The 55,896-nt window shown below is 69.8% G+C and carries 50 protein-coding genes and 2 tRNA genes (2 of these 52 cut by a window edge); 15 read left to right on the top strand and 37 right to left on the bottom strand.

The features are described from left to right. Positions 1–908 carry the 5' end (the start) of a transcription-repair coupling factor gene (gene mfd / locus EOD73_RS00525; RefSeq protein WP_127679824.1) on the bottom strand. It extends 2,557 nt beyond the left edge of the window, so only the first 908 of its 3,465 coding nucleotides appear in the window; the start codon lies at positions 906–908; its stop codon lies off the left edge, out of view. 192 nt (positions 909–1,100) lie between these two features. Here mfd and tolB point away from each other — a divergent pair, with 192 nt between their 5' ends. The 8 genes from tolB to EOD73_RS00565 all read left to right on the top strand — a co-directional run bounded on the left by tolB (position 1,101) and on the right by EOD73_RS00565 (position 6,707). Further along, the gene (tolB, locus tag EOD73_RS00530; RefSeq protein ID WP_127679826.1) at positions 1,101–2,372 is read left to right on the top strand and encodes a Tol-Pal system beta propeller repeat protein TolB; all 1,272 of its coding nucleotides are present in this window, start codon (positions 1,101–1,103) and stop codon (positions 2,370–2,372) included. Between the two features lie 76 nt (positions 2,373–2,448). Continuing rightward, complete coding sequence (locus EOD73_RS00535; RefSeq protein WP_127679828.1) at positions 2,449–2,976, top strand: OmpA family protein; 528 nt, start codon at positions 2,449–2,451, stop codon at positions 2,974–2,976. Beyond that, complete coding sequence (gene ybgF / locus EOD73_RS00540; protein ID WP_127679830.1) at positions 2,976–3,746, top strand: tol-pal system protein YbgF; 771 nt, start codon at positions 2,976–2,978, stop codon at positions 3,744–3,746. The genes EOD73_RS00535 and ybgF overlap by 1 nt, the downstream gene beginning before the upstream one ends. Before the next feature lie 52 nt (positions 3,747–3,798). Continuing rightward, a complete protein-coding gene (locus EOD73_RS00545; RefSeq protein WP_127679832.1) occupies positions 3,799–4,872 on the top strand; it encodes a YeeE/YedE family protein in 1,074 nt (357 codons plus the stop codon). Further along, complete coding sequence (locus tag EOD73_RS00550) at positions 4,869–5,660, top strand: tRNA threonylcarbamoyladenosine dehydratase (RefSeq protein ID WP_127679834.1); 792 nt, start codon at positions 4,869–4,871, stop codon at positions 5,658–5,660. Before EOD73_RS00545 ends, EOD73_RS00550 begins: the two co-directional genes overlap by 4 nt. A gap of 40 nt (positions 5,661–5,700) precedes the next feature. Next, positions 5,701–5,776: transfer RNA gene (locus EOD73_RS00555), tRNA-Lys, on the top strand. A 36-nt stretch (positions 5,777–5,812) separates the two neighbouring features. Then, positions 5,813–5,888 (top strand) — tRNA-Lys (locus EOD73_RS00560). 261 nt (positions 5,889–6,149) lie between these two features. Then, the gene (locus EOD73_RS00565) at positions 6,150–6,707 is read left to right on the top strand and encodes a Crp/Fnr family transcriptional regulator (protein ID WP_127679836.1); all 558 of its coding nucleotides are present in this window, start codon (positions 6,150–6,152) and stop codon (positions 6,705–6,707) included. Between the two features lie 43 nt (positions 6,708–6,750). Here the strand turns inward: EOD73_RS00565 and EOD73_RS00570 are convergent, their stop codons facing one another. Genes EOD73_RS00570 through EOD73_RS00620 form a run of 11 tightly spaced genes read right to left on the bottom strand, consistent with a single transcriptional unit; the run spans position 6,751 to position 18,766 of the window. Continuing rightward, positions 6,751–7,944: a patatin-like phospholipase family protein gene (locus tag EOD73_RS00570; RefSeq protein ID WP_127679838.1), complete on the bottom strand. Its 1,194-nt coding sequence runs from the start codon at positions 7,942–7,944 to the stop codon at positions 6,751–6,753. Positions 7,945–7,962: 18 nt separating this feature from the next. Further along, the gene (locus tag EOD73_RS00575; RefSeq protein WP_127679840.1) at positions 7,963–9,252 is read right to left on the bottom strand and encodes a methyl-accepting chemotaxis protein; all 1,290 of its coding nucleotides are present in this window, start codon (positions 9,250–9,252) and stop codon (positions 7,963–7,965) included. A 9-nt stretch (positions 9,253–9,261) separates the two neighbouring features. Continuing rightward, entirely contained in the window at positions 9,262–9,630 is a 369-nt protein-coding gene (locus EOD73_RS00580) for a response regulator (RefSeq protein ID WP_127679842.1), read from the bottom strand. After that, positions 9,627–9,881 (bottom strand): hypothetical protein, encoded by a 255-nt coding sequence (locus tag EOD73_RS00585; RefSeq protein ID WP_127679844.1) that lies wholly within the window; start codon positions 9,879–9,881, stop codon positions 9,627–9,629. Before EOD73_RS00585 ends, EOD73_RS00580 begins: the two co-directional genes overlap by 4 nt. Beyond that, positions 9,881–12,157 carry a chemotaxis protein CheA gene (locus EOD73_RS00590; protein ID WP_127679845.1) on the bottom strand — a complete coding sequence of 759 codons (2,277 nt, stop codon included), beginning with the start codon at positions 12,155–12,157 and terminating at the stop codon, positions 9,881–9,883. The genes EOD73_RS00585 and EOD73_RS00590 overlap by 1 nt, the downstream gene beginning before the upstream one ends. After that, positions 12,154–12,591 (bottom strand): response regulator transcription factor, encoded by a 438-nt coding sequence (locus EOD73_RS00595; protein ID WP_127679847.1) that lies wholly within the window; start codon positions 12,589–12,591, stop codon positions 12,154–12,156. Before EOD73_RS00595 ends, EOD73_RS00590 begins: the two co-directional genes overlap by 4 nt. Next, positions 12,588–13,469 carry a CheR family methyltransferase gene (locus EOD73_RS00600; protein ID WP_127679849.1) on the bottom strand — a complete coding sequence of 294 codons (882 nt, stop codon included), beginning with the start codon at positions 13,467–13,469 and terminating at the stop codon, positions 12,588–12,590. Before EOD73_RS00600 ends, EOD73_RS00595 begins: the two co-directional genes overlap by 4 nt. Next, positions 13,466–14,089: a HEAT repeat domain-containing protein gene (locus EOD73_RS00605; protein WP_127679851.1), complete on the bottom strand. Its 624-nt coding sequence runs from the start codon at positions 14,087–14,089 to the stop codon at positions 13,466–13,468. Before EOD73_RS00605 ends, EOD73_RS00600 begins: the two co-directional genes overlap by 4 nt. Positions 14,090–14,092: 3 nt before the next feature. Beyond that, positions 14,093–15,187, bottom strand: a complete 1,095-nt coding sequence (cheB, locus tag EOD73_RS00610) for a chemotaxis-specific protein-glutamate methyltransferase CheB (protein WP_127679853.1) — start codon at positions 15,185–15,187, stop codon at positions 14,093–14,095. A 15-nt stretch (positions 15,188–15,202) separates the two neighbouring features. Further along, positions 15,203–16,819: a chemotaxis protein CheW gene (locus EOD73_RS00615; protein WP_127679855.1), complete on the bottom strand. Its 1,617-nt coding sequence runs from the start codon at positions 16,817–16,819 to the stop codon at positions 15,203–15,205. A gap of 18 nt (positions 16,820–16,837) precedes the next feature. Next, a complete protein-coding gene (locus EOD73_RS00620) occupies positions 16,838–18,766 on the bottom strand; it encodes a methyl-accepting chemotaxis protein (protein WP_127679857.1) in 1,929 nt (642 codons plus the stop codon). 454 nt (positions 18,767–19,220) lie between these two features. Between EOD73_RS00620 and EOD73_RS00625 the strand changes: the two genes are divergently transcribed. Next, on the top strand, positions 19,221–19,568 hold the full coding sequence (locus tag EOD73_RS00625) for a PilZ domain-containing protein (RefSeq protein ID WP_164845907.1): 348 nt from the start codon (positions 19,221–19,223) through the stop codon (positions 19,566–19,568). Between the two features lie 16 nt (positions 19,569–19,584). Here the strand turns inward: EOD73_RS00625 and EOD73_RS00630 are convergent, their stop codons facing one another. The 7 genes from EOD73_RS00630 to EOD73_RS00660 form a co-directional block, all read right to left on the bottom strand. Then, complete coding sequence (locus EOD73_RS00630; RefSeq protein ID WP_127679862.1) at positions 19,585–20,610, bottom strand: S66 peptidase family protein; 1,026 nt, start codon at positions 20,608–20,610, stop codon at positions 19,585–19,587. Beyond that, a complete protein-coding gene (locus EOD73_RS00635) occupies positions 20,610–21,227 on the bottom strand; it encodes a M15 family metallopeptidase (protein WP_127679864.1) in 618 nt (205 codons plus the stop codon). The genes EOD73_RS00630 and EOD73_RS00635 overlap by 1 nt, the downstream gene beginning before the upstream one ends. Further along, the gene (locus tag EOD73_RS00640) at positions 21,227–22,129 is read right to left on the bottom strand and encodes a LysR family transcriptional regulator (RefSeq protein WP_127679866.1); all 903 of its coding nucleotides are present in this window, start codon (positions 22,127–22,129) and stop codon (positions 21,227–21,229) included. The genes EOD73_RS00635 and EOD73_RS00640 overlap by 1 nt, the downstream gene beginning before the upstream one ends. Before the next feature lie 40 nt (positions 22,130–22,169). Then, entirely contained in the window at positions 22,170–23,753 is a 1,584-nt protein-coding gene (locus EOD73_RS00645; protein ID WP_127679868.1) for an ABC transporter substrate-binding protein, read from the bottom strand. Between the two features lie 91 nt (positions 23,754–23,844). Continuing rightward, the gene (locus EOD73_RS00650; RefSeq protein ID WP_127679869.1) at positions 23,845–24,786 is read right to left on the bottom strand and encodes an agmatinase; all 942 of its coding nucleotides are present in this window, start codon (positions 24,784–24,786) and stop codon (positions 23,845–23,847) included. Continuing rightward, positions 24,783–26,027, bottom strand: a complete 1,245-nt coding sequence (locus tag EOD73_RS00655; protein WP_164845908.1) for a serine hydrolase domain-containing protein — start codon at positions 26,025–26,027, stop codon at positions 24,783–24,785. Before EOD73_RS00655 ends, EOD73_RS00650 begins: the two co-directional genes overlap by 4 nt. 11 nt (positions 26,028–26,038) lie before the next feature. After that, complete coding sequence (locus EOD73_RS00660; protein WP_127679873.1) at positions 26,039–28,444, bottom strand: TonB-dependent receptor; 2,406 nt, start codon at positions 28,442–28,444, stop codon at positions 26,039–26,041. Between the two features lie 145 nt (positions 28,445–28,589). Here EOD73_RS00660 and EOD73_RS00665 point away from each other — a divergent pair, with 145 nt between their 5' ends. Further along, positions 28,590–29,546: a LysR family transcriptional regulator gene (locus tag EOD73_RS00665; protein WP_127679875.1), complete on the top strand. Its 957-nt coding sequence runs from the start codon at positions 28,590–28,592 to the stop codon at positions 29,544–29,546. Here the strand turns inward: EOD73_RS00665 and EOD73_RS00670 are convergent. The 12 genes from EOD73_RS00670 to dacB all read right to left on the bottom strand — a co-directional run bounded on the left by EOD73_RS00670 (position 29,515) and on the right by dacB (position 43,665). After that, a complete protein-coding gene (locus EOD73_RS00670) occupies positions 29,515–31,389 on the bottom strand; it encodes a putative bifunctional diguanylate cyclase/phosphodiesterase (RefSeq protein WP_127679877.1) in 1,875 nt (624 codons plus the stop codon). The genes EOD73_RS00665 and EOD73_RS00670 overlap by 32 nt on opposite strands. A gap of 150 nt (positions 31,390–31,539) precedes the next feature. Beyond that, positions 31,540–32,496: a peptide ABC transporter ATP-binding protein gene (locus tag EOD73_RS00675; protein WP_127679879.1), complete on the bottom strand. Its 957-nt coding sequence runs from the start codon at positions 32,494–32,496 to the stop codon at positions 31,540–31,542. Continuing rightward, complete coding sequence (locus EOD73_RS00680; RefSeq protein WP_127679881.1) at positions 32,493–33,419, bottom strand: ABC transporter ATP-binding protein; 927 nt, start codon at positions 33,417–33,419, stop codon at positions 32,493–32,495. Before EOD73_RS00680 ends, EOD73_RS00675 begins: the two co-directional genes overlap by 4 nt. After that, positions 33,419–34,285, bottom strand: coding sequence for an ABC transporter permease subunit (locus tag EOD73_RS00685; protein ID WP_127679883.1), 867 nt, complete (start codon positions 34,283–34,285; stop codon positions 33,419–33,421). Before EOD73_RS00685 ends, EOD73_RS00680 begins: the two co-directional genes overlap by 1 nt. Positions 34,286–34,368: 83 nt before the next feature. Continuing rightward, on the bottom strand, positions 34,369–35,379 hold the full coding sequence (locus EOD73_RS00690; protein WP_441316903.1) for an ABC transporter permease: 1,011 nt from the start codon (positions 35,377–35,379) through the stop codon (positions 34,369–34,371). After that, positions 35,379–36,224, bottom strand: coding sequence for an N-acetylmuramoyl-L-alanine amidase (locus tag EOD73_RS00695; protein ID WP_127679887.1), 846 nt, complete (start codon positions 36,222–36,224; stop codon positions 35,379–35,381). Before EOD73_RS00695 ends, EOD73_RS00690 begins: the two co-directional genes overlap by 1 nt. Beyond that, positions 36,221–37,135, bottom strand: a complete 915-nt coding sequence (locus EOD73_RS00700) for an N-acetylglucosamine kinase (RefSeq protein WP_205702436.1) — start codon at positions 37,133–37,135, stop codon at positions 36,221–36,223. Before EOD73_RS00700 ends, EOD73_RS00695 begins: the two co-directional genes overlap by 4 nt. Beyond that, positions 37,132–38,610: a glycoside hydrolase family 10-like protein gene (locus EOD73_RS00705; protein ID WP_240660542.1), complete on the bottom strand. Its 1,479-nt coding sequence runs from the start codon at positions 38,608–38,610 to the stop codon at positions 37,132–37,134. The genes EOD73_RS00700 and EOD73_RS00705 overlap by 4 nt, the downstream gene beginning before the upstream one ends. Positions 38,611–38,618: 8 nt before the next feature. After that, positions 38,619–39,749 (bottom strand): acyltransferase family protein, encoded by a 1,131-nt coding sequence (locus tag EOD73_RS00710; protein WP_240660543.1) that lies wholly within the window; start codon positions 39,747–39,749, stop codon positions 38,619–38,621. Beyond that, a complete protein-coding gene (locus EOD73_RS17670) occupies positions 39,746–41,248 on the bottom strand; it encodes an MFS transporter (protein ID WP_127679891.1) in 1,503 nt (500 codons plus the stop codon). Before EOD73_RS17670 ends, EOD73_RS00710 begins: the two co-directional genes overlap by 4 nt. Continuing rightward, positions 41,245–42,153 (bottom strand): N-acetylmuramic acid 6-phosphate etherase, encoded by a 909-nt coding sequence (gene murQ, locus EOD73_RS00720; RefSeq protein ID WP_127679893.1) that lies wholly within the window; start codon positions 42,151–42,153, stop codon positions 41,245–41,247. The genes EOD73_RS17670 and murQ overlap by 4 nt, the downstream gene beginning before the upstream one ends. Before the next feature lie 72 nt (positions 42,154–42,225). After that, complete coding sequence (dacB, locus tag EOD73_RS00725) at positions 42,226–43,665, bottom strand: D-alanyl-D-alanine carboxypeptidase/D-alanyl-D-alanine endopeptidase (RefSeq protein ID WP_127679895.1); 1,440 nt, start codon at positions 43,663–43,665, stop codon at positions 42,226–42,228. 166 nt (positions 43,666–43,831) lie between these two features. Between dacB and EOD73_RS00730 the strand changes: the two genes are divergently transcribed. Then, positions 43,832–46,750, top strand: a complete 2,919-nt coding sequence (locus EOD73_RS00730; protein ID WP_127679897.1) for a TonB-dependent receptor domain-containing protein — start codon at positions 43,832–43,834, stop codon at positions 46,748–46,750. 128 nt (positions 46,751–46,878) lie between these two features. After that, positions 46,879–48,282, top strand: a complete 1,404-nt coding sequence (locus EOD73_RS00735; RefSeq protein ID WP_127679899.1) for an MBL fold metallo-hydrolase RNA specificity domain-containing protein — start codon at positions 46,879–46,881, stop codon at positions 48,280–48,282. A gap of 797 nt (positions 48,283–49,079) precedes the next feature. Here EOD73_RS00735 and EOD73_RS00740 read toward each other — a convergent pair. The 4 genes from EOD73_RS00740 to EOD73_RS00755 are packed head-to-tail and all read right to left on the bottom strand — an operon-like array spanning position 49,080 to position 53,418. Continuing rightward, the gene (locus EOD73_RS00740; RefSeq protein ID WP_127679901.1) at positions 49,080–50,000 is read right to left on the bottom strand and encodes a class I SAM-dependent methyltransferase; all 921 of its coding nucleotides are present in this window, start codon (positions 49,998–50,000) and stop codon (positions 49,080–49,082) included. 34 nt (positions 50,001–50,034) lie between these two features. After that, the gene (locus EOD73_RS00745) at positions 50,035–50,937 is read right to left on the bottom strand and encodes a S66 peptidase family protein (RefSeq protein WP_127679903.1); all 903 of its coding nucleotides are present in this window, start codon (positions 50,935–50,937) and stop codon (positions 50,035–50,037) included. Continuing rightward, positions 50,934–52,133 carry a serine hydrolase gene (locus tag EOD73_RS00750; protein WP_127679905.1) on the bottom strand — a complete coding sequence of 400 codons (1,200 nt, stop codon included), beginning with the start codon at positions 52,131–52,133 and terminating at the stop codon, positions 50,934–50,936. The genes EOD73_RS00745 and EOD73_RS00750 overlap by 4 nt, the downstream gene beginning before the upstream one ends. 34 nt (positions 52,134–52,167) lie before the next feature. After that, entirely contained in the window at positions 52,168–53,418 is a 1,251-nt protein-coding gene (locus tag EOD73_RS00755; protein ID WP_127679907.1) for a D-amino acid dehydrogenase, read from the bottom strand. Between the two features lie 153 nt (positions 53,419–53,571). On the opposite strand from EOD73_RS00755, the gene EOD73_RS00760 reads away from it, so the two are divergent. Genes EOD73_RS00760 through EOD73_RS00770 form a run of 3 tightly spaced genes read left to right on the top strand, consistent with a single transcriptional unit; the run spans position 53,572 to position 55,456 of the window. Then, a complete protein-coding gene (locus EOD73_RS00760) occupies positions 53,572–54,537 on the top strand; it encodes a M14 family metallopeptidase (RefSeq protein ID WP_127679909.1) in 966 nt (321 codons plus the stop codon). Positions 54,538–54,546: 9 nt separating this feature from the next. After that, positions 54,547–54,966, top strand: coding sequence for an Lrp/AsnC family transcriptional regulator (locus EOD73_RS00765; protein WP_127679912.1), 420 nt, complete (start codon positions 54,547–54,549; stop codon positions 54,964–54,966). Between the two features lie 49 nt (positions 54,967–55,015). Further along, complete coding sequence (locus tag EOD73_RS00770; RefSeq protein ID WP_127679915.1) at positions 55,016–55,456, top strand: hemerythrin domain-containing protein; 441 nt, start codon at positions 55,016–55,018, stop codon at positions 55,454–55,456. Here the strand turns inward: EOD73_RS00770 and EOD73_RS00775 are convergent, their stop codons facing one another. Continuing rightward, the gene (locus tag EOD73_RS00775) at positions 55,457–55,687 is read right to left on the bottom strand and encodes a hypothetical protein (protein WP_127679917.1); all 231 of its coding nucleotides are present in this window, start codon (positions 55,685–55,687) and stop codon (positions 55,457–55,459) included. 94 nt (positions 55,688–55,781) lie between these two features. Beyond that, a protein-coding gene (gene ocd, locus EOD73_RS00780; protein WP_127679919.1) for an ornithine cyclodeaminase crosses the window boundary here: on the bottom strand, positions 55,782–55,896 show its final stretch. It continues 995 nt past the right edge of the window; 115 of the gene's 1,110 nt are visible here — the last part of the coding sequence; its start codon lies beyond the right edge, outside the window — the gene reads right to left on this strand; its stop codon occupies positions 55,782–55,784.

The raw sequence follows: 55,896 nt of genomic DNA on the forward strand, positions 1-55,896 counted from the left end.
GTGTCTTGCCAGAAGCGTTGCAGGGCCTCGTCCACCTCGCCCAGCAGCGCCACGCTGGCGCCGGGGCCCAGGTAGTCGAAGAAGGGCACGGTCTCGTCGAAGAACAGCGGCAGGTAGTACTCGATGCCTGCTCCGGCCAGGCCCTCGCCCATGTCCTTGTACAGGCGCGCCTTGCTCGGGTCGCCGTCCAGGTGCTCGCGCCAGCGGCCCCGGAAGGCCGTCCGGGCGCCCTCGCTCATCGGGAACTCGCGGCCCGGCAGCAGGCGCACCTCGGGCACGGGGTAGAGGCTGCGCTGGCTGTCGGGGTCGAAGACGCGGATGGAGTCGACCTCGTCGCCGAACAGGTCCACGCGGTAGGGCACCAAGGAGCCCATGGGGAACAGGTCGATCAGGCTGCCGCGCACCGCGTACTCACCCGGGCTCACCACCTGGCTGACGTTTTGGTAGCCGGCCAGCACCAACTGGGCGCGGAAGGCGGCCTCGTCCAGCTGTTGGCCCTTTTTGAAATGGAAGGTGGTCGCAGCCAGAAAGCTGGGCGGTGCCAGCCGCGTCAGGGCCGTGGTGGCCGGCAGCAGCACCACGTCCAAGTCGCGCTGCTCGCGCGACTTGCCCTGCGCCTGCAGCAAGCGCCACAGCGTGGCCAAGCGCTCGCTGATCAGGTCGTGGTGGGGGCTGAAGCGGTCCCAGGGCAGGGTTTCCCAATCGGGGAACACGGCCACGCGCAGCCCCGGCGCGAACAGGGGCAGTTCGGCCTCCAGGCGCTGTGCGTCGCCCGGCTCGGCGCACACGATGGCCGTCACGCTCCCCTGCTGTTCGGCAAAGCGCGCCAGCAGCAAGGCGTCGGCGGAGCCATAGGGGCGGGGGGCTTGGTGGCGTTTGCCGGCGGCGACGGGCGGGAGCAGGGGCATCTCAGAAACGACGAAAGCCCCGGAAGACGGGGCGAGGCCCGATTGTAGAAAGTCGCCTCCAGGCAGGCCCGTGTGGGGGCGATGGCGTGGGCGATCGGCCCCGACCGCGGTCCGCGCGGCGGCGCCTGACCGGCGAAGGGCTTTGGGCGGGCGGCAGAATCCGCGCCGTCCGGATTCCTGTTGTTGCCCGCCATGAGCTTGCGCCGCCGCCACCTGATCGCTTCCGCCTTGGCCTCGCCGGTGCCCGTTTGGGCGCAGTTCCGGGTCGAGGTCTCGGGGCAGGGCGCCACGCAACTGCCGATCGCCATTCCCGAGTTCCGGGACGAAGCGCGCTCGCCCCAGCCCGTGTCGGCCATCGTGCGCGCCGACCTCGAGCGCTCTGGGCAGTTCCGACTGGTGGACGCCAGCGCTGCCGCGGGCTTGTCGGAGTTGTCGAGCCCGAACTTGGCCGATTGGCGCGGCAAGCAGGCCGATGCCTTGGCCGCAGGCTCCGTCACCCGACTGGCCGACGGCCGCCACGACGTGCGCTACCGACTGTGGGACGTGGTGGCTGCCAAGGACCTGGGCGCTGAGTCGCAGGTGGTGCAGGCCGAGGACCTGCGGCTGGCGGCGCACCGGGTGGCCGACGCCATCTACCAAAAGCTCACGGGGGAGCGCGGGGTCTTTGCCACGCGCCTGGCCTACGTCGCGAAAACCGGCAGCCAGTACCGCTTGCTGGTGACCGACGCCGACGGCGAAGGCGGTCGCGTGGCCGTGACGAGCCCGGAGCCGATCATCTCGCCCGCCTGGTCGCCCGAAGGGCGCAGCCTGGCCTACGTCAGCTTCCACACCGGCAAGGCCGTGGTCTACCTGCAGGACCTGACCACCGGGGCCCGCCGCGCCCTGGCCGACTTCCGGGGCACGAACAGCGCACCGGCCTTTTCGCCGGACGGCCAGCGCGTCGCGTTGACCTTGAGCCTGAACGGGGGCTCGCAGCTGTACTCGATCCACCGCGATGGTTCGGGCCTGAAGCGCCTGACGCAGACCCTGGCGATCGACACCGAGCCGACCTACAGCGCCGACGGCCGCACGATCTACTTCGTCAGCGACCGCGGTGGCGGCCCCCAGATCTACCGCATGGGGGCGGACGGCGGCACGGCCGAGCGCGTGAGCTTCAACAGCCCCTACAACGTCAGTCCCAGCGTGAGCCCCGACGGCAAGTGGCTGGCCTACATCAGCCGCCTGGACGGGGCCTACAAGACCTGCGTGATGGACCTGCTCAGCGGCCAGGTTCGCGTCATCAGCGACACCAGCGAGGACGAATCCCCCAGCTTCGCGCCCAACAGCAAGCTGCTGGTCTACGCCAGCCGCGCCCAGGGCCGCGACGTGCTGGTCACCTCCACGCTGGACGGCCGCGTCAAGGCCAAGCTGGTGGTGCCCAACGCCGACATCCGCGAACCGGCATGGGGACCGTTCTCGAAGTGATCCCTGATTTTGCGGGGGGTGGTTGGCTTGGGCGACAATCCGGGCTTCCCCTGTTTCCTTCTTTCCGCACCTCACCATGACGATGCATCGCTTTGCCCTGGCCGCTTTGGCCGCCGCTGCCCTGGCCGGTTGCTCCACCACCAAGCTGGACGAGCCAGCTGCGAAGGCGCCCGTTGAAACCCGTCCGGCAGCGCCGACGCCGGCACCGGTGAACACGGTGCCGGAAAGCAAGGTCCAGTCCGTGGACCTGGGCGCCGAGCTGACCAAGGCCGTGGCCGACAAGCGCGTTGTGTACTTCGACTTCGACAGCTTCGTCGTCAAGGACGAGTACCGTGGCCTGGTGGACGCCCACGCCAAGCGCCTGCTGCAAATCAAAACCCAGAAGCTGAGCCTGGAAGGCCATGCCGACGACCGTGGCAGCCGCGAGTACAACCTGGCCCTGGGCCAGAAGCGTGCCGAAGCCGTGGCTCAGCAGCTGACCCTGGCCGGCGTGCCCGCCGCCCAAGCCGAGCCCGTGAGCTTCGGCAAGGAGCGTCCGGCTGTTCAAGGCACCGGCGAAGCCGTGTGGGCCAAGAACCGCCGCGTCGAGATCAAGGACAAGTGATGGTCCTGGCCTGGCGCTCGCTGGCCCTGGTGGCCGCCCTCAGCTGGACTGGGGCGGCCCACGCCGGCCTCTTCGACGACGACGAAGCGCGCAAGGCCATTCTCGATCTGCGCGCCAAGGTCGTGGCCTTGGAAGAGGCCAACAAGAAGCTGGCGTCGGCGCAAGAGGTGCAAGACCAGCTGACCGCCCTGCGGCGCAGCATGGCCGAGCTCGTCAACCAGAACGAAGCGCTGCGCGCCGAGTTGGCGAAGCTGCGTGGCACCAACGAGCAGTTGGCCCGCGATTTCGCCGACACCCAGCGCCGCCTGGCCGACCAGTTGCAGGGCTTCGACGCCCGCCTCAAGCCGCTGGAGCCGCTGAAGGTGGCGCTCGATGGTAAGGAGTTCCAGGCCTCGCCCGAGGAACGCAACCAGTACGAAGCCGCCATGGGACTGCTGCGCCGTGGCGAGTTCGACGATGCGGGTGCGGCGTACCAAGGCTTCCTGAAGCGCTTCCCGGCCTCGGGCTACAGCGACACGGTTCGCTTCTGGTTGGGCAACGCCCAGTACGGGCAGCGCCAGTACCGCGAGGCCGTGGCCACCTTCAAGGCCTTCTTGTCGGGCAATCCTTCGCACCCGCGTGCCGCCGAGGCCGCGTTGGCGCTGGCCAATTGCCAGATCGAGCTGAAGGACCTCAAGGCCGGCCGCCGCAGCCTCGAGGACGTGCTCAAGACCTACCCGGGCACGGAGGCGGCACAGGCCGCCAAAGAGCGACTCGCTTCGCTCAAGTGACTTGCCCCACAACGGCCCGCAAACGCGGGCCGTTTCCTTTGGACGCGCTGCCATGACCGACGCCCAAGTTCTTTCTCTCACCCATCAGGTCCTCGTCCTGGGTTTTGTCTTGGGCGGCGCCTTCGGGGCGCTGAGCCAACGCAGCCACTTTTGCGTGATGGGCGCGGTGGCCGATGTGGTCAACATGGGCGATTGGCAGCGAGCCCGGATGTGGGGCTTGGCCGTGGCCGTGGCCATGGCGGGTTTTGCCGGTTTGCAGGCCCTGGGTTGGCTGCAGGCGAGCCAGACCGCGTACGGTGGCCCCCGCCTGCTCTTGGCTTCGAACCTCGTCGGGGGCTTGCTGTTCGGGCTTGGCATGGTGTTCGCCTCAGGGTGCGGGGCCAAGACCTTGGTTCGTCTGGGCGGCGGCAACCTCAAAGCGTTGGTCGTGCTCTTGGTGATGGGCCTGAGCGGGTCGATGACCTTGCGCGGGCTCACTGCCGTGTGGCGCGACCGCAGCGTCGATCGCTGGGCCTTGGAGTTGGGTCACGCCCAGGACCTGGCCACATGGTCGGGGCTGCCGCTGCTGGGAGTGGGCCTTGCCCTGGCATTGGCCGCCTGGGCGCTGTGGCCTCGGGAGGGCCGCGGCCGCGTGGCCTGGGGCGCCGCCGTGGGCGCCGTGGTGGCCCTGGCCTGGGCGCTGAGCGCGCGCTGGGCCTTGGTCCCCGAACACCCCCAAACCCTGGAGGCGGCCTACCTGGGCACGACCCACAACCGCCCGGAGGCCTTGAGCTTCGTCGCGCCGATCGCCGGCCTCTTGGAGTACCTGCAGTACTTCAGCGACGGCACCCGGGTGCTGAACCTCGGCATCGTCTCAGTGCTTGGGGTCATCGCCGGTGCCGCGGCCATGGCCCTTTGGCGTCGCGAGTTCCGTTGGGAGGGCTTCCGGCACACTGAGGATTTGGCCTTTCACTTGGTGGGGGCGGTTTTGATGGGCGTCGGCGGCGTGACCGCCGTCGGGTGCACGGTCGGGCAGGGCCTCAGCGGCCTGTCCACCTTGAGCCTGGGCAGCCTGTTGGCGGTGCTGGGCATCGTCATGGGTGGGGTCCTCGGCGTGCGTTGGCAAACCTGGCGTTTGATGCGATGAACCCGCACGACGACGCCGACCTGGAGCGCCGCTTCGGGGGACTGCGACGCCTGCATGGCGACGCGGGCTACGCACGGCTGCGCGGCTTGCACGTGGTGGTGGTGGGCCTGGGCGGGGTGGGCTCGTGGACCGTGGAGGCGCTGGCCCGCTCGGGCGTGGCGGCGCTCACCCTTGTGGACCTCGACCACGTGGCCGAGTCCAACATCAACCGGCAAGTCCAAGCCCTCACCGCCACCCTGGGGCAGCACAAGGGCGAGGCTTTGCGCGATCGCATTGGTGCCATCCACCCAGGGTGCCAAGTTCGCGTGATCGATGCCTTTGTCGACGCCGAGAACTGGCCGGCGCTGCTCGGGGAGTCGGCCGTGCCCGATGCCGTCATCGACGCCTGCGACCAGGTGCGCGCCAAGGCGGCCATGGCGGCCTGGGCGCGTCGCAGCCGCGTGCCGTTCGTGTGCGTGGGCGCCGCGGGCGGCAAGCAATTGCCCCAGGCCCTCGACGAGGCCGACTTGGCCGAGACCACGCACGACCCTCTGCTCGCCAGCTTGCGCGCGCGCCTTCGCCGCGAGGCCGGGGCCCCGCGCCAAGGGCGCATCGGGGTGCGTTGCATCTTCAGCCGCGAGGCCGTGGCACGACCGTCCACGCCCGAGGGGGCGGCTTGCGCCGTGGACGGCACCCTCAACTGCGCTGGCTACGGCTCGAGCGTGATGGTCACCGCCAGCTTCGGGATGGCCGCCGCGGCCTCGGCCGTGGCCCAAGCCTTGAAAAAATCAACGCCAATCCTTGCCTGAGTCGAGGGTTTGTGTCTATACTGACGGGCTTTTCCGGAGCGGGTCGGTAGCTCAGTCGGTAGAGCAGCGGACTTTTAATCCGTTGGTCGCGAGTTCGAGTCTCGCCCGACCCACCAACAGCGCCTAGCAAGAGCGCTGCGCTGGAAAAGACAGGGCTCTTAGCTCAGTTGGTAGAGCAGCGGACTCTTAATCCGTTGGTCGAGTGTTCGAGTCACTCAGGGCCCACCAACATTCCTCGAAAGCCGGTCATCGCAAGTGACCGGCTTTTTTGTTGCCCGCAGCACCGGTGGCTGCAGCGAGTGGCTCACCCCTTGAGCCACTGGCTGCTTAGTCTGTGCTTGCCAGCCCAGCAAGCCTGGGCGCACGGATCAAGGGACGCCTGGGTCTTGTTTGGGGCTGGCGCCACGGGCATGCGGCGAAGTCCCGGGTGCTGCGTGCGCCGGCAGGCGGCACACTTCGCCCCTTGTTCTCGCCCAGCCTGCCTCGCCCGTGACCGTCCATCCCGCCGCCATGCGCACGCGTGCGCTCGAAGAATTCCCGGTGTTCTCGGCCCAAGCCGCCGAACTGCTCGCCGCGCCGAACAACACCATTCCCTTCCCGGTGGAGGACGCCTTGCGCTTGGTGCCCTACTTGCGGCTGGTGGAGGCGAACGCCGGCACCAAGCTGCTGGTCGAGGGCGATCGTTCGCACATCGGGCACCTGCTGCTGATCTTGGAGGGCAGCGTGTCGGTGGACATCGCCGACGGCGGTGAACTGGTGGAATTGGCGGTGCTGGGCGCCGGTCAGATCCTCGGCGAGTTGGCCCTGTTGGATGGGCAGCCGCGCTCGGCCAGTTGCACGGCGGTGAGCACCGTGCGTGCCGCCGGTTTGTCCCGCGTGGGCTTGCAACGCTTGGTGGCCGAGCAGCCGGCCGTGGCGGCGAAGTTTTTGGCCACGCTGGCGCAGCGAACCGGCGAGCGCCTGCGCGGCTTGGGCGACCAACTCAAGATGTACTCGCAGCTGGTGCAAAACCAGCAGCAGACCATCGCCAAGCTGCAAGAACGCTGATCGCCATGCCCGCTGGGCGCCAAGGGCCTGTGCGACGCGCCGCTCAGGGCAGCGCATGCACCGGGGTCCAGCCAAAAAACTCGCACACCTGCGACCGTTGACGCTCGGTGTCGGCCTCGCCCAGGGCGATCAGCGCCTGGGTGTAAGGGCCCTCGAAGAGCAGGTAGCTGGCCAGGGCGGCGCCTTGGCCATCGCCTTGTTGCACTCCCAGAGCGCGCAACAGCAGTCGCATGGGTTTGGGCAGCGCATCGATGTGCTGCGCCGCCAAGTCGTCCAAGCGTTGGCTGGGTGCGATCACCAGCAGTTGGACCTCGCGCAGGGGGTGGTGGTGGCGGACCTCGGGCGGAAGGGCGGCCAAGGTTCGGTTGATGCGCTGCAGGCGCTCCACATCCACGGCGAGTGCATCCAAAAAAATGCTCGACATGGCGTGCCCCGCCACATGGCCCAGGGTTGGGTACTGGGTGACGCTGCGCCGCTGCGCTTTGGGCTCGTGCATGCGGCCTGCGCCGATCACCAGCAAGCGGTCGGCCCCGAGGTGGATGGCCGGTGACAGGGGCGCGCCCTGGCGCATCGAGCCGTCGCCGAACCACTCGCCTTCGGCATGGTGCAGCAAACGCACCGCCGGGAAAACGAAGGGAATGGCAGCGCTGGCCAGCAGGTGCTCGTGCACCAACTGGGTCGGCACCGCCACGCGTTGCGAACGCACCCACGGGGACACCGGGACGGCCGATTGGTAGAAGGTGTGGTGATCGCCCTGTGTGTAGCTGGAAGCGCTGACGGCGACGGCGCGCAAATGGCGACGGGCCAGCATGGACGGCAGCCGGGCCATGGGCACCATGCGCTCGAGCAAGCCTTGCATGGGCGTGTTGTCCAGCAGCGAGCGCGGTTGGACGCGAGCCAAGGCCCACCCCAAGGACAACATGGTGAGCCATCGGGCGCCATTGCCCATGACGCCCAGGGAGTCGCTGCGGTATACCTGCCCGGCTTTGAAGTGCCGCCACACGTGCACCAGTTGCTCCACGGCCCCGGCAAAGTCGTCCGCCTGGCAGGCCAGGGCGGTGCCATTGATGGCCCCGGCCGAAGTGCCCGAGATGATCTGGAAGGGGTTGGAGGGGTCGAAATCGCTGCGTGCACTCTCGCGCCGGATCCGCATCAGCGCAGACAGCACACCGACTTGGTAGGCCGCCCGCGCGCCGCCCCCACTGAGCACCAAGCCGGTCAGGGGGCGCGCGCTCATCGCAGGAGCTCCAGGGCCTCAGAACAACTCGATGCGCGGGCCGCTGGCGCCGGCCAGCTCCAGCGGTGGGGCCCCGTCGTTGCGCGGCGCCTGCGGGTCCTGCGCATCCTGGGGCGCCAGCCCGACTGCGTGGGCAACGCGTTGGGAGTGCATGACGTAGTTGCGCGTCCACAGTTGGAGCAGTTCCTCCAGCAGCACCGGTGGCGGTGGCGCCCGACGGTCGATCAGCTCGTACAGCTGGGCAAAGTGCGTGGACAAGCCCGACAGCGCGTGGCTGATTTGCTCCAAGAGTTGGCGGTTGATGTCTTGGAACTGCATGTCGCCCAAGGTGTCGACGATGTCGGTGGTGACCTCGGCCATGCCGGCGTCCATGTCTTGGGACAGTTGCCCCAGGTAGGGGAGAACCTCGCCCAGTGTGCTGCTCATGGTTTGGATGTGCTGGGCGATCAGGTCCAGTTGGTCGGAGGCACTCTCGCCGATGTGCTCGTCCAGGTTGCGCGACTGCTCGTCGATGGCCTGGGCGGCGGAAGCGATGCCTTCCGTGACTTGCTGGGCCGCCTCGGCGGTCAGGGTCGACAACCGGCGCACCTCGCCGGCCACGACCTTGAAGCCCGCGCCGTCGGGACCGGCCCGCGCGGCTTCGATGGCCGCGTTGATGGCCAGCATGTTGGTCTTGCGCGCGATCTCCGTGATCAGCTCTGCCAAGGGGCTGAGCCCGCGCACCTGCTCGGCCGAGCGGCGAACCCGCTCGGTGAAGTTGCGCCGGGTCGCTTCGAAGGCCTCTTGGTGGCGCGCCAACTGGCTGACTGCCGCCGCGTGCTTCGTGGCTTGGCTCAGCGAGTCCGACGACAAGGACTCCGAGCGTGCCACCGCTTCGACGATGCGGGACTGCAGGGCGCTGGTGTTCCGGTGGACGCGGCACATCCGCTCGCCCATGGACATCACGGCGGTTTCGGAGGTCTGGATGGTGGCACTCACTTGCTGCTTCAGAACCGAGAACGCTTGTTGCAAGGTGTAGATGTCGTGGGCCACCACGGCGGCGGGGTCTTTGCGAGACGCTGTGATCGCCTGCGTGCGGGGCTGCCGCCACTGGTGCAACAACCAGCCGCCGGCAAAGCCCAATGCCAGGTAAGCAAGCTCGCCATAGCTCAAGACGGTGGGGGCCAGCGGCGGCACGAGGCTCAGGGCGATGGCCACGCCCATCAGCATCAGGTCGCTCGGGCTGGGGCGCCAGCCTGACGGACCCGAGTCGCCCTTGGCGTCCTCGGGATGCGGGTCGGAGGCGTGGGGGTCGGGACTTGCGCTCATGGTGATCTCCTAGCAGCCGGGCAGGAGTTGACGGACGATGGCCAGCAGGTCGGTGCCGCCCACGGGCTTGACCAGCCAACCCGTGGCGCCGTTCTTCTTGGCGTCATCGCGCTTGTGTTGTTGGCTTTCCGTGGTGAGGGCCAGGATGGGGGTGAAGCGCAAGAGCTTGCGGGCCTCGCGAATCAGCGCCAAGCCGTCCATGCGGGGCATGTTGATGTCCGTGATGATCAAGTCGGGCTTGAGCCCGCCCCGCAGCTTGTCGAGCGCCGCCTCGCCATCGTTGGCCGTTTCAATCTGAAAGCCGCTGATTTCGAGCGAGTTGCGAAGGCTCATGAGCATGGTCAGCGAGTCGTCGACGAGAAAGATGCGTTTGCTCATGGGTTGCTCCTGGTGGCGGTCTGCGGCAACCCGGCCAGCAGGCTGGCCAGGCGAGGTTCGGCGGGCGGGACTTTGACTGTGGGTCGCGCCGCCAGCAGCACCTGCAACACGGCGGTGTGCAGGCTCTGGCAGTGGCCGAGGTGGACGGCCGGACGGCGCTGGGTGCGAACCCAAGCCAACAAGGCCTCGGCGTCCTCGGGGGGAACGTGGCCTTCGAGTGCCGCGTGCGATTTCAGGAAGCGAATGCCCATCACAGCAACTCCTTGGGGTTGAGGATCATCAGCACGCTGCCGTCGCCCATCAGCGCCGTGCCCGCGAAGCCAGGCAACTGCCCCAGCACGCCTTCGAGGGGCTTGAGGATGATGTCGCTGGTACCGTGAAACTCGTCGACGACCAGACCGATCTGCTCGTTGCCCCAGCGCAGGACCAAGACGGCCAACTCGCCGGCTTCGTTGGGTCGCTGGGCCAGTTCCAGCCCGAGCAACTCATTGAGGGCGCGCAAGGGCACGATGCGGCCGCGCAGGACGACGGTTTGCGACTGCTTGAAGCGGTGCACCTCGTCCACGGGAACGCGCACGGTCTCCACGATCAGGTCCATCGGCACGCCAAAGCGGCTGTCGGCCGTGGCGATCATCATCACGTGCGTCACGGCCATGGACAGCGGCAGGCTCAGCGTGAGCTGCGTGCCGCGTCCCACTTGGCTTTGCAATTGCACCGTGCCATTGACGCGCTCCACGGCCGAGCGCACCACGTCCATGCCCACCCCTCGGCCGCTCAGGTCGGACACGCTGTCGGCGGTGGAGAAGCCGGGCAAGAAAATCAACTGGGTGGCTTCCGCGTCCGTGAGGGCATCCGCCCGGTCGGCCGGGATCAGGCCGCGTTCCACGGCCTTCGCGCACACCCGCTTGGGGTCGATGCCCGCGCCGTCGTCGCTGATGGCCAGGATGACCCGGTCGCCCTCTTGATGGGCGCTGACTTTGAGCGTGCCCTGGGCCGCTTTGCCAGCGGCCCGGCGCACCTCCGGGGTTTCAATGCCGTGGTCCAGGCTGTTGCGCAAGATGTGGATCAAGGGATCGGCCAGCGCCTCGATCACGTTCTTGTCGGCCTCCGTGTCTTCGCCCTCGATCACCAGCGCCACGTCCTTGCCCAGGCGGCGGGACAGGTCGCGCACCAGGCGCCCGAAGCGCTGGAAGACCGTGCCCACCGGCAGCATGCGCACCTGCATGATCGCGTGCTGCATGTCTTCGGCGATGCGGTTGATCACCGCGTACTGGGTCTTGATCTCCCGGGCCAGCTCGCGCTGCCCAAACTGGAGCTCGGCGCGCTGGGCCAGGTAGGGCAGGGCGTTCTTGGCCACGACCATCTCGCCAATCAAGTCCATCAGGCGGTCGACCTTGTCTTGGGCCACCTTCAACACCCGCGGACCCCGTTCGCCGCCGGTGCTGCCGTCCTCGTTCGCGCCGCTGGCGCCGCGGGCCTGGGCCTCGTGCGTGGCTGGTGCTTGGGTCGCGTGGGCGTCTTCGGCCAACACGGTCTGGGCCCAGGCCAACAGCGGGCCGGCTTGGAGCGGCACCTCGGTGGGGGCGGGCATTGCTCCCCCCTGCAAGGCCGACCACAGGCGCAGCAGCACCGTGCGGGCGGCAGCCAGCGTGGCCGGGGCCAGGTCGACGCGTTGCAACAGCGCCACCTGGTCGCTCCACAACTGCCGCGCGCGGCGTTGCAACAGGGCGGTGGCGTCGGGCCGCTCGCTGGGCACCGCGCCCGTGGGGGGGGGAGCCGCCGGCGCTGCGACGACGTGCCACGCCACTTGCTCGGGCACGTAGCGGAAATGCTCCTGCAAATACGCCTGGGGCGAGCTGCTGGCCACCGTGAACTGCAGGTTGCAGGCGTAGCAGTCGAGTTCGTCGACGGTAGGCCAGGGCGTCCCTGTCGCGCAATGAATCCATTGCAGCCCCGGGGTGGCGAGGACCAGTTGCAAGGGGTCTTCCCCCTTGAAGAAGCATTCCGACTCCGGTTGGTAATGCAGCACCGTCCATCCCGGCTCGACGGGGCGGTCTTGCACGGCCTGCAGCCAAGGGGCGGGGCGGTCCGTCACAGACCTTGGGGCCGGGCTGGGGGCCGCGGGGCTTGCAGCAGCCGGCTGCAGTTCGGCGCGCAAGCGCTGTGCCAGCGCCTGCGAAGTGGGCAAATCGGCGTCGTGCAGCTGACCGGTGTTGGCGATGGTGTCGATCAGGGTGGCGCTGTGGTCCATCGCGTCCAGCAGGGCATCGGCCATGTGGGCGGAGTAGGCCAAGCGCCCACTGCGAACTTGGTCCAGCAGGTCTTCGGCGGCGTGCACCACCGTTTCCAAGGGCTTGAACTCGAACAGGCCACAGTTGCCCTTGAGGGTGTGCACCGAGCGAAACAGGTCGTTGAGCAACTCGGCGTCGTTGGGGTTGCGCTCCACTTCCAACAGGCGCTCGGCGATCTGCTCCAGGCAGTCGCGGGCCTCCAGCACGAACTGGTCGATGAGTTCGGAGGTGTTCATGAGGCGGCTCCTCGGGGCAACTGGGCCTGGACGGCTTTGGACGCAGCGTCCCAGTCGCCGACCAGCAAGGCCGCGGTGAGCACCAACTCGGCCGGGCGCGCGGGTTTGACGAGGTAGCAGTTGGCCCCCGCGTCCAGGGCGGCGCTGGCGTCCTGCAGTTGCGCCTCGGTCGACACCATGAGCACCGGTGCGGCCGAGGCGAGGGGCGCTTGACGCAGCGCCCGAATGAAGCCGTAGCCGTCCAATTTGGGCATGTTCACGTCCACCACAAACAGGTCGAAAGGCTGCCCGGCCGGCGCCGCGCTCGCCCTCTCCAAGGCTTCGACCCCGTTGACGGCCTCTTCGGTGGCCCAGCCAGCATCGCCCAGCAGCTTGCGGTGGTAGAGGCGGACGGTGGCGGCGTCGTCCACGATCAGAACGCGAACCGGGTTCATGGGGCATCTCCTGGGAGGGGCCGCTGGTAGACCATGGCGTCGGCGAAGCGACGAACCCGGTACAGCGAGGTGATGCGGCTCATCGATTCCGAATGGCCGAGACAGACGAAGCCCCCCGGGCTGAGGGCGTCGAACATGGCCTCGGCGGCCGCACGCCGGGACACGTCGTCAAAGTAAATGAGCAGGTTGCGGCAGAAGATCAGGTCGATGTCGCGAAAGCGGGCGGTGTCGGTCGCGTCGCTCAGGTTGACTTGGCTGAAGTGCACGGCCGCCACCAGGTCACGGCTGATCGCCCACTCGCCATCGCCAACGCGGCGGAAGTACTTGTCGCGGTACGCCACGGGCAGGTTGGCCACCGAGCGGTTGCTGTAAACGCCCCGCTCGGCCGCGGCCAGCACGGTGGTGTCGATGTCCGAGGACAGGATCTCCACGTCGAAGCGGTCGATGTCGGCCCACCGCTCCAGCAGGTAGATGGCGATGGAGTAGGGCTCTTCGCCCGTGGACGAGGGAATGGACCAGATGCGAATGCGGTCGCCGGGGCGGCGGTGCCGGGTGACCTCGCCCAGCATGTCGCGCACCATGCAGTCGAACTGGTAAGCCTCGCGGAAGAAATAGGTCTCGTTGACCGTCATCGCGTTGACCAAGTGCTGCAGCTCCGACCCTGCGGTCTCGAAGCGCAGGCCGACGAAGTAGTTGCGGAAGTCGCCGGCCCCGGTCGCCTGGATGCGCTCCACGAGCCGCTTGTCCACGAAATAGCGCTTGCTTTCCTCGAAGTGAATGCCGGTCTTCCGGTAGAAAAACTCCCGGAACTTCAGGAAGTCGGCGTCGGTGATGAGCACCTCGGCCGGCGCCTTGGCGGGCAGCAGGGCGCTTTTCATGGGGAGCCGATCTGTTGCGCCGCCATCGTGGCGGCGAAGTCGATGAACGGGTCGTCGGGGAAGCGCGCGCGCACCCGTTCGATGGCCGCCAGGTCCTGGGCGCGTCCCACCTCGGCCAGCACGTCGAGCGCCGCCGCCACCACGTTGACGTGGGGCTCGTGCAGCAGCACGCGGTGCAGCCAATCGGGCACCTGCGCGTGGCGCAGGTCGCTCATCATGTTGACGGTGAACACGCGCACGTCGGGGTCGGCGTCCTCCAGCATCTGCAGAATGTGGGGGGCGACCCACTCGGGCATGCCGCTCAGCGCTTCGATGGCGCCGTTGCGCAGCGAGACGTCCTCGCTGCGCAGCAAGGGCATCAAGGCGCGCACGGTGTCGGCACCGGGCAGGCGCCCCACGCTGGTGAACAGGGCCTCGCGCACGCGGGCGTCCCGCTCCAGATGCAAGCGCTCGACCAGCGCGGGGGCTGCACCTGGTGTTGCTCCCAGCGACTGGGCGGCGAGCCGGCGCTGCGTGGCGTCGCTGCTGTGCAGCAGGCGCTCGAAGTCCGACGGACCTCTGGCCGTCGGTCCCGCTTCCGGGCTGGTAGCCAGGGGCGAGGTGGGGCGACGCAAGGCCATGGTTCATGCCTCCTGCAGGGTGTGCTGGCGCACGTGTTGAACCAGCCAAGCGGCCACGCGGGTGCAAGGAAGCACCTCCGTCGCCCCCTGGGCGTCGATCAGTTCCTTGGGCATGCCAAACACCACCGCGGTGTCCGCCGACTCGGCCACCGTGGTGCCGCCGGCGCGGTGAAGCCGGGCCATGCTGGCGGCGCCATCGAAGCCCATGCCCGTCAGCAGCACGCCCGCGATGCGTTGCGGCGCGACGTGGCGCATGACGCTGTCGACCAGCACGTCCACGCAGGGATGCCAGGGCTGCGAGGGGGTCTCGGGCACGGCTTGGGCCACCAGACGGCCGAGGCGGTCGTTGACGACCATGTCGTGCCCCCCCTGGGCGATCACCACCGTGCCCGCTTGGAGGGGCGTCGGCCCTTCGCACTCGATGACCTGCAGGGCGCACAGGGCGTCCATGCGCCGCGCAAAGGCGGCCGTGAACTGGGCCGGCATGTGCTGGGCCACCAGCACCGGCCACGGAAAGTCGCCCGGCAGTTCCGGCAGGATGTCTTCCAGGGTGCGCGGACCGCCGGTCGACACGCCAATCACCACGACCCCCGCAGGGTGCCCCACGCGGCGGGCCGGCACGGGGCGGCTGGCTTCGCGAGCCGGGCGCCGTTCGGCAGGGCTGCTTGCTGTCCGGCGGGCTCGCACCAGCGGACGACTCCGCAGCCGCGCGCGCCGTGCCGCCTTCACCTTGGCCACGAGTTCCGCTGCCACGTCCTCGATGTTCAGCGAGATGGTGCCGCCCGGCTTGGTCACGTAGTCCACGGCCCCCAGGGCCAGGGCCTCGAGGGTGGCCTGCGCCCCTTGGCTGGTCAAGGACGACACCATGATGACCGGCGTGGGCCGGCTTTCCATCATCAGGGCGAGCGCGTTCAGCCCGTCCATCTCCGGCATGTTGACGTCCAGGGTCACCACGTCGGGCTCGCCGCTCAAGAGCCGCTCCACCCCTTCGCGGCCCGAGCGGGCGACGTCGACGTCGAAGCCGGCCTCTTCCAGCAGCTGTCGCAGCAGGCGGCGCATCAGCGCCGAGTCGTCAACCACGAGCACCTTGTCGGGCATGGCGGACTCCTGGACTCAGGCGGCCAAGGGCATGGGCCCGTCGCCCGGTGCGCCGTCGGCTGCGGGCGCCGCGTCCAACTGCAAAAGCTGGACGGGGTCGACGATCATCACCAAGCGTCGGTCGCCGTCGAGCCGAGCCACCTGGCGAATGAGGCGCTGCTGGGCCTCGCTCATGGCTGGGGCGGCGGCGATGCAGGCCCGAGGCAGGCGCAGCACTTCGGCCACGGAATCCACGATGAAGCCCGTGCGGCTGTTGCCCTGGGTGAAGACCATGATGCGTTGACGGTCGTTGCGATCGATGACCGGCAGGCCCAGGCGCCGGCGCTGGTCGATCACGGGCAGCACCGCCCCGCGCAGGTTGATCACACCTTCGACGAAGGGCGGTGTTTTGGGCACCCGCGTCAGCTGCTCGGGCACGCGCACGATTTCCTGCACGCTCATGATGGGCACGCCGAACTCCTCGTCGGCGAGGCGGAAGATCACCACCTGCAGGTCTTCGTTCTCGGCGTTGGCGATGGCATCGGTGGGGTGGGCGGTCACGGTGGTGTCCTCCGCATTGAGGGTGGCGTTGTCAACGCAGGCAGCGGCGTCGCGCACCGCCTCCAGGGTCAGCAGCCGCTCGCTGGACAGCACGGTGACCAGGCGGCGTCCCTCGTCCAAGCGACAGATCGACTCGAACTCCTGCAACTGCGGATCGCGCGCCAGCAGGCCAGGCATGCTGTCCACGGCCTCGCCCGAGACGCTGAGCACCTCTTTGACGGTGTCGGTGATCAAGCCCACGGGACCGCAGCCCGGCAGCGCCACCACGACGATGCGCCGGTGGTCGAGCTGCCCTTCCGGCGGCAGGTCAAAGAGGCTGCGCAGGTCGACCAAAGGCAGCAGGCGCTCGCGCAAGCTGATCACCCCGCTCACGTGGCGCGGCGCTTGCGGCACCGCCGTGATGACCTCGGGCACCTGCACGATCTCTTGCACGTCGGCAATGGGGATGCCGTACTCCTGGTGGCTCACCGTGAAGCTGACCAGGCGCAAGTCGGCGCTGCCGCTCGTCGCTTCCTCAGCGATCTCATCGGTGGCCCGGGCGGGCTCCAACTCCATGGCGCCGCTGGGCCGATCGCCCCCGGCATTCGATCCCGCGGCCGAGGCCACGATTTGCAGTTGGAACTCCTCGCGGGTCAGCCGCTCAAAATCCAACACCAGGTACAGCTGCTCGGCCCCGGTTGCGTCGCGGCGCCGGATCATGCCCGTCAGGCATTCGGTGCGAACCACGCTGCGCAGGCTCTGTGCCGGATGGAGGTCTCCAGGTTCGGTCGTGATGACGCTGGACACCCGGTCCACGATGAAGCCCAGGGATTGGCCCAGGTGGATGATGAGGGCGCGGGTGCCGTCGTCGTGCGGCACCAGGGGCAGGCCGAGCACGCGACGCAAGCTCAGGATGGGCAGCACGCGGCCGCGCAGGTTGGCCAGGCCCTCGAGGGCAGGAGGGGCCAAGGGCAAGCGCGCCACCTCGGGCAGGCGGATGATTTCTTGCACCGGCCCCATGGGCACGGCGAAGCGCTCGCCCGCCAGTTCGAAGGTCACGAACTGGCGCTCGGTCTCGCCCGTGTCGGGGTGCTCGTCGGGGGCGTGGTTCATGGGGTTCCCCTCGTGAACTCAGTTGCTTTGCAGTTCGTCGGCCAGGGAGGAAATTTCTTCGATGGCGGCGGCCAGCTCGTCGGCCCCTTGGGACTGCTGCTTGGCGGCCGCCGCCGCTTGCTCGGCGGCCTTTTCCGACTGGGCCGCGGCCGACGAGATTTGCTCCACGCCGGTGCGAACCTCGGCCAGGGCGGCGTTGATTTCTCGCGAGGACTCCATCGCCGTGTCGTTGCCTTGCATGACCCGGCCGACGCTGGTCTCCAAGGCGTTGAGGTTGGCCGTGATGCCCTTGGCCTTGTCGACTTCGGCGACGGCAGCGGTGACGATTTCGCCCAGATCGCGGCCCACCGTGCCGATTTGGTCCTGAATGCCCTTGACCAGGTCTTTGATGCGGTCGGCGTTCTCGGCCGAGTCGTGGGCCAGGTTGCGGATGTCGGTGGCCACGACCACAAAGCCCTTGCCGTACTCGCCCGCCCGCGCCGCCTCGACGTTGCCGTTGACGGCCAGCATGTTGGTTTGGACGGACACCTGGGTGATGGCGTCGACGATCTTGTCGATCTTGCGGCTCACCAATTCCAACTCCTTGACCTGCTTCATGCTGGTCCGCGTGGCGCTCACCCCGTCGCTGATGCTGCGCACCAGGCCGTCGATGCGCGCCTTGTTTTCCTGCATCAAGGTGCGGATGGCATCGGAGCGGGCCCTGGCCTCCTCGGCGCGTTGCTCGGCCAGTTCGGCCCCTTTGGCGATCTGGGCGATGGCCGCGGCCGACTCCGCCGTGGCCGCCGCTTGCGACTGGGCCCCTTTGCGGATCTGGTCCAGGGCCACCATGATTTGACCGGCCGAGCGGGTCAGCTCCTGCACGGTCGACGCCAGCTCTTCGGCGGCCGAAGCCACCTCTTCGGCGCTCTTGCCGATGTCGGTGGAGTGCTTGAGCTCGTCGGCGATCTCCGACAGGTTGGCCGTGGTTTGCTCGCACTCGGCCAGTGCGGCGCTTTGCTCCTCCACGGTTTTGGCCGCCTCCTCGCAGGCCGAGCTCTGCTCGGTGGCCGCGGCCGCGATTTGCTCGGCGCCTTTCAAGGCTTGCTGGGCGGCGGCCGCGCCTTGGGCCGCGGCACTGGCGATTTGCACCGCCCCTTGCAGGATGTCGCCTGCGTCGAGCCGCACCTGCTCCAACTGATCCAGGATGACCTTGCTCTTGGTCACCTCGGATTGGATGCTTTCGGCCGAACTGTTGATGCCGTCGGCGATGAGCTTGACCTCGCCTTGGATCTGGCCCACCAAGTCTTGGATCTGTTTGGCGCTTTTCTCGCTGGTCTCGGCCAAGGTGCGCACCTCGTCGGCGACCACGGCGAAGCCCTTGCCGTGGAGACCCGCGCGCGCCGCCTCGATGGCCGCGTTCAAGGCCAACAGGTTGGTTTGGTCGGCGATCCGGGCGACGGCCTTGACGATGTCACCGATGTTGGCTGCTTGGCGTTCCAGTTCGCCCACCATCTGCACCGACACGGCTTGGCGCTCGGCGGCCACCCCCACGGCGGTGATGGTGGCGCTGACGTCCAGGTTGAGCTGACCGGCCAGGTCGCGCATGCCCTCGGCGTTCGTCTGCGCGGTGTTGCAGGCCTCCAGTTGGCGCTTCAATGCGCCCGACACCTGCGTCATGGCCGCCAAGGACTCTTGGGCGGCACCGGCGGCTTCTTCGGCGCCGCTGGCGATCTGGTCGGACGCGCGCTTGAGTTCCTCGGCGGCCGAGGCCGCTTCATTCACACCCGCCGAGAGCTGGGTGGAGGCGCTGGCGATGCGCTCCGCGGCCTGTTGCTGCTTGGCCAAGGTCCGGGCCCGGCGCCGGTTGGCCTCGGCGTCTCGGGTCATTGCGCGCGAAATGCCCTTGGCGGCGGTGGCGGCCGGGGCGGGGGCGGCCTGGGAGTCGCGGGATTTGAGGACGAGGGCCATGTTGCTTGCTCCTGTGCAGAGAGGGGGTGCCTTCCGCGCCGCGGGGAACCGGCGTCGCTTGCGGCCCATTGAACCGCCAGGGTCTCGATTGCGCTGAGGAACAAATGCGCAAATCTTTGATATTGGTTTTTGTTAAAACGAAGAAATTCGTTCTGGGATGTGCGGTAATCCACGAACAAGCCGGCGGTTCGTCGATATTGAGACCCGGCGCTTGCCCAACGATGGCGAATAAATTGGGGTTTCACGCACAAACAAGAGGCGTCGAGCCGACGCAAGCCCGGCGAGGGGCCCCCGCCAGAGGGCATGGCGGCGTGGTGGCGTGCGCGTCCCAGGGCGCTCTGCCTGGGACATGGCACGCGGCGCAGTGCGTGATCGAGTTCACGCCCGTTGCGTGCCCCTCCGTCGAACGGGGGAGCCGCTGCGGGCCCGCTTGGGTCGACAGTCCACCACGACCATGAGTGCACTCCCAGCGTCCCAAGAGCAGCGGCAGCACCGCCGCCGCGTGTTGCAGACCCTGGCCCAGGTTTGCCTGCCCGGGCAGCCGCCGTTTGAGGTGCGCACGACCGACGTCAGCCTGGGCGGTCTGGGCATCGTGGCCGGTGCCAACCCGCCCCCAAAGCTGCTCGTGAAGGTCCGGCTGCCGCTGCCCCAACAGGGGTCCAGTCGCACGGTCGCGGTCGAGTTCGAGGCCCGGGTCGTCCACAGCGTGTTGAGCCGCCGCCATGGGGGCTTTGCCATCGGACTGGCCTTCGTGCGGCCCAGCCAGGCCCTGTTGCAGGCGGTGGCCGGCTACCTCGGTTGAGGACCGGCCTTCGACGTCACACGACGCTCGGCTGCAGCAACTGCAGCGTGCCGGCGTCGCCGTCGATCTCGGCCAGCGCGCCCACCGGCACGGTGAACTTGCGCTTGATGTGCCCGATCATGGCGCCGCGGTAGACGGGCACCTTCAGCGGCAACAGGTACTCGTCGAAGACCTCGTCCAGCGTCAGCGTGCCGTAGCCCTCGCCGGGGTTGCAGTTGGTGAACTGCCCCAGCACCACCCCGGCCACCTGGTTCAGCGCGCCCGTCAGGCGCAGGGTGCTGAGCATGCGGTCCACGCGGTAGATGTACTCGTTGATGTCTTCCAGGAACAGGATGGCGCCCTGGAACCTCGGCCAGTAGGCGCTGCCGGCCATGGCGGTGAGCACGGTGAGATTGCCGCCGGTGAGCGGGCCGCGGGCCTTGCCGCCGCGCAGGGTTTGCGTGCGCCACTGCGTTTGCACCAGGTTGTCGCCCAGCTCGCGCTGCGGGTTGCGCAGCAGCGGGCTTTCGGCGCGCATCACCAGGGCTTTGAAGTGCTCCACGCTGAAGGCGTTCCACTCGCTGCCGGCCACGGGACTGTGGAAGGTGATGAGCCCGGTTTGCTGGTGGATGGCGTTGACCAGCGCGGTGAGGTCCGAGAAGCCGCCGAAGAACTTGGGCGTGCGGCGAATCTGCGCGTAGTCCACCAAAGGCAGCATCCGCGTGCCGCCGCTGCCCCCCGTCAAAGCGATGACGCCCTGCACGCCGGGGTCGGCGAACATGGCGTTGAGGTCGGCGGCCCGCTGGGCGTCGGTGCCGCCCAGGTGGCCGTGGCGGGCGCGCACGTGCTGGCCGAGCTTGACCCGGAAGCCCAGGGCTTGCAGGGCCTCGACGGCGGTGTCCAGGGGCTCGCGCTCGAAGGTGGCGTTGGCCGGGCTGATGAGGCCCAGCGTGTCGCCCTCCTTCAAGCGCGGCGCGCGAAGCGGCCCCACGGGAGACGCGGCTTGGGCGGCCCAGGGCAGGGCGGCTGCAGCGGCCAGGAGATGGCGGCGGTCGAGTTGCATCACAACACCCTCGGGAGGTCGCGGCGCACCGCAACGCGGTCGCCAAAGTCAAAGTGCCACCATTCGCTGGCGATGCCGTGGAAGCCCGCCTCCCGCATGGCGCGGCGCAGCCAGCCGCGCTCGGTGAGGTGGGCGGGGGTGAGTTGGCCCAGGGCCAGGTGCTCGGCCTCGTACTCGGGGTGGGAGAGCGCGCGCATGTCGTCGAAGCCGCTGCCCATGTCGGCTTCGAAGCCCTGGGGGTCGAGCAGCGTCACGTCCACGGCCATGCCGAAGCTGTGGATGGAGCCCCGCTCGGGGTGGGCCAGGTACAGGGCCAGGGGCGTGCCGTCGAGCTCGGCATACAACTGCTCTTGCACCCGCTGGGGGCGCAGCGCGTCCAGCACGCGCAGGCGCCAGCCAGGGCGGGCGGCGGCCATCCATTGGGCGGCGGCGAGCAGGGCGTCGGCGGCCTCGCGGCGCAGGTAGGCGCAGTCCAGCGTGCCGTAGAAGTTGCGGCCCACGAAGTTGTCGTCGCTGGCGTAGCGCAGGTCCACGTCGATGCCTGGCAGGGCGGCCAGGGCGACGAAATCGGGGTGGCCGGGCACGGCCTCGCAGGGAATACCGGGCACGGTGTTCATCAGGGGTCCAGGGCGGCCAAGGCCGCTTGGGTGCGCTCGGCCAGGATCTTGACCAGCTTGCGCCCCACCTGGGGCAGGGGCGCTTTGGCGGCGGTGAGCAGGTGCAGGTGCACGGGGATGCTGGGCTTGAGCGGGCGCACGCGCACCAGCTGGCGGTCGGCGCTGGTGGCGGTGAAGGGGTCGACCACGCTCAGTCCGAGACCCGACTCGACCAGCGCACGGGCCAGTTGGTAGGTTTGCACGGTGATGCGGGTGCGCGGCTGCACGCCCTGCGCGCCAAAGGCGTTCATGACCTGCGCGCCCAGCGGGTCGTCTTCGACCATGGCGATGAGCTCGCTTTGGATGTCGGCCAGGGGCAGGTCGCCTTCGACGCGGGCCTCGGGGCTGCGCAGCGGGCACAGGGCCATCATGGGACCGCTGGCCAGCACCTCGGCGGTGATGCCAGGGTGGTGGGGGTCTTGCAGCGACAAGGCCATGTCGGCCTCGCCCAGCAGCAGGGCGCTGACGATTTCCTTGGTGTGGTTGGTGGCCAGCACGCAGCGGCTGTCGGGGAAGGCCTTGGCCCAGACGGTCATGGCGCCGGGCAGCAGCGAGGCGCCGAGCGTGGGCGTGGCCATCACGCGCAGCTGGTCCTGGTCGCCGGCTTTGAGTTGGGCGGCCAGGCGGCGGATGGCCACGAGGTCCCGGTTGAGCTTGTCGATCTCGACGAACAGGCGGCGCGCCTCGGGCGTGGGGTGCAGCTTGCCGCGCACGCGGTCGAACAGGGCCATGCCGAGTTGCAGTTCGGCGTGCTGCAGCACCTTGGTGACGGCGGGCTGCGAGATGTGCAGCAACTGCGCGGCCCCGCTGATGGAGCCGGCCTGCATGATGGCGTGAAACACCTCGATGTGCCGCAATCTCATGCTGGCTGAATCCTGGATGTGAAGGCTTGGAGTGTGGCGCTCATTCCCGCACGACCCCTCCGAAGTCCACGCTGCCGTTGGGCGCCATCACGAAGCCTTTGACGCCGTCGCGGATGGGGATGTACACGGTGCTGTGCGCCATGGGCATCCAGGGGCGCTCGCGCTTGAACACGACTTGTGCCTGCTCGTACAGGGCGATGCGTTGGGCCTCGTCGGTGGTGACGCGGGCCTCGTCGATGAGCTTCTCGAACTCGGGGTGGCAGAACTTGACGCCGGTGCGGTTGGCCGCGCAGCTGAGGTTGGGCGTGAGGAAGTCGTCGGCGTCGCCGGTCTCGCCGCTCCAACCGCTCATGTAGACGTGGTGTTCGCCGTTGTTGGCGCGTTTGAGGTACTCGCCCCACTCGAAGGTCTTGATGGTGGCCTTGACGCCGATGCGCGCCCAGTCCTGCTGGATGAGCTGGGCCATCAGCTGCCCGTTGGGGTTGGTGGGGCGGGCCACGGGCAGGGCCCAGAGGTCGATGGCAAAGCCATTGGGATAGCCCGCTTGGGCCAGCAGGCGTTTGGCCTTGTCGGGGTCGTACTCGTTCTTCAGGGTCTTGTTGAAGCCCGGGATGACCGGCGGGAAGGCGCTGGTGGCTTGCAGCGCGTCACCGCGCGGGAACAGGGCCTTGAAGATGGCGTTGCGGTCGATGGCGATGTCCAGGGCCTCGCGCACCTCGCGTCGGTTCACCGGCGCGCGCTTCAGGTTGAAGGCGAGGTAGCTGATGTTCAGCGCCTGTTTTTGAAGCAGGGTGATGCCCTTGCGGCCCTGCAGCGCGGCCACGTCCACGTCGCGCAGCGGGGCGGTGATGTGGCACTCGCCCGCCAGCAGCTTTTGCACGCGCACGCTGGGCTCGCGGCTGATGGAGAAGATGAGCTTGGGCGTGCGCTGCACGCCGTTCCAGTACGCCGGGTGGGGCTCCAGGCGCAGCACGTCGTCTTTCGCGTAGCTGCGGAATTGGTACGGCCCGGTGCCCACGGGACGGCGGTTGAGCAGGGACCCTTCACCGCGCTTCAGCAACTGCCCGGCGTACTCGGCCGAGTGGATGCTGGCGAAGGACATGGCGAAGGTGCTCAGGAAAGTGACGTTGGGGCTGCGCAGCGTGAAGCGCACCTCGTGCTCGCCCAAGCGCTCGATCTTTTCGATGGCCTGGGCCAGGCCCAGGTTCTGCGGGTAGATGTAGGTGGACGGCACCGCCTGGTTCCAGGGGTGCTTGGGGTCGACGAAGCGTTGGTACGTGAACAGCACGTCGTCGGCGTTCATCGGCCGCGTGGGCTTGAAGTCGGGCGTGGTGTGGAACTGCACGCCGCGGCGCAGTTGGAAGGTGAAGACCCGCGCATCGGGCGATACGGTCCACGCCGTGGCCAGCACCGGCTCCAGCTCGGTGCCGCCGCGCTTGAAGCCCACCAGGCCTTGGAACATGGGGTGGGTGGCGTTGCTGGTGCTGCTGCTGTCCCACAGGCCGGGGTCGAAGCCCTCGGGGCTGGCGTCGGCGCAGTAGACGAGGGGCAGGGCGGCTTCGGCGCGCGTGGCCGTGCCGGCCAAGGCGGCGACCGACAAAAGAAGGGGCAGCAGGGGGCGCAAGGCGGGCAGAGGGTGGCGTGGAGGGCGTCCGATTATTGGAACCTGTGGCCCCTGCCGGCCGGAGGATGCGAGGGGTGGCAATTACCCTGGGTTATGGCCGAGCCCCACGGGTCGCCAGGCGCCCGCACAGGTAGGTCCACACGAAATGTGCGGCCGCCTGGCTGCTGAGCTCGGCGTGGTCGTAGGGCGGCGACACCTCCACACAGTCCATGCCCACCCAGGGCAGGTCGGCCAGGTCTTCCAGCACGGTCAGCACCTGGCTGCTGCTCAGGCCGCCGGGCTCCGGCGTGCCGGTGCCGGGCGCGAAGGCCGGATCGAGGCAGTCGATGTCCAAGCTCAGGTACATGGGCGGGTGACCGGCGGCGGCCACGCGCTGGCGGATCTCGTTCAGCATGGGCGCCATCAGCGCGCTGCCGTCCAGGCCGCGCAGGCGGCGGGCCTCGTAGATCAGGCCGCCGCGGTCGCGCACGAACTCGCGCGCCGCGCGATCGGCGGAGGAGCGGATGCCCATTTGCACGAAGCACTCGGGGACCACCAAGCCCTCATCGAGGGCCTCGGCCACCCAGGTGCCGTGACCGCTGGGCTCGCCGAAGTGGTCGCTCCAGGTGTCGCAGTGGGCGTCGAAGTGCAGCACCCCAAGCGGGCGGCCGTGGTGGGCGCGGTAGGCGCGCAGCAGGGGCAGGGTGATGGAGTGATCGCCGCCCAGCCACACCATGTGGTGCGCCGCCAGCAGAGTCGGCAGCTGCGGCATCAGGGCCTCGCGCATGCCGGCCAGGCTGGTGTTGGGCAAGGGCAGGTCGCCCAGGTCCACCGCGTGGCCTTGCGGGCTGATGTCGTAGAGCGGGTGGTGCGCGTCGCACAGCATGGCGCTGGCGCGGCGGATGGCGGCCGGGGCCATGCGGGCGCCGGGGCGGTTGGTGGTCGAGCCGTCCCAAGCGATGCCGGCCACGGCGAAGGGGGCGATGGCCGCACCGGGCTGGGCCAGCGGCAGTTGCAGGAAGCCGGGGTGGCTGAGGTAGGCGAACTGGGTCATGGCAGGGGGTCAAGCAGGGGCAGCACGTTGCGAAGCAGCGCTTCTTCCCAGGGGCTGAAGCTGTTGTAGTGTCCGCGCGCGGCCAAGGCCTCGTTCGGCGTGCCGTTGATGGCGTACAGCAGGGTCCATCCGGGGTCGTCGCCGCGGGCAGGGCCGACGAGCAGGCCCGAGAGCAGGCCGTAGGCCTCGCCGAGGTGGCCGATGGCGCTCAGCGCGCGATCGGGGCGCAGGTGGTCGCCGCCTGCCGCGTCGCGCGCCGTGCCAAAGCGCTGCACGCCCAGGCCCCAACTGCGCATCAGGCCGTTCATCGTGTCGCCCGGCTGCGCCGGGTGCTGCCAGTGCGCGCGGGCGAGTTCGGCGAACGTGGCCGGCCGCAGCAGGCCGTGAGCGTGCTGGCGCAGGCACTGGGCCAGCTTGTCGAGCTCGGGCAGGCTCGCGCGCAGGCCGCCTTGGGGGCCCAAGGCGCTGGCGCATTCACCGGGCACGTAGCCCGGCCCGGCGCGGGGCACCAGGTCGGCGTCGGCGGGCTCGGCGTCCGCCTGGGCCTGCCAGGCCATGCCGTCGTGCCGGTACAGGGTGGCCACGCGCTGGCGTTGGTCGGGCCGAAGGGCGGCGGGGTCGAGCTGCACGTCCATGCCCAGCGGCTCGAACAGCCACTCGTGCATCAGGGCGTCCAGGCGCTGGCCGGTCGCCGCCTCCATGGCCGTGCCCAGCAGCACGAAGGCGAGGTTGCAGTAGCTGAAGAAGGCGCCCGGCGCTGGCGATCCCCACGTGGCGGGGTCGGCCAGGCGCTGGCGCAGTTCGGCCCCGCTGCGCGGGGGCAGGTCGGCGGCGTCGCGCAGGCCGCTGGTGTGGGTCAGCAGGTGGCGCGGGGTGATGCGTTGCCGCGGGTGCTGGGGATGCCGCAGCCCCAGCAGGCGACCGAGGTCGGCCTCCAGGGGCAAGCGACCGGCTTCGTGCAAGCGCAGGGCGGCCAGGGCCACCGCCAGCTTGGTGACGGAGGCGATGCGAAACACCGCGTCGGCCACCATGGGCCGCGCTTCGTCGTGCAGGCGACGCAGGCCGTACTGGCCCTCGAACCGCAGGGTGCCACCTTGGCGCAAGCGCACCGCCAGGCCCGCCAAAGGCCCCTGGCGCACCAGGTCCGCCAGCGCGCGGTCCACCGCGTGGGCGGACTGCGCGCGGGCAAGCCAAGGGCTGGCGGCCAAGCTCACGAGGGCGGTGCGGCGGTGGCAGTGCAAAGGCGTCCCGTTCAGAAGCGGTAGGAGACGTTGAGGCCCAGGGTGCGCGGCGTCAGGTAGATCGCCCGCAGGCCCACCCGGGTGGCGACGGCCGAGGTGCCCTGGAACGACACCAATTCGCGGTTGTTGCTCAGGTTGTCGGCCCACAGGCTCCAGTCCCAATCGCCCTTGGCCAGGCCCACGCTGGCGCGGGTGGTGGTGTAGGCCTTGTACTGGAAGGGTTGGTCGGCCGGATCGTCGCCGCGGTCGCTGTTCTTGACGCCGACGTAGCGCGCGCCGGCCGATGCCCAGACCTGGTGGCCTTCGAACTCGCCCTGCCAGCGCACGCTCAGCGCATGCTTCCACGGGGCGTTGCCGCCCAGCTTGCCGCCCTTGGCGTAGGTGCGGCATTCGGTGCCGTCGGCGTAGAGGCACACCTCTTTGGTGGCGTCCCACTCGCCGCGGGTGTAAGTGCTGCCGCCCGAGATTTCGATGGACGCCATCGGCTTCCAGCGCCATTGCAGCTCCAGGCCTTGGCTGAGCGCGGCCGGTCCGTTGGTGGTGCCCCACACGGGGAAGCCGTTGATGTCCTGCGAGAAGTAGGTCTGCGGGTCTTTCCAGCGGATTTGGTAGACGTTGGCCTGCAGGTACAGGCGGCGGTCGGCCAGGAAGCCCTTGATGCCGAGTTCGAGGTTGTTGGTTTGGTCGGCGCGGTAGCCCTTGAGTTCGTCGGCCACGGCCACGCTGCCGGCACCGCGGAAGCCGTTGGCCCCGCCGCGTCGGAAGCCCTGGCTGAAGGTGGCGTAGGCCAGCAAGTCAGGCGTCAGCTGGTAGGCGGCGTTGAGCTTGCCGTAGCTTTGCCCGCTGTCCTTCTCCTCGGCCTTGACGACGCCGGTGACGAGGTCGAAGGCGTAGTCCTCGACCTGGGTGGCGGTGCGGTCGCGGTAGGCGAACAGGCGGGCGCCGGCCGTGAGCGTCAGGCGATCGCTCGCCTTCCAGCTCAGCTCGCCGAACAGGGCGGTCTCGCGGTAGCGGCTGGCCTGGTCTTCGAAGTAGCCCTCGTCGGTGGCGCCTCTTCCCGGGGTCTTCAGCGCTTCCAGGCCGGGCATCCACTCGCTGAAGGCCTGGCTGCGCTGTTGGCTGGCGGCAAAGAAGCCGGCGATCCAGCTCAGCGGGCCGGGATCGGACACGAAGCGGGTTTCGTGCAGGGTGCCGCTGTAGCGGTTGGCGTAGGTGATGTAGGCCGTGTTGCCGGCCCAGGACGACGAGCCCAGGCGGAAGCGCGAGTAGCCCAGGTCGCCGTAGAAGAAGGAGCCGGTGCCGAGGTAATCGGCCTGGCCGATGCGGTCGTCGCGGTAGCGGCTGGTGCTGCTGTGCAGCTGGCCCCAGCCAGGCAAGCGCCAGTCCAGGTCGATGGTGCTGATGCGGATGTCGCGGTCGGTGAACTCGGGGTAGGGCGACAGCACGGTGTCGGGGCCCAGGGCCTCGCCCGCCCGGTAGGCCGCGCCATTGGCGCTGGACGCCACGCGCAGCAGTTGGGTGCCGCTGCTGCCGTGGGCCGTGCCCGACTGCTGGCCGTGGCTCAGCTGCAGGGACAGGTCGGGCGAGACGCGCCAGAGCAGGGTGGCCCGGCCGGTGGTGGCGCGGTGCCAGTCGTCGTCCTTGTAGAGCACTTGGCTGGCGTTGGGCTTGGGCTGCCAGGCGGAGGTCAGGTAGTTCGGCGTGCCGGCGTAGCGGTCGGTGTAGCCCTGGTCGTCCAAGCGCGCCACGGCCACGCGCAGCGCCAGGTCGCGGCCCAGGGGCAGGTTCATCACGGCGTCGGTGTCGGTGGACAGGTCGCTGCCGCCCCGGGTGTGGAACACCGAGCTGCTGACGCGCCCTTCGGTCACCCCCAGTTGGGGCTTGTTGGTGATGTAGCGCACCGTGCCCCCCAGGGCCCCACCGCCGTACAGCGTGCCCTGCGGGCCGAGCAGGGTTTCGACGCGGGCGATGTCTTTGATGCGAAAGCCGATGTTGGGCAGCGGGGCATCGTCCAGGTAGTAGCTCAGGGTGCTGCGTGAGAACCACTCGATGTTGTTGGCGCTGACCGAGCTGACGTTGAGGCCGCGCACCGACACCGAGTCGGTGAAGCGCGCGCTGTTGGGCGGGGCCTCGAAGGTCAGGCTGTCCTTGATCAGCGACTTGAGGTCGGTGATGTTGGCGTCGCGCAGGGCTTGTTCCGACACGGCGGTGACGTTGTAGGGCAGGCGGTGAGCGGCTTCGCTGCGCTTGGAGGCCGTGACCGTGACCGCGTCCAGCTGGGCCGTGGGTTTGCGGGAAGCGTCACTCGACGTCGGGCTGGAAGCGGCCGCCGCGGGGACGGGCGCCGATTGCCCCAGGGCGGACGTGCCGATCAGCAGCAGGGCGGTGGCCAAAGGCGTCAAGGTGAACTTCTGCATCAAGGGCTCCAAGAGGTGGCTGGGGTGGGTGGACGTGTCTCGCAGAGGCTAGCGCCGCGGTGTTTCCAACTTGGAAAGATGCAATGGCTCGGCCTGGGGGGAAGCCCGGGCGGTGTGGCCTGCGTCGCGGCGGCAAGATGGGCGCATGACGCATCCCCTGAACCCCTTGGAAGTGCTGCTGGAGTTGCAGCAGGCGGGCAGCCTGCACGCGGCGGCCAGCCGCTTGCGCTGCGGCGCCTCGGCCTTGTCCAAGCAGGTGAAGTCGCTGGAGCAGCACCTGGGGCAGGCCTTGGTGGAGCACGGCGCCAAGCCCCTGCGCCTGACCGAGGCGGGGCGGGTGTACGCCGAGGCGGCGCGCCAGATGCGCGAGCAGGTGCGGGCGGCCGACACCCAGGCCGCGGCGCTGCGCAAGCAATTGGGGGGATCCTTGCAGGTGACCGCGTCTTACCTGCTGGGGCATGCGGTACTGGCGGACTACGCCGTGAGCTTTCGGCGCCTGTACCCGCAGCTCAGCCTGCACATCACCTTGAGCGACCAGGACCTGGACCCGGTGACCGACGGCTTCGACTTGGCCCTTCGGCACGAGCAGGGCCGCAGCCAGGACCTGATCGCGCGCCCCTTGGGCACCAACCGGGTGCGCCTGTGTGGCACGCCGGGCTACTTCGGGCGACACGGGGTGCCCCGCCGGCCCGAGGATTTGCGCGATCACCCCTGCCTGGTCTTCCATTGCGAAGGCCTGGACGCCCGCTGGCATTTCCGCCAGGGCGAGGTGCACCGGGTGGTGACGCCCAGCGGGCCGGTCAGCGCCAACAGCGACGAGTTGCTGTTGGCTTCGCTGCGCGCTGGAGAAGGCCTGCTGCCTTGCTTCGACTGGGTCGTGGGGCGCGAGTTGCAGGAGGGGCGTTTGCTCACCTGCCTGGACGATTGGACCTTTGCCTGCGAGGCCTTCGGCGAGCCGGAGCTGTGGGTGGTGTACCCCAAAGGCAAACGCGGTCAGCCCAAGGTGCAGCTGTTCGTCGATGGCTTGGTGGCTCACCTGGCGCGCCTGAGCGCCGGGGCGGCCGACTCGGTCAACTGGCTGGGAGCGCCGGCAGCGGATTGAAGCGCGACCAGAAGGCCTCGGCCGGCAAGGGCTTGGACCAGAAGTAGCCCTGCCCGGTGTGGCAGCCCAAGGCCTGCAGGGTTTCGGCCCAGGCCGGTTCTTCCACGCCTTCGGCCACGGTGTTCAAGCCCAATTTGCGGGCCATGGCGATGATGGTTTCGACGATGGCCCGGTCGGGCGGACTGCTCAAGAAGCGGCGCACGAAGCTTTGGTCGATCTTCAGTTGCTGCACTTCCAGGCGCGAGAGGTAGCCCAAGTTCGAGTAGCCGGTGCCGAAGTCGTCGATGGACAGGGTCACGCCCAGGGCGCGCAGGCGGCGCAAGGCCGCGTGCAGGGCATCGGCGCTGTCGGCCAGCACCGACTCGGTGAGCTCCAGCACCAAGGCCTGGCCAGGCAGGCCGCTGTCGGCCAGGCTGGTGAGCACGTCGTGCGCCAGGTCGTCGCGGCGGCACTGCACCATGGACACGTTGACGGCGATGGTGAAGTCCGACCAGCCCGCGCTGCGCCAAGCCTGCGCCTGCCGGCAGGCCTCGCGCAAAGCCCAGCGGCCCAATTCCACGATCAGGCCCGAGCGCTCGGCCAGCGGGATGAACTGGGCCGGCGACACCGGACCGTGGGCTGGATGGCTCCAGCGCATCAGCGCTTCGGCGCCGAGCACGCGCCCGGTGGCCAGGTCCACCTTGGGCTGGTAGTGCAGGCTGAAGCCCTCGCCTTGCTTCAAGCTGCTGCGCATGGCCGTCAGCAGGTTCAGCTGGTGGGCTTGGTCTTCCTGAAGGCGGGGCTCGTAGCGCGCCACGCCGTTGCGGCCTCGGTCTTTGGCATGGCGCATGGCCGCGTCGAGCTGGCTCAGCAGCTCGGCGTAGCTGTTGGCGCCGTGCGTGGGCGTGACGCCGGCCGACACCGTGCAGCGGACTTCGATGCCCACCAGGTCCATGGGTTCGGCCGTGACCGCCACGAAGCGCTGGCCCCAGGCGACCAAGGCGTCGTCCGCGATCGCCGGGCTGGCCATCACCAGGAACTCGTCGCCGCTGAGCCGGTACAGCGACTCCTTCGGGCTGAGCATGCGCCGCCAGCGTTCGGTCAAGGCCACCAGCAGTTGATCGCCCACTTGCGGGCCGAACGCGTCGTTGATGGCGCGGAATCCGTCCACGTTCAACAAGGCCACGGCGGCGTGCCGTGCGCGCGGTGGGGTGCAGGCGGGCGCCAGCGCTTCTTGCGCCGCGTGGCGGTTGGGCAGGCCGGTGAGCGCGTCGTGCCGACGGTTGGCCTCCAAGGCTTGCATCGAATGCTGCGCCTGGGCCTGCCCCTCGAGCGCCTGTTGCAGGGTCACCCGCAGGTCCCGCACCAAGTGCCACACGGCGAAAGCGGTCATGCCCAGGATGGCCAGCAGGGTGACGACCAAAATGGTGTTCGAGCCCGACTGCTGCGGCGCCTGCGGGTCGTGCTCCAGGCCAATGGCCACGACCAGCAGGCCTTGCACCAGCACCAACCAAGCCAAGGTGCGCGCCGTGCGCAACATGCCGGCGAACACCAGCAAGGCCGGAAAAGCCAAAAGCGACACGTCTCGCAGGCCGTGGCCCACGTGGGCCAGGCCACCCACCATGACCGCCAGCACCCCCAAAAACCAGTCGGCGGCCGGGTCGGGGCGCCGGCGGGCCAAGGCCAAGAAGCAGGGCAGCAAGCCCACGGCCGCGGCCAGCAACAGGCCCGCGGTGCTGGCGCGCCCGATGGCCCCGTACACGGCGGACAGGGACGCGAGAACCGCCAAGGTCCAGACCAGGGTGACGCGAATGCGTTGCGTGCGCTGCGGCACGCTCAGGTGGGCCTGGTCCCGGTGGCTCATGGGCAGCTTGCCAGGGCAGGTGCCTGGGGGCGGCGTTCGGGTGGGAGGGCGGCGTGCGTCACGGTGGTGCCCATTGAACCGGCATTGGGTGGCCCTTGACCACCCTGGCTTGCCCCAGGGTTGGGGGCGCGCCGGTGGCCCACATTGCCTTCAGACCTCGTGGCAAGCCACGGTTCGCCCGCCCACCTCGCGCAGCGCGGGCAGCGCTTCGGCGCAGCGCGCCGTGGCGCGCGGGCAGCGCTGGTGGAAAGCGCAGCCGCTGGGCGGCTTGAGCGGGCTGGGCAGCTCGCCTTTGAGCACGATGCGTTCTCGCCGATCTGCGGCGTGCAGGGCGGGCGTGGCGCTCATCAGGGCCTGGGTGTAGGGGTGCAGGGGCTGGGCAAACAGCGTGGCCTTGGGGCCGCGCTCCACCACGCGGCCGAGGTACATCACGGCCACCTCGTCGGCCACGTGCTGCACCACGCTCAGGTTGTGGCTGATGAAGACGTAGGCCACGCCGGTCTGTTCTTGCAGGTCCATGAACAGGTTCAGCACCTGGGCCTGGATGGAGACGTCGAGCGCGCTCACGGGTTCGTCGGCCACCACCAGGCGGGGCCGGAGCATCATGGCCCGGGCGATGGCCACCCGCTGGCGCTGGCCGCCGCTGAACATGTGCGGGTAGCGGCCGGCGTGCTCGGGGCGCAGGCCCACCCGAGAGAGCGCCGCGGCCACGCGCTCTCGGCGCTCGGCAGCGCTCCAGGTCGTGTTGATGACCAGGGGCTCGGCCAGGGTGCGCCCGATGCTGTGCCGCGGGTTCAGCGAGGCGTAGGGGTTCTGGAACACCATCTGGACCTGCTGGCGCAGGCGCTGTCGCGTGGCGGCGTCGGCCTGGGTCACGTCCTGCCCGTCGATGCACAGGCGCCCTGCGGTGGGCGGCTCGATCAGCGTGAGCTGCCGCGCGAGCGTGGACTTGCCGCAGCCCGACTCGCCCACCACGGCCAGGGTGCGGCCGGCGTGGACCTCGAAGCTCACGTCTTGCAGCGCGCGCACGGTGGCCTTGCCGAACCAGCCTTGGCGCACGCGGTAGTGGCGCGTCAGCGCCTCGGCTTGAAGGAGCGGTGCGGTCATGACGGGAAGAAGCAACGAACGCCCTGCACCAGCGCCGGTCGATCGGCGTGGCAGCGGGGCTGGACTTTGGGGCAGCGAGGGCTGAGCAGGCAGCCCGCCGGGCGGTCGTGCGCGCCGGGCACGATGCCGCTCAAGGCCTGCAAGCGGCGCGCGCCTTGGTTGTGCTCGGGCAGGGCGGCCAGCAGGGCCTGGGTGTAGGGGTGCTGGGGAGCGTCGAACAGGGCGGGTACGGGGCCGGTTTCGACGACCTGGCCGGCGTACATGACGGCCACGCGCTGCGCCAGGCCGGCCACCAGCGCGAGGTCGTGCGTGATCATGATCAGCGCCATGCCCTGCTCGCGCTGCAGGCGCAGCAGCAGGTCGACGATTTGCGCTTGGATGGTCACGTCCAGCGCCGTGGTGGGCTCGTCGGCGATGAGCAGCTTCGGGCCACAGGCGATGGCCATGGCGATCATCACGCGCTGGTTCATGCCGCCGCTCAGTTCGTGCGGGTAGGCCTGCAGGCGGCGGGCGGCGTCGGGGATCTCCACCTGCTCCAGCAGGGCCACGGCGCGCTCCCGCGCGGCGCGGCCTTTCAAGCCCAGGTGCAGTTGGAGCACCTCCTCGATCTGGAAGCCCACGGTGTAGCTGGGGTTCAGCGCGGTCAGCGCGTCTTGGAACACCATGGCCACGTCGCGGCCCACCACGCGGCGGCGCTCGCGGTCCGACAGCGTCAACAGGTCGTGGCCGAGGAAGTGGCAGTGGTCGGCCGTGACCACGCCCGGGGCGCCGATCAGCCCCATGAGGCCCATCATGCTGACGGACTTGCCCGAGCCGGATTCGCCCACGACGCCGAGCACCTCGCCGGCGTCCACGTGCAGGTCCACGCCGTCCACGGCGGGAAAGGCGCCGAAGCGAACGCGCAGGTTTTGGATGTCGAGCATTAACTCACCCGCTTCAGCTTGGGGTCGAGCGCGTCGCGCAGGCCGTCGCCCATGAGGTTGATGGACAGCACCGCGGTCAGGATGGTCAGGCCCGGCAGGGTGACGACCCAAGAGGCGCGCTGGATGTAGTCGCGGGCACTGGACAGCATGGTGCCCCACTCGGGCAGCGGCGCTTGCACGCCCAAGCCCAGGAAGCCCAGGCCGGCCGCGGCCAGGATGGCGCTGGAAAAGCCCAGCGAGGCGTTGACGATCAGTGGCGCCATGCAGTTGGGCAGCACGGTCACCAGCATCAGGCGCAGGGTGCCGGCGCCGGCCACGCGGCTGGCGGTGACGTACTCCTTGGGCAGCTCGGTCAGGGCGGCGGCACGTGTGAGGCGCACGAAGCCGGGCAAGGCGCCGATCGCGATGGCCAGCACGGTGTTCACCAGGCCCGGGCCCAGCACCGTGATGACGCAGATGGCCAGCAGCAGGCTGGGCAGGGCGAGCAAGATGTCCATCACCCGCATGACCACCGGCCCCAGGCTGCGGGCGTAGAAGGCCGCCAGCAGGCCCAGCAGCACGCCGGGCACCAGGGACAGCACGACCGCGGCCAGGCCCAGGCCCAGCGAGGCCCGCCCGCCGTGCAGCAGGCGGGAGAGCAGGTCGCGGCCCAACTCGTCGGTCCCGAACACGAACTGCCAGCTGCCGCCGTCCATCCACACCGGCGGCGCCAGCAGGTGGGCGCGGTGCTGTTGGATGGGGTCGTGCGGCGCCAGCCAGGGCGCGAACACCGCGGCCAGCACCAGGGTGGCGAACACCAGCAGGGCCACGAAGGCGCCGCGGTTGGCCTTGAAGCCGTGCCAGAACTCTTGCCAGGGCGTGTTCATATCAGTGGCGCCCGGCCGCCCGAAGCCACTGAGCGCCCCCTCGGGGGGTGGCGAGCGAACGCGAGACTGGGGGTTGTTTCATCTCAATGCCCTCCGCCGCGCAGGCGCGGATTGACGAGACCGTTGAGCAGGTCCACCAGCAGGTTCACGGCGATGAAGGTCAGCGCCGTGACCAAGATGCCGGCCTGCACCACGGGGTAGTCGCGCCGGGCGATGGCGTCGATCATCCATTTGCCGATGCCGGGCCAGCTGAAGATGGTTTCGGTGAGCACGGCGCCCGCCAGCAGGCCGCCCATTTGCAGGCCGATGACGGTGAGCACGGGGATGAGGGCGTTGCGCAGCGCGTGCACGCCCACGATGCGCGCCATGGGCAGGCCTTTGGCGCGGGCGGTGCGGATGTAGTCCTCGCGCAGCACCTCGAGCAGGCTGGAGCGCGTCATGCGCGCCACCACCGCCATGCTGGCCGTGCCCAGCACGATGCCCGGCAGCAGCAGGTGGCGCACCGCGCTCCACCAAGCGCCGGGCTCCGGGTGCAACGCGGCGTCGATCAGCATGAAGCCGGTGACGCGCTGCACCTCGTACTCGATGGCCACGCGGCCCGACACTGGCGTCCAGCCGAGGTTGACCGAGAAGGTCATGATCAGGAGCAGGCCCCACCAAAACACGGGCATGGAGTAGCCGACGGTGGCCAGGCCCATCACGCCCTGGTCCAACCAGGTGCCGCGCTTGAGCGCCGCGGCCATGCCCAGCAGCAGGCCGACAACGACGGCCAAGAACAGCGCCATGAAGGCCAGCTCGATGGTGGCGGGGAACAGGGCCGCGAACTCTTCGCTGACCGGCGCCTTGGACACCATGGAACGGCCCAAGTCGCCTTGCAGCAGCTTGCCCAGGTAGTCCAGGTACTGCACGGGCAGGGGCTGGTCCAGGCCGAGTTGCCTCACCAAGGCCGCGTGGGCTTCGGGGTCGAGCCGGCGCTCGCCCATCATGACCTCGATGGGGTCGCCGGGCACCAGGCGGATCAGGCCGAAGGCCACGACCGTGATGCCCAGCACCGTGGGCACCAGCATCAACAGTTTTTGGAGAAGTGCCTTCATCACCAGCGGCTCGTGTAAGGGCGGGGCTCTTGCGGCTGCTTGAGCTTCATGCCGATGGGGTCGTTCACCACGTCCAGCAACGCGGCGGTTTCGGCGTCGGGCAGGCCGTCGTACTTCGCGGGCCGGAAGCGCATTTGGAAGGCGGTGAGCACGTCGCGCGTGTAGGCGTCCAGCTCGCCGGTGCGGCTGGCGGCGAAGCCCCACTCGGCCAGCTTGTCTTGGAACCACACCAGGTCCGGCAGTTGCTGTTCGTACTGCGCCTTCTTGGCGGCCACCATGGCGTCGTCGGGCCAGGCGATCAGGCCGGCCTCGGCCAGCTGGCGCCAGGGGAAGAGCGGGCCGGGGTCTTGCTTGCTGCGGGGCTGGATGTCGCTGTGGCCCACGATGCGCTCGGGGCGGATTTTGTGGCGCTTGACGATCTCTTTGCTCAGCGCGATGACCTCGTCGATCTGCGCCTGCGGGAAGGGCTTGAACTGCATCACGCCGTCCGGGCCGCGCGTGCCGCCGGTGTTGACGATTTCGATGCCGATGCTGCTGGCGTTGAGCTGCGTGTGCCCGCGCCAGTAGCTGGGGCCGGCGTGCCAGGCGCGCTGGCTCTCGTCCACCAGGCGGTAGGTGCGCACCGGGTTCTCGCTCACCAGGTAGTGGCTGCTGACCGGCGCGGCGCTCGGCTTGGTGAGCGTGTGCAGCGAGCTCTTGAAGTCGCCCACGGTGTAGTGCATCACCAGGAACAGCACGCGGCTGTCTTGGTTCTCGCTCGTGTACGTGGTGTCCACGCGCACGCCGGTGGTTTGGCAGCCGGCCAGGGCCAGGGCAGCGAGCAGGGGGAGGAGCTTGGTCTTCATGCGGCGAACGCGTTCAGGGCCAGGCGGGCGGCGGCGTGGTGCGACGCGAGCTGGCGGGTTTGCAAGGGGCAGTCGGCCGGCAGCGCGGCGCGCAGGCCCTCGGTGACGAGCGGGTGCAGCAGCAGCACGCGGCCGGCGGCCACCACGGGCTGGGGGCCCAAGCGGCGGCGCAGCACGGCGCCCAGGCGGCCCAGCTCTTGGCCGGCGCGGTGCAGCAGCGCGCAGGCCTCGGGGTCGTGCCGCTCGGCCGCCTCGGCCACGGCCAGGGCCAGGCGGCCCACGGCGCCGCGGTCGCTGGCGTACACGAACTGGCGGGTCAGCGCCCAATCGGGGCCGCCCAGGGCGTTGAAGACGGCCCGGGCCAGGCCGCTGTGCGGCCAGCTGCCCGGGGCCTCGTCCTCGCGGCGCCAAATGGCGGCCAGGGCTTCCTTGGCGATCCAGTAGCCGCCGCCTTCGTCGCCCAGCGCGAAGCCACGACCGCCGGCGCGGTGCAGGGTGCCGGCCGCGTCCAGGTGGGTGGCGATGGAGCCGGTGCCGGCGTAGACCAGAACGCCCTCGCCGGGCTGGAATGCGGCGTGGAAGGCCACGTGCATGTCGCTGTGGCAGGCGACGCGCGGGGTGCCCAGGGCCTGGGCGATGAGGCCGTTGAGCTCTTGCGTCAGCGCGGCGGCCGGGTCGCTGATGCCCGTCACCCCGCCCACCACTGCCACCGCGTGCCCGTGCGGGCGCATTTGCTGGGCCAGCGCGGCCAAGGTGTGTGGCAGCTGTTGGCGCGGCTCGGGCTGCGACAGGTGCAGGCCGCTGAAGCCGTCCACCTGCCCCTCGGCCACCAGCGCGCCGCCAGCGTCCACGGCGGCCCAGCGGGTGGCCGTGCCGCCCGCGTCCAGGCCGACGAACAGGGGCGTGCTCACCGCAGCCAACCTTGGCGCGGGCCCTCGAGCCCGTTGCGGCCGATGGCGCTGGCCACCAGCGCGTCGGCGTCGGCCGGCCAGGCGAACAGGCCGGGGCCGGCCAACTCGCCGCGCCATTGCCCTTGAACCCGCCACCAGCGCCACACGCGCTGCGGGGGGCTGCCATCGTCGGCCAGCAAGGCGGCGTGTTGGCGGTCCACCCAGGCCAGGCGCAGCGCGGGCGCCGCGGGGGCGGGCAGCCAAGGCGTGGCGGGCGGCAGGGCGGGCGCGGGGTAGCTGAAGCGCAGCAGGTCGGCGATGCCACGGCGGTTTTGCGTCAGCGCGGCCATGCTGAAGTGCACGTGGCCGCTGGCCGGGTGCAGCTGTCGGGTGAGGTCGATTTGGCCGACGATCTCCTCGGGCTGCCAGCTGGTGGGCTCGGCGTTGATGCGGCTGGTGAACAGGCCCGGCCACACGTGCCGGCCTTGCGGGTTCAGCGCCAGCCAGCCCTGCAGCAGGGGGCCGAAGGCCTGCGCGGCTTGCGCGCGCGGCCAGTAGAGCTGGGGCACGAGGTAGTCCAGCCAGCCCTCGCGCAGCCAGCGCTCCACGTCGGCGTACAGCTTGTCGAATTGGCTGAAACCAGCGATGCCCGGCGGGCGAGCGTCGGGCCGCATCAGGCCGAAGGGACTGATGCCGAGTTGGGTGCCGGGCCGCACCTCGCGGGTGAGCCGGAACATCGCTTCCACCAGCCGGTCGACGTTCTGCCGCCGCCAGTCGGCGCGGTTCAGGCCGGTGGCCAGGCCGAAGCGTTGCCAGCTGGGCTCGTCGGGGAAGTCGACCTCGTTGCCGGCGGCGTCTTTCTCCGGGTAGGGGTAGAAGTAGTCGTCGATGTGCAGGCCGTCGAGCGCGTAGCGGCTCAGCACGTCGCGCATCACGGCCAGGGTGTGGGCGGCGGCCTCGGGTTCGCCGGGGTCGATCCACAGCTGCTTGCCGTAGGTCTTCACCCAGGCGGGTCGGCTTTGGCTCAGGTGGCTGGCGTGCAGCGGGCTTTGCGCGGCGCTTTGGCGGGCCCGGTAGGGGTTGAACCAGGCGTGCAGCTCCAAGCCGCGGGCGTGGGCCTCCGCGATCCACAGGGCCAGCGGGTCGTAGGCCGGGTCGGGGGCTTGGCCTTGCGTGCCCGTCAGGTACTCGCTCCAAGGCTCCAGCGCGCTGGGGTAGAGCGCGTCGGCGCTGGTGCGCACTTGCAGGATCAAGGCGTTCAAGCCCAGCGAGGCGGCCAGCGCCACGGTGGCGCGCACCTCGGCCTGCTGCTCGGCCGTGCTCAGGCCCTTGCGGCTGGGCCAATCGATGTTGGCCACCGTGGCCACCCAGGCGGCGCGGAACTCGCGCGGGATGGCGGGGGCTTCCAGCGCTACCGGGCCGGCTGGCTGGGGGAGCGTGGTGCAAGCGCTCAGGCCCAGGGCGCCTGCGGCGCCGAGCCAGCGGCGGCGGCTCATGGGGGGCATCAGACTTTGATGAACCATTGCCGCTTGAACAAGAACAGGCCCACGCCGTAGAACACGGCCACGAACCCCACGGCGAACAGCAGCGAGGCGTTGACCGGGGCCAAGCCCGAGGCCGCCAAGGGCGCGTACAGCGCCGCCTTGAGGCTGGCGTCACCGACCTTGACGGTGTACAGCAGCTTGGCCACGAGGCCGGAGAGCACGAACAGCGCCAGCGCGTTCATGCCGAACACCACCAAGGGCTGCGCCAGCCGCCGCGCGCGTTGGCGCAAGGCCCCGTCGGGAGCGGCATCCAAGAGCCAAAAGCTGGCCCCGAACAGCAAGCAGGCCCAGCCGGCGGTGGCGGCGACAAAGGCCGGCGTCCACAGGTTCTTGTTGATGGGCATGTTCCAGGCGCCCAGCACCTGACCGGCCCACAGCAGCACGAGGCCCGCGAGGAAAAAGCCCACGGTGCGTTCGGCCGCGCTGCGGCGCGTGGCGAGCCAGCGGCCTGCCAGCAGGCCGGCGATTTGGCTGGCCACGGCCGGCAGGGTGCTGAGCAGGCCCTCCGGGTCCCAGACCTTGGACTTGGCCCACAGGTGGCCGTCCATCAGCGCGCGGTCCAGCGCGCTGGCCGTGTCCTGGCCCGGCAGCAGCGAGCCGGTGCGCAGCACGCCGTCGGCGCCGGTCACGGGCAGCCCCAACATCAAGCCGCTGTAGAGCACCAACAGCCCCAAGCCCACGGCGGCCTGGCCGCGCCATCCCAGGTACACGGCCAGCGGCGCCGCCACCATGGTGCACAGGCCCAGGCGCTGCAGCACCCCGGGCCAGCGCAGGGTGTCGAGGTCGAAGGCAGGGATGAAGTTCAGCGCCAAGCCGATGAGCACGATGACGGCGCCGCGCCGCACCGTTGTCAGCGTGAGCTTGAGCTTGTCGTCGCCCAACGCGGCACGGCGGCTCAAGCTCAGGGTCATGGCCATGCCGCTGATGAAGACGAAGAAGGGGAAGACCCAATCGGTGAAGGTCCAACCGTGCCACTCGGCGTGCGCCAGCGGGCCGTAGAGGTGGCCCCAGTCGCCGGGGTTGTTCACCAAAAGCATGGCGGCGATGGTGAAGCCGCGGAAGGCGTCGAGCGATTGCAGCCGGGCGTTCACGCCGCCTCCTTTTTGCCGAAGCCTTCGGGCACGCGGATCAGGGCCGTCATCGCGAACGAGGGCAGGGTGGCGATCAGCACCCACACGAAGAAGTTCACGTAGCCGAGCTGGTCCTGCAGCCAGCCGCTCCACATGCCCGGCAGCATCATCCCCAGGGCCATGAAGCCGGTGCAGATGGCGTAGTGCGCCGTCTTGTGCGGTCCCTCGGCCACCAGGATCATCACCATCAGGTAGGCGGTGAAGCCCAGGCCGTAGCCGAACTGCTCCACGGCCAGGGCGGCGCACACGATCCACAGGCTGCCGGGGTGCGACAGGGCCATGGCCAGGAACACCACGTTGGGCACGTGCATGGCCAAGATGAGCGGCCACAGCGCCTTCTTCAGCCCGACGCGGGCGATCACCAAGCCGCCGACGATGCCGCCCAGCGTGAGCGAGACCAGGCCCACGGTGCCGTAGGCGATGCCCACCTCCTTGGTGCTCAGGCCCAGGCCGCCTTGGTCCACGGGGTCGAGCAAGAAGGGCGTGGCCAGCTTGAGCAGTTGCGCCTCGGGGAAGCGGTAAAGAAGGAGAAAGCCCAAGATGGTCAAGATGCTTGGCTTCCGCAGAAACTCGACCAACACAAAGCCGAACTCGTCTGAAAGCTGAACGCGTTCGCCAGTCAAAGCAACGCCGCTTGGGAGCCGTCGCGCAATTGAGCGCAGCCAGTGGGTAACCCAAAGCAGGGCGGGCAAGAACGCAATGGCGTATGGAACCACTGCCAGGACTGCTGACTTGGCAAACCAAACAATGAAGCCGGCCGCAAGAGTGGCGAAGTACGTCGCAATCAGCACGTAGCACGTCAAACTCACAAATCCGAAGGCAAATTTTCCCCAAGCAAATCGCTTTGAGGAGTTGGAGTCACCCGTGGGTTGGGGCAGGGCGATGAGATGCCAAACTGCCAGGAGCACAAACATCACCGCCAGCACCGTCATCACCACTTGCCAGGCGAACACCGCGCTGCCGCTGCGCTCGGTCAGCTCGCCGGCCAGGTAGACCAGCCCGCCTTGGCCCGCGATGTTGGCCACGCGGTAGAAGGTGCTGCGCACGCCCACGAAGGCGGCTTGCTGGTGCGTCTTCAGGGCCAGCATGTAGAAGCCGTCGGCGGCGATGTCGTGGCTGGCGCTGGCAAAGGCCATGAGCCACAGCACGGCCAGGCTCATCTGGAAGAAGTTCGGCAGGGGCAGGGTGAGCGCCACCCCGGCCAGCAGCGCGCCCACCACGAACTGCAGCGCCCAGATCCAGCGCCGCTTGGTGCCCAGCAGCTCGATGAGCGGGCTCCACAGCGGCTTGATCACCCAGGGCAGGTAGAGCCAGCTCGTGTAGAGCGCGATGTCGGTGTTGCTCAGCCCCAGGTTTTTGTACATGACGACGCTGAGCGTCATCACCACCACGTAGGGCAGGCCTTGCAGCAGGTACAGGCTGGGGATCCAAGCCCAAGGGGAACGGGGGGCGGCGCTCATTCGCCCAGCGCCTTGCGCAGGCTGCCGTCCACCCGCGCCAGCGCCTGCGCGGCGCTGTGCGCGTCCAGGCCGTGGCGCAGCATCAGGATGGCGCACTTGACCGAGCCGTCGGCGGCGTCCACCGCGGCCGTGGCCTCGGCCTCGCTGCGGCCGGTGGCCGTGACGGTGAGCGCCACCGAGCGGCGGCGCAGCTTGGCGTTGGTGGCCTTCACGTCCACCATCAGGTTGCCGTAGACCTTGTGCAGCTTCACCATCAGGCTGCTGCTGAAGGTGTTGAGCGCGATCTTTTGGGCCGTGCCGGCCTTGAGTCGCGTGCTGCCGCTGATGACCTCGGGGCCGGTGTTGAGGGTGACGCCCACGTCGGCCTGCTCGGCCACGGGCGCGCCCTCGTTGTTGGCAAAGCCCAGGGTCAGGCTGCCGATGGCTTTGGCGGCGTGCAGCGCGCCCATCACGTAGGGCGTGGCGCCGCTGGCGGCGATGCACAGCACCACGTCCTGCGGCGTGGGCTTGAGGCTGTGCAGGTCGCGCGCGCCCATGTCGGCGTCGTCTTCGGCGCCTTCCACGGCGCGGTACAGCGCGGGCGGGCCGCCGGCCAGCAGGGCCTTGGCGCGCTCGGGCGGCCAGCTGAACGTGGGGTAGAGCTCGACGCTGTCCAGCAGGCCCAAACGGCCCGAAGTGCCGGCGCCCACGTAGAGCAGCCGACCGCCAGCCTGGATGCGCGGCAGCGCCGCCTCCACCGCGCGGGCCAACGCCGGTGCGGCGGCCTGCACGGCACGCACCGCCTCGAACTGGTCGTCCACGAACGCGTGCACCAGGGCCTCGCTGGCGTAGCGGTCGAGCTCGGGGTGGCGGGTGTCGGGGCGCTCGGTGCTCGGTGGAACGGGCGTGGGCGGCGTTGGCGGCATGGGCGCGACTCTAGGAGGACAGGGCGGTGGGACGGGGGTCGCAAGCATGCCGGCTGGCCGCGCGCCCATAACTCAGGGTTGTCGAGCGAGGGCGTCGATCAGCGCGTCCAGCACAGGGCGACCCTTGATGCTGGCCTCGGGGTGGTTGAGCAAGGCCACCACCACCCACAGGCGGTTCTGGCCGTCGGGCACGAAGCCGGCCAGGCCCACGGCGTTGCTCAGCGTGCCGGTCTTGAGCCGGGCCCGCCCTTCCGCCGGGCTGCCTTTGAGGCGCCGGCTCATCGTGCCGTCCACGCCGGCCAGGGGCAGGCTGGCCAAAAACTCGGGCGCGTTGCGGCCCTGCGCGGCGGTGGCCAGCACCTGGGCCAACAGCGTCGGGCTCAGGCGCTCGCTGCGCGACAGGCCCGAGCCGTTGTCGAGCACCAGGCTGGCGTCGTTCAGCCCCCGGCTCGCCAGCCAGGCGCGCACCCGTGCGTCGGCGGCGGCGCGCGTGGGCTGCCCGGTGGCGTTCACGCCGAGTTGCAGGTACATCAAGCGCGTCAGGGCGTTGTCCGAGCGCTTCATCACCCCTCGCACCAGCTCGCCCAGGGGGCGTGCCAAGTGCTGGGCCACGAGCCGCGCGTCCGCCGGTGCCGCGGCAACGCCGCTGCGCGGGGCCTCGCCGCCCAGCTGGCGCCACAGGTGCAACAGGGCCATGGGGTCGAGTTGGTCGCGGTCGACGAGGTTCATCGCCTGCTTGACCTCGCAGCGGCGCGGGAAGGCCCCCTGCAAGCGCAGCACGGCGCCCTGGGCGTCGGCTTGGACCTGGGCGGGCTTCCAGTGGTCCTCCCAGGTCGGGCAGGGCGCGTCCACCAGGCCCATGGCGCTGGCGTCCACCCGCAGGCCGGGCCACGCGGGCGAGAGGCGGGCGTTCAGTTGCGAACCGTCGGCCTGGAGGTGAAGGTCCAGCAGGTTGCCGTTGAGGTGCACGGCGTCGGGAATGACGTTGTAGGGGAACTCGGGCGCCTCGTCGAAGGGCGGCACCTGGTCCTCGCGGGCCGGGCTGAAGCGGCTGCGGTCCACCCACAGGCCGCCGCGCACCTCGCGAATGCCCGCCTCCCGCGCTTGGCGCAGCAGGTTCCACAGCGCGCCCCAGTCGAGGTCGGCATCGGCCCCGCCGCGCAGCACCAGGGGCCCGTCCAGCACGCCGTCGTGCAGCGGTCCGGCGGCCAGCAGCTCGGTGCGGCCCCGCCAGTTGGGGCCCAGTTCGTCCAGGGCCACGGCCGCCGTCAACACCTTCATGGTGGAGCCGGGCTGGAAGGCACGGTCGGCCTGCCAATGGGCCCCTCGCCCCGGGGCGTCCAGGGGGTAAGCGGTGAAGGCCAGGGCCTCGGGCGGCATGCCGGCTTGGCCCAGGGCGTGCTCGACGGGGCGGGGCAGCCCATGCCATCCGGCACAGGCGCTGAGGGTCAGCGCGAGCAGGGCGCCGGTCGCGCGAGCGGCCAGGGCGCGAATCGGGGGTCGCAGTTGCATGGCGGCAGCCTATCCGGGGTGCGCCCTGAGAACCACACGCATTCCTCAGGGTTATGGTTCGGTTTCAAGCATTCATCGTGACTAGGGCAAGAACCCGGTGCCCCGCGCCGCCGGCTGCGGCCATGATGACCGTAACAAGCTGTCTCACACCCCCCAAGGAGTTGCCATGCGTTTGAACCGCCTCGCCCTGTGTTTGCTGACCATCGGCACGGGGGCCCATTTGGGCGCCCAGGCCCAGGCGCAAGGCGCCGACGCGGCCAAATTGGAGAAGGTCATCGTCACCGGCTCCAGCATCAAGCGCCTGAAGGATGAAGGTTCCCTGCCGGTTCAGATCATCAACCGCACCGAACTGGCGCGCGCCGGCATCGCCAGCGCCGAGCAGCTGATCGCCCAGCTGAACATCAACGGCAACGGCCTGGACAACCTGGCCTCCAACGCCGACGTGGTGGACGGCGCGGCGCGCGGCAACAACGGCGCCACCAGCGCCAACCTGCGCGGGCAGGGCAGCAATGCCACGCTGATCTTGCTCAACGGCCGCCGGGTGGCCGCCCACGGCCTGAACGGCGGCACGGTCGACCTGAACCAGATCCCCTTCGCCGCCATCGAGCGCGTCGAAGTCCTCAAGGACGGCGCCTCGGCCATTTACGGCACCGACGCGATCGGCGGGGTCATCAACTTCATCCTGCGCAACAACTACAGCGGCGTCACGCTGAACGCGCTGGCCGACGTGCCCCAGGAAAAGGGCGGCGAAATCTACGGCGCCTCGGTGACGGCCGGCTTCGGCAACTTGGAGACCGACGGCTTCAACCTGCTGGCCTCGCTGTCAGTGCAGGACAACAAGCGGCTGCGCGGCGACCAGCGCGACTTCGTCAACACCTACCAGCCCACGCGCGGCCTGGCCCCCGACACCCGCGGCGCCCCCATCGCCACCCTGTTCGCCGTGGCGGGCACCACGCCCACGGGCGCGGCTTTGGGCAACGTGCTGAGCCAGGGCGGCAGCAACACCGCCGGTCCGTTCGACTTCGCCACGCCGGGCCTGCGCGTCAACGGCATCAACATCCTGGACCTGCCGGGCCAGGCCGGTTGCAGCTCGGTGGACGGCATGAGCCCCTACCAAGAGCGCCTGTGGGCCAGCGATTCGGCCAAGTACGGCTGCGCCTGGGACACCGGTCGCGCCGCGGTGCTGCAGCAGCCGGTGAAGAACACCAACCTGGTCAGCCGCCTGACCTTCAAGATCGGCGACCACCAGGTCTTCGGCGAGGCCGTGCTCGGCAAGAGCGAGTCGTCCAAGAGCTTCTCGCCCAACCAAATCACCAGCGGCAGCGGCACGGCCACGACCACCTTGCCCAACGGCACCGTGGTGGCCAGCCCCTTCCGCAACCTGCGCTACCCCAGCACGGGCGCGGGCTACGACGCGGTGTTCAACGCCTTGGTGGCGGCCTTCCCGGCGTTGTCGGTCAACCGCGGGCTGCCCATGGCCTTCCGCTGGCGCTGCATGCCCTGCGGCAACCGCGAGCTGGACACCGAGTCCGACACCGCACGCTTCCTGATCGGGGCCGACGGCGCGCTGCCCTTCTTCAGCGAGTGGGACTACCGCGTTGGCGCCTCGCGCGCCAGCAGCAAGAGCGAGTCGACCGTGGGCGAGGGCTACCACTACTGGACCCAGCTGGCCTCGCTGATCAACACCGGCGTGCTCAACCCCTTCAGCCTGACGCAAACCCCCGCTGCCTTGAGTGGCCTCAGCGCGGCCTCGGCCAAGGGCGTGAAGCTGTACGGGGGCGAGTTCACCATGCAGCAGTTGGACGCCACCGTGTCCGGCCCGCTGTTCCAACTGCCAGGCGGCCGCGCCATGGCCGCCTTGGGTGTGGACCAGCGCACCGAGAAGTACAAGTTCGACGGCGACCAGCGTTCCAACGCCAACACCGTCGAGGCCCTGATCTTCAACGTGCCCTTCGACAACGCCTTGGCCACGGCCGGCACCCTGAAGCGCGACATCAAGGCGGTGTTCACCGAGGTCTCGCTGCCGCTGATCAAGAACCTGGACCTGACCGCCGCGGTGCGCCGCGACGAGTACACCGGCTTTGGTGCCAGCACCAACCCCAAGGTCTCGCTGCGCTACTCGCCCATCGAGCAAGTGCTGGTGCGCGGCGCGTACAGCACCGGCTTCCGCGTGCCGACCTTCAAGCAGATGTTCGACCCGGTCACCGAGTCGCAGTTCGTCGGGGCCGACTTCGCCGACCCGGCCAAGTGCCCCTCGCTGGTGGTGTCGACCACACCGGGCTGTGAAAGCGTTCGCAACTTCAACACCCTGTTCGGCGGCAAGGCGAACCTGGACCCCGAAGAGGCCAAGATGAAGAGCCTGGGCGTGGTGCTGTCGCCCACCCGGGACGTGGTGGCCAACGTCGATTGGTGGGAGGTGCGTCGCGAGGGCACGATCCAGGCCTTCGGCCTGCGCACCCTGGCCGAGAACTACAACCTGTTCAGCTCGAACTTCCAGCGCGACGCCAGCGGCAACATCGTGGCGGTGGACACCCGTTGGGTGAACGCCGGCGAGACCATCACCAAGGGCTTGGAAGTCGGCCTGCGCACCACCTTCCTCGCCGCCGGGGCACGCTGGAACGCGAACTTCGACGTCTCCTACCTGCTGGAGAAGAAGTCCCGCCTGACCGCCAACGCGCCCTTTGGCGCCAGCGAGGTGGGCCGCTTCACCCGCGCCGGCGACCTGGGCATCCGCTGGAAGCACACCGCCAGCCTGACCCGCGCCGAGGGCGATTGGGTCACCACCTTCCAGCACGTGTACCGCAGCGGCTACGACGACTTCGTGCTGCCGGGCGTGGCCAACGGCACGATCAAGCCGGCCGAGTGGAGCCCGCGCGTGCTGCCGTATTCGATCTTCAACGCCAGCGTGGCCTACACCGGCTTCAAGAACACCACGCTGACCTTCGGCATCAAGAACCTGCTCAACGACGACCCGCCGTTCAGCGTGGCCTACGACACCAACACCGGGGCGGGCTCCAGCTGGGAGCCGCGCGTGGCCGACCCGCGTGGGCGCGCCTTCACGCTGCGCGTGGAGTACCGCCTCTGAGCAAGGTTTGACCGTTTTTGAGGCCCTGGGGGGGTCCGGACCCGTCGCGAAAGCGACGGGTTTTTTTTTGGCGCGGCGGCCCCGGGGCCCTGTGGCAGCATGGATGTCACTCATTCCAGGGAGAAGGCATGCGGCTCCATTTCGTCGGTGCGGCCCAAGAGGTCACCGGCTCGTGCTACTTGATCGAGACGGAGGGCCTTCGGTTCCTCGTCGACTGCGGCATGCACCAGGGCGGCCGCGAGGCCCAGGGGCGCAACCTCGCCCGCTGGCCGATGGACCCACGCACCCTCGATTTCGTGCTGCTCACGCACGCCCACATCGACCATTCCGGCCTACTGCCCCGCCTGTGCGCGCACGGCTTCAAGGGGCCCATTTACGCCACCCGCGCCACGGCCGACCTGCTCAGCGTGATGCTGCTGGACAGCGCCTTCATCCAAGAAAGCGACTGGGCCCGCCAACAGCGCCGGCGCGGGCACGGGCGCCGCACGCCGCGTGCCGACAACGAGCTGTTGTACACGGTGGCCCAAGCGCAAGCTTGTTTGGCGCAGGTGCAAGGCGTGGACTACGACACCGCGCTGCCAGCGCACAAGGACGTGCGCGTTCACTTCCGCGACGCCGGCCACATCCTCGGCTCGGCCATCCTGGAGCTCGAGCTGCGCGACGGCGGGCGCCAACGCAAGCTCGTGTTCTCGGGCGACCTGGGCCAGCCCGGGCGGCCCATCGTTCGCAACCCCGTGGCCATCGAGCAGGCCGACGTGCTGCTGGTCGAGTCCACCTACGGCGACCGGCTGCACCGCCCGCTGGAAGAGACGGTGGACGAGCTGTGCGCCGTCATCGACGACACCCTGTCCCGCCGTCAAGGCAACGTCATCGTGCCGGCCTTCGCCCTGGGCCGCACGCAAGAGCTCCTGGTGTTGCTGGCCCAGTTGCGCCAGAGTGGCCGGTTGCCGCCGATGCAGGTGTTCGTCGACTCGCCCATGGCCGACAAGGTCACGGCCATCACGGCGCGCCACCGCGACGAGCTGGACGCCGACGGCCAAGCGTTTTGGGGGACCGGCCGGCACCTGCCGCCTGGCCTGCAAGTCCGCTTCACGCAAAGCGTGGAGGAGTCGATGGCGCTCAACCGCATCAAGGCGGGCGCCATCGTCATCGCCGCCAGTGGCATGTGCGACGCCGGTCGCATCCGCCACCACCTGCGCCACAACCTCGGTCGCCCCGAATGTGCCATCGTGATCGTGGGCTTCCAAGCCGAGGGCACCCTGGGCCGTCGCCTTGTCAACGGCGAGCGCCGCGTGCGCCTACTGGGCGAGGAGCACCGCGTTCGCGCCAGCGTTCACACCATCGGCGGGCTCTCGGCCCACGCCGACCGGGATGCGCTGCTGGGCTGGCTGCGCGGCTTCAAGAAGCCGCCGAGGCAGACCTACGTGGTGCACGGGGAGGCGGCCACGGCGCTGGGGTTCGCCGAGCGGGTGAAGGCGGAGTTGGGGTGGCGGGTGAGGGCGCCTTTGGTGGGGGAAGTGGTGGAGCTCTAGTTGCCTGGGTGGTTGTTTGACTCGGTACAGCCCGCAGGCGCTATCCGCCCTGCACCCGGAGTTCCTTTTGTCTTGCCAAAAGGGGAAAGCCGCCTGCCAGTCCGCTTGCAAGCGGACTGTCCTTCGGTCGGGGTCGCAAGGTCCGCAGGGACCTTGCTCGCGCCGCCTCAGCCCACGGCTCCAGCGCCCCAGCCTGCGGCTGGGGTTCCCTGCGCTGCTCGTTCCAGGGGGCTGCGGGATTGAACTCCCTGTGCTCACTGCGTTCGCTTCGGTCAAACAGCAATCCCGAGCCAGTGCTTGAAGCGCGCTGCGCGCGCGCCCCCCTGCACTGCGCTGCTCGGCGCTTCCGAACGGGGCAACAGCCGGAACAGCCGAACAGCCAGCAGCCGAATACCGAACAGCCCGGACTTCAACCCGTTGCGCCGTTTCCCGGCTGATGGGCTGTTCGCCCCGTTTGACGAGCCGAGCAGCGCAGCCGAGTCAGGCGCGCGCGCAGCGCGCTTCAAGCACTGACTCCGCCCGGTTGTCTGAGCGGAGTGAGCGCAGCGAATGGAGCGAGTTGCGGGCGGGCCGGGCTTGGCGAGCAGCACAGGGTACCCCCAGCGCAGCTGGGGGCGAAGGCTGCCGCGGGCTGAGGCCGGTGCGAGCAAGGTCCCTGCGGACCTTGCGACCCCGGACCGAAGGCCATTCCGCTTGCAAGCGGAATGGCGGGCGCTTTTCCCCCCTTTTGGCAAGACAAAAGGGGGTCGGGGTGCAGGGGCGAAGCGCCCTGCGGGCTCTCCCGCCAAGACGAGCCCTCAAACCGGCGCTCGAACGACGACCACCTTCAACGCCCGCTCCTCATCCTCATCCGCAAACGCCGAAGGATTCGCCACCCGCCCCACCCACACCATCGCGGGCGCCTCCACCGACAGCAACTCTCGCAAGAACCCCAGCCCCAACTTGGGCGTGTTCAAGCACAACAGCGCATGCCCACCCGGCGCCAGCAGCGTCGGCAAGCGCCGCACCAGCCGCGCGTAGTCCTTGGTGGCCACGAAGCTGCCCTTTTGGTAGCTCGGGGGGTCGAAGATCACCAGCCCATAGGGCCCGCCGCGCGTCAGCTTGCCCCAGGAGTTGAAGACGTCGTGCGCCAGGAAGCTGGCCCCTGCTGACATGCCGTTGAGCAAGTGGTTCTGCCGCCCGATGGCCAGCGCGCCCGGGCTCATGTCCACGTTCACCACCTGCTGCGCACCGGCCTGCAAGGCCACGACGGAAAAGGCGCAGGTGTAGGCGAACAGGTTCAGCACCTGGAGGCCAGGGTGTGCCGTGCAGTGCTCGCGCACCCAGCGCCGGCCTTCGGCCATGTCCAGGAACAGGCCGTGGTTCTGGCCACGCTCCACATGCACGCGGAATCGGGTGCCGGCCTCCAGCACCTCGTGCGGGTCGGGCACGGCGCCCGCCAGCACGCGGGTGTCGGCGCGGCCCTCGTCCCGAACCTGAAACACGAGGTTCAGCGGCTCGCCCGGGGCCACGGTGGCCCAGCGCGCTGCCAGTGCCTGGTGCACCGCGTGGACCTGGTCGTCGGGCACGGGCTGGAAGCTGGTCAGCACCCAGCAGGGCGGGTAGGCGTCCAGGGTCCAGTGCTCGCAGCCGGGGTGCAGGCCGCCGCGGCCGTGGAACACGCGCCGCGCCTCCGGGCTGGGCGTCAGTTGGGCGATGGCGTCGAGGAGGGCTTGCATGGGCGCGCGGCGTTCAAAAGGCCGCGCATGCTAGTCAGTCGAGCCAGGTCAGCCGCCGCGCCGGCACGTCCAGGCGCACGCGAAGGCCCAGGGGCAGGGCGCGGTGGGGCTGGACGTGGCCGGCCGGCCAGCCGGCCAGCACCGGCTTGGCCAGGGGGGCCAAGGCATCGGCCAGCACGGCGTCGGCGCTGTCGGCCTCGCTGAAGCCGCCCAGCACGAAGCCGGCCACGGCGTCCAACACGCCGGCCAGGCGCAGCTGGGTCAGGTAGCGGTCCACGCGGTAGGGGTCCTCGGACACGTCTTCCAAGAACAGGACCGCGCCGCGCCAGTCGGGGTCGGCCGGGGTGTGCAGCCCACTGACGATGACCGACAGGTTGCCGCCCAGCAGGCGGCCTTCGACCACGCCCCCTTGGTCCAGCGGATGCGCGGGGCCCTCGGCCTGCTGCACATCGCCGGCCCACACGCCGCGTTGCAAGGCCGCGGCCAGGTGCTCGGCGTCGGGCCAGCCGCCGTCTTTGACCCAGTCGGACGCCGGCATGGGCGCGTGCCAGGCCGGCAGGCCGGCGCGCGCCCACAGGCCGTGCAGGGTGGTGATGTCGCTGTAGCCGATCAGGGGCTTGGCGGCGCGACCGACGAGGCCCAGGTCCACCCGGTCGGCGATGCGGATGCAGCCATAGCCGCCGCGCAGGCACAGCAGGGCGTGCACCTCGGGGTCGGCCAAGGCGGCGTGCAGGTCCTGCAAGCGCCGTTCGTCGTCGGCGGCCAGGTGGCCCAGGTGCGCGGGCCCGGCACAGCCGGGGAAGCGCTTGGACACGAAGCCCAGGCGCTGCACCAAGGGGGCGACCCGCTCCAGCACGCCGGGCTTGGGCGGACCGGCGGGGGCGACGATGCCGAGGCAGGCGCCGGGCGGCAGGGCAGGGATCAAGGGCGTGGTCATGCGAGCGACTCGGTCAGGAAGGCGTCCACCGCCGCGCCCAGGGCCGGCAGGCCCCAAGGCCCGGCGGCCCGCGGGTGGGGCGCGTAGCGCTGGCCCAGGTTGCTGAAAAGGGCGATCAGGTAGTGGCGGCCGCCCGTTTGCAGCGCCTGCACGATGCCGGCGTCGGCCGCGTAGTTCTCGGTGTTGCCGATCTTGTGCGCGAAGCGCACTTGCTCGGTGCGCGGCCGTACGGCCGGGGGGTAGTCGCGGTCGTCGGCCCGCCAACGGCCGTCGGGCTGGACCCAGCCCGGCTGCACCTGGGCCGGGATGCCCTCCACCCAGCCGGGCAGGCCGGCCAGGGTGGCGCTGCTGAGCACGATGTCCAGCCCTTGGCCGCGCAGGCCGCGCAGCAGCTCTTGGCGATGGGGCTCAGGCAGCCGGGGCGCGTCGGGCGACAGCCAGGGGGCGGCGGGCGCGTCCGGGTCCAGCCACCACATCAGGCGAACGGTGTCCCAGGCGGTCATTTGGATGCGGCCCACGCCAGCGCCGGCGGCGTTGCCCCAACCGCCATCGGGCTGGGTGCCCTTCAGGCGGAACGTGGGCAGTTGCAGGGCGGCCCACAGGCGGTGCAGGGCGTCGTGACCGTCGGTGCGCAAGGCCCCTTGGGCGTGCAGCCAGGCGACCAGGGCCGAGGTGCTGGTGTTGCAGCTCACGGCCAGCATGTCGAACAGCCAGTCGCGCAGCGGGCGCTCGCGTCCGGCGTGGGTCCAGGCCTGGGACCAGCCATTCACAGGAAGCACCAGCGCCACCCCCACCGCCACTTGCAGCTTCAGCACCGAGGCCGGGTAGGGCGCGACGAAGCGCGCAGGCCCCGCGCCCCACAGCGGCTCCCAGGGCAGGGTGCGCCAGTCGGTGTCGGGCCACCAGGCGATGGAGTTGCCGTCGGCGTCCTGGCGATCGGCGTCGAAGCGCAGGCCTTGCACGGGGCCGAAGTCGGCGGGCAGGGCCGCCACGTGGCCTTCGGGGTGCTCGCGCGACAACAGCACGTTGGCGCCCACAGGCGGGCCGCCGGACGGAAAGGCCACGACCGCCAGGTCCACGCTCGGCGGGTGCGCCATCGGCTGGCCACCGCGCATCGCGTCGGGGCTGAGGTGCAGCGCCTGCGCCTGCACGGCGGCGCGCAGGGCCCGGGCCAGGGTGTCGGCAGTGAGCGGCATGCCGCGCAGTGTCGGGCGTTCGGTCGCGGGCGCTTCAGGCCGCGGCGAGCGTCAGCCCGTCCAGCGGCAGCGGCGACTCCCGCCCCGACACCAAGGCCGCGGTGATGGCCGCCGTGGCGAAGCTGAAGGTGAAGCCCAAGGCGCCATGGCCGACGTTGAGCCACACCCCCGGGGTGGGCGTGGGGCCCACGATGGGCGCGCCGCTGGGCGTGGCGGGGCGCAGTCCGGCCCAGGTGCGGGCCTGGGCGTGGTCGGCGGCCTGCGGGAAGGTGGCGGCCACCCAGCGCTGCAGCGAGGCGATGCGCTGCGGGTCGATGCGCTCGTCGTCGCCCACCAGGTCCACCATGGCGGCCACCCGCAGGTCCTGGCCGATGCGCGCGTACAAGATCTTTTTCTCGAAGTCGGTGACGCTGACCTCGGGCGCGCGGTGGCCGGCGCCGATGGGGGCGGTCAGGCTGTAGCCCTTCAGGGGATACAAGGGCAGTTGCAGGTCCAGCGTGCGGGCCAGCGCGCGGCTGTGCAGGCCGGCAGCGATGACGAAGGCGTCGCCCCCCACCATGCCGCCTTGGGTGCGCAGGGCGCGGGCGCGGCCCAGGGCCACCTCGAAGCCCAAGGCCTCGTCGTGCACCACGCCCTGGAAGTTCGGATGCAGTCGAAGCCGCTCGCCCAGGCGCTGGCACACGCGGTGGCAGTCGGCCACGGCCTCGCCCTCGGTGAAGATGCCGCCCGCCAGGGGCAGGGTGTTCTGGGCCAGCGCGGGTTCGAGCGCGATGCACTCGGCCGCATCCAGCGCGCGCTCGGGCCCGCCTGGGGGCAGTTTGGATCGCACCCGGGCGAACTCGGCCGATTGGCGGTAAATCACCAGCTTGCCGGGGCTGCGCAGCTGCACCTCGTCCAGCAGACCGGCCGAATCCCAGGTGCCGAAGGTGCGCTGGCTGAAGGCGCCCAAGGCCAGCAGGCGCTGGGTGGTCACGCGGTTCACGCCGGCCCGGCACTTGGCCAGGAAGCTTGCCATCCAGCGCCACTGGTGCGGGTCGGCCTCGAGCCGGAAGCGCAGCGGACCGTGCGGGTCCAGCAGCCACTTCAGGGCTTTGAGGGGCACGCCTTCGTCGGCCAGCGGCGAAACGTAGCGGTAGCTCAGCTGCCCGCCGTTGGCGTGGCTGGCGCCCGTGGCCAGCTCGCCGGCGCGCTCCACCAAGGTGACGCGATGGCCGGCCTCCAGCAAGGCCCAGGCCGTGGTCACGCCCACGATGCCGCCGCCGATCACCACCACCTGTTGTTGCATGCGCTGATTTGTCGTCTCCAAAGGTCGGTCAGGCTAAGGGAGCCCCAATACCCGAGCCAATGAAAGGGGCCGCAGCGCCCATAACCTTGGCCTATGCCTGAACGGCAGCGGGGATGCCCAGGCGCGAAGGCCTGGCTGGCACACTCACGCGCCATGCATTCGTTCCAACGCATCCAGTTCAGCGCCGTCCAGCCCGGGCCGCGCCTGCTCGTCACCGGTGCCGTGCACGGCAACGAGGTGTGCGGCACCCAGGCCATCCGCCGCCTGGTGGCCGAGTTCGAGCGCGACGAGCGCCGCCTGCTGCGCGGCCTGGTCACCTTCGTGCCCATCACCAACCCGCTGGCCTACCAAAAGCAGCAACGCAACGGCGACCGCAACCTCAACCGCCGCCTGCAGCCCACTCACGCGCCGCAAGAGTTCGAAGACCACATCGCCAACTGGCTGTGCCCGCTGATGGCCGAGCACCAGGTGCTGCTGGACCTGCACAGCTTCCAAGCCCAAGGCCAGCCCTTCGTGATGGTCGGCCCGCTGGACAACGAGGGCCCGCTGCAGCCCTTCACCCAGAGTACGCAGGAATTGGCGTGGGCCAAGGTGCTGGGCGTGCAGCGCGGCGTGGACGGTTGGCTGGACACCTACGCCAACGGCGTGGCCCAGCGCCGCGCCCGCATCAAGGGCGCCGCCGTGGGCAGCGCGGTGGACGTGGACGAGAGCTACGGCGTGGGCACCACCGAGTGGATGCGCCGCACCGGCGGCATGGCCCTCACGCTGGAGTGCGGTCAGCACGAGGACCCCGCCGGCCCCGAGGTGGCCTACCGCGCCATCGTCAACACGCTGGTGCACTTTGGGTTGATCGAGGGCGAGGTCCCGCCGGTGCAGTCCATGGCCGGCCTGCGCCTGCACCACGTGGAAGACAAGCAGCACGTCGACGACGCCTTCGTCCAGCCCTGGACCAGCTTCGACCGGTTGCAGCCGGGCCAGCTCATCGGCCACCGCGCCAGCGGCGAGTCGGTGCACGCACCCGACGGCGATTGGCGCGGCTGCATCGTGTTCCCCAACGCCAAGGCCCAGGCCGGGAACGAGTGGTTCTACCTGGCCCGCGAGATCGACCGCTTTCGTTGAGCCCCCGCCATGGACGACACCGACCGCCGACTGATCGCCCTGCTGCGCCAGGATGCCCGCATGAGCGTGGCGACGCTCGCCGCCAAGTTGGGCGTCAGCCGCGGCACCGTCACCAACCGCCTGCGCAAACTCGAGGACGAGCAGGTCATCGTGGGCTACACGGTGCGCCTGAAGCCCGACGCCGAGCCCACGCACATCCGCGCCTGGATGGGCGTGCTGGTGGAAGGCAACCAGACCCGCGCCGTCACCGCCAGCCTGCTGGGCGAGCCGGGCGTGGAAGCCCTGCACGACACCAACGGCCGCTGGGACCTGCTGGCCGAGTTGCGCGCCGAAAGCATGGGCGAGCTGAGCAAGGTGCTGGAGCGCATTCGGCTCATCAAGGGCATCGCCAACACCGAAACCAACATCCTGCTGGCCACGTTCCGCTGACTTGACCCAAGCCAAGGCGACTCGGACGCCAAGGCGCTAGGCTTTGCCCATGGCACTGATCGCATGGTCCGAGGGCATCGCCCTGCAACACGAGGTGATGGACCGCACCCACGTCGAGTTCATCGAGCAACTCAACGCCCTGGCCGACCTGCTGGACGCGGGCGGCGATGGCCTGCCGGGCCTGGACGCCCTGATCGCCCACACCGAAGCGCATTTCGGCATGGAGGACGCCCAGATGGCCGCCCTGGGCTACGCCCCCGAGAACTGCCACACGCGGCAGCACGCCATGGTGTTGGAGCTGATGCGCGAGGTGCGCAAGCACGTCACCGAAAAGCTCGACACCGACCCGCTGCACCGCTTGATGCCGGCGTTGGCGGAGTGGTTCCCCCAGCACGTGGACGGCATGGACGCGCCTTTGGTGGAGGTGATGCGCGCCCACGGCGTGGGCGCTGCGCAGGTCAGCGCCTGCGGCAGCGCCGCCTGCGACTGATCACCAGCGGCGCGGGCCGCTGTCGTCTCGGTAGTCCCGGTACTGGCGGTGGCCGCGGCCGTCACCGTAGCGCCGATCGTCCCGGCGTTCCACTTTGACGGGGACGACGACGGCAGCGTGGCCATGACCGTGGTGGTGGCGGTGGCCACCTGGGATCACGATGCAGCCGGTCATCAAGCTGGCCACGGACAACAACACCAGACCGCGAACGGCCACTCGAACTGCGTTCAATTCAGGCTCCAAGCCGGCAACCCTGCCGGTGAAGCGACAACGGGCCTCGCGGCCCGTCGTTGACACCGTTCGTCGCACAGCGCGACGTGAGGCCTCAGGCGGCCTGCTTCGCGGCGATGGGCAGCACCTTGGCCGTGGGCTGCGTGCGCAGCAGGCCGAACAGGTTCTTCGGGTCTTCCGACTGCGGCACCAGCACGATGGGCTGCCCG

The sequence above is a fragment of the Inhella crocodyli genome, from assembly GCF_004004565.1.
Taxonomy (GTDB): domain Bacteria; phylum Pseudomonadota; class Gammaproteobacteria; order Burkholderiales; family Burkholderiaceae_C; genus Inhella; species Inhella crocodyli.

Excerpts from the sequence above, each read along its gene's own strand:
- EOD73_RS00680 (WP_127679881.1), bottom strand. The coding sequence starts at position 33,419 with ATGCTCGACATCCAAAACCTGCGCGTTCGCTTCGGCGCCTTTCCCGCC.
- EOD73_RS00590 (WP_127679845.1), bottom strand. The coding sequence starts at position 12,157 with ATGAACACCTCCGAACTCATCGACCAGTTCGTGCTGGAGGCCCGCGAC.
- EOD73_RS00765 (WP_127679912.1), top strand. The coding sequence starts at position 54,547 with ATGGACGACACCGACCGCCGACTGATCGCCCTGCTGCGCCAGGATGCC.
- dacB (WP_127679895.1), bottom strand. The coding sequence starts at position 43,665 with ATGCAACTGCGACCCCCGATTCGCGCCCTGGCCGCTCGCGCGACCGGC.
- EOD73_RS17670 (WP_127679891.1), bottom strand. The coding sequence starts at position 41,248 with ATGAGCGCCGCCCCCCGTTCCCCTTGGGCTTGGATCCCCAGCCTGTAC.
- cheB (WP_127679853.1), bottom strand. The coding sequence starts at position 15,187 with ATGCCCGACAAGGTGCTCGTGGTTGACGACTCGGCGCTGATGCGCCGC.
- EOD73_RS00695 (WP_127679887.1), bottom strand. The coding sequence starts at position 36,224 with ATGAAGACCAAGCTCCTCCCCCTGCTCGCTGCCCTGGCCCTGGCCGGC.
- EOD73_RS00740 (WP_127679901.1), bottom strand. The coding sequence starts at position 50,000 with ATGCAAGCCCTCCTCGACGCCATCGCCCAACTGACGCCCAGCCCGGAG.
- EOD73_RS00770 (WP_127679915.1), top strand. The coding sequence starts at position 55,016 with ATGGCACTGATCGCATGGTCCGAGGGCATCGCCCTGCAACACGAGGTG.
- ybgF (WP_127679830.1), top strand. The coding sequence starts at position 2,976 with ATGGTCCTGGCCTGGCGCTCGCTGGCCCTGGTGGCCGCCCTCAGCTGG.
- EOD73_RS00640 (WP_127679866.1), bottom strand. The coding sequence starts at position 22,129 with ATGAGATTGCGGCACATCGAGGTGTTTCACGCCATCATGCAGGCCGGC.
- EOD73_RS00735 (WP_127679899.1), top strand. The coding sequence starts at position 46,879 with ATGCGGCTCCATTTCGTCGGTGCGGCCCAAGAGGTCACCGGCTCGTGC.
- EOD73_RS00690 (WP_441316903.1), bottom strand. The coding sequence starts at position 35,379 with ATGAAGGCACTTCTCCAAAAACTGTTGATGCTGGTGCCCACGGTGCTG.
- EOD73_RS00625 (WP_164845907.1), top strand. The coding sequence starts at position 19,221 with ATGAGTGCACTCCCAGCGTCCCAAGAGCAGCGGCAGCACCGCCGCCGC.
- EOD73_RS00580 (WP_127679842.1), bottom strand. The coding sequence starts at position 9,630 with ATGAGCAAACGCATCTTTCTCGTCGACGACTCGCTGACCATGCTCATG.
- EOD73_RS00585 (WP_127679844.1), bottom strand. The coding sequence starts at position 9,881 with ATGGGCATTCGCTTCCTGAAATCGCACGCGGCACTCGAAGGCCACGTT.
- EOD73_RS00550 (WP_127679834.1), top strand. The coding sequence starts at position 4,869 with ATGAACCCGCACGACGACGCCGACCTGGAGCGCCGCTTCGGGGGACTG.
- EOD73_RS00595 (WP_127679847.1), bottom strand. The coding sequence starts at position 12,591 with ATGAACCCGGTTCGCGTTCTGATCGTGGACGACGCCGCCACCGTCCGC.
- EOD73_RS00650 (WP_127679869.1), bottom strand. The coding sequence starts at position 24,786 with ATGACCCAGTTCGCCTACCTCAGCCACCCCGGCTTCCTGCAACTGCCG.
- EOD73_RS00600 (WP_127679849.1), bottom strand. The coding sequence starts at position 13,469 with ATGAAAAGCGCCCTGCTGCCCGCCAAGGCGCCGGCCGAGGTGCTCATC.
- EOD73_RS00620 (WP_127679857.1), bottom strand. The coding sequence starts at position 18,766 with ATGGCCCTCGTCCTCAAATCCCGCGACTCCCAGGCCGCCCCCGCCCCG.
- EOD73_RS00755 (WP_127679907.1), bottom strand. The coding sequence starts at position 53,418 with ATGCAACAACAGGTGGTGGTGATCGGCGGCGGCATCGTGGGCGTGACC.
- EOD73_RS00685 (WP_127679883.1), bottom strand. The coding sequence starts at position 34,285 with ATGAACACGCCCTGGCAAGAGTTCTGGCACGGCTTCAAGGCCAACCGC.
- EOD73_RS00575 (WP_127679840.1), bottom strand. The coding sequence starts at position 9,252 with ATGAGCGCAAGTCCCGACCCCCACGCCTCCGACCCGCATCCCGAGGAC.
- tolB (WP_127679826.1), top strand. The coding sequence starts at position 1,101 with ATGAGCTTGCGCCGCCGCCACCTGATCGCTTCCGCCTTGGCCTCGCCG.
- EOD73_RS00660 (WP_127679873.1), bottom strand. The coding sequence starts at position 28,444 with ATGCAGAAGTTCACCTTGACGCCTTTGGCCACCGCCCTGCTGCTGATC.
- EOD73_RS00745 (WP_127679903.1), bottom strand. The coding sequence starts at position 50,937 with ATGACCACGCCCTTGATCCCTGCCCTGCCGCCCGGCGCCTGCCTCGGC.
- EOD73_RS00545 (WP_127679832.1), top strand. The coding sequence starts at position 3,799 with ATGACCGACGCCCAAGTTCTTTCTCTCACCCATCAGGTCCTCGTCCTG.
- EOD73_RS00635 (WP_127679864.1), bottom strand. The coding sequence starts at position 21,227 with ATGAACACCGTGCCCGGTATTCCCTGCGAGGCCGTGCCCGGCCACCCC.
- EOD73_RS00705 (WP_240660542.1), bottom strand. The coding sequence starts at position 38,610 with ATGAGCCGCCGCCGCTGGCTCGGCGCCGCAGGCGCCCTGGGCCTGAGC.
- EOD73_RS00615 (WP_127679855.1), bottom strand. The coding sequence starts at position 16,819 with ATGAACCACGCCCCCGACGAGCACCCCGACACGGGCGAGACCGAGCGC.
- EOD73_RS00730 (WP_127679897.1), top strand. The coding sequence starts at position 43,832 with ATGCGTTTGAACCGCCTCGCCCTGTGTTTGCTGACCATCGGCACGGGG.
- EOD73_RS00750 (WP_127679905.1), bottom strand. The coding sequence starts at position 52,133 with ATGCCGCTCACTGCCGACACCCTGGCCCGGGCCCTGCGCGCCGCCGTG.
- EOD73_RS00670 (WP_127679877.1), bottom strand. The coding sequence starts at position 31,389 with ATGAGCCACCGGGACCAGGCCCACCTGAGCGTGCCGCAGCGCACGCAA.
- EOD73_RS00675 (WP_127679879.1), bottom strand. The coding sequence starts at position 32,496 with ATGACCGCACCGCTCCTTCAAGCCGAGGCGCTGACGCGCCACTACCGC.
- EOD73_RS00535 (WP_127679828.1), top strand. The coding sequence starts at position 2,449 with ATGACGATGCATCGCTTTGCCCTGGCCGCTTTGGCCGCCGCTGCCCTG.
- EOD73_RS00605 (WP_127679851.1), bottom strand. The coding sequence starts at position 14,089 with ATGGCCTTGCGTCGCCCCACCTCGCCCCTGGCTACCAGCCCGGAAGCG.
- EOD73_RS00630 (WP_127679862.1), bottom strand. The coding sequence starts at position 20,610 with ATGCAACTCGACCGCCGCCATCTCCTGGCCGCTGCAGCCGCCCTGCCC.
- EOD73_RS00760 (WP_127679909.1), top strand. The coding sequence starts at position 53,572 with ATGCATTCGTTCCAACGCATCCAGTTCAGCGCCGTCCAGCCCGGGCCG.
- murQ (WP_127679893.1), bottom strand. The coding sequence starts at position 42,153 with ATGCCGCCAACGCCGCCCACGCCCGTTCCACCGAGCACCGAGCGCCCC.
- EOD73_RS00570 (WP_127679838.1), bottom strand. The coding sequence starts at position 7,944 with ATGAGCGCGCGCCCCCTGACCGGCTTGGTGCTCAGTGGGGGCGGCGCG.
- EOD73_RS00665 (WP_127679875.1), top strand. The coding sequence starts at position 28,590 with ATGACGCATCCCCTGAACCCCTTGGAAGTGCTGCTGGAGTTGCAGCAG.